The following is a 56,774-nucleotide window of genomic DNA, read 5'->3' as shown; positions in this document are numbered from 1 at the left end:
GTGCGCGGCGGCTTCGGTGCCGCCGAAGCCGATCACCGCGAGGTCTTTCGGCACGCTCAAGCCGAGTTCCGCCGCCACCGTGAGCGTGTCGAGCGCCAGCCCGTCCGCGGTCGCCATGATCGCGGGCGGACGATCCGGCGACTGCAGCCATCGCCGGATGTCCGCGCGCGCGGCATGCCGATCCAAACCGGTGCGGACGACGTTGGCCGTGCTCCTTTTCGCCGCCCGCATCGCCTCTGCCCAGCCTCGGGCCCGGTCGGCGACCGGCCCGGACCGCGCGGTGCCGGTGAGGCAGCCGATCTCGCGGTAACCGTGCCCGAGCAGGTGTTCAGTGGTCAGCCGCCCGCCCGCTTTGTTGTCCAGCACCACCGATGGCGCGGTGGCGCCGGACGGCGCGTGGTGGTGCAGGTAAACGACCGGAACGTCCAAAGTGGAGTGAGTCGCGGCCGCTCCGGCGATCTCCGCGCGGACCAGCAGCAGACCGTCCACGCGCATGTTCGCCAGCGATTCGGCGTACCGCAGCTCCTGCTCCCGGGAGAACGCCGAATTGCCCAGCAGGACAAGGGATCCGCGCGCGAAGGCGGCCCGCTCGACCGCGTGCGTGAGCTGGGTGAAGTAGCCCTCGCTGCTGTCCGGCACGACCAGCCCGAGCACATTGCTGCGCGTGGACCGCAATGCCCGCGCCACGAGATTCGGCCGGTACCCGAGTTCGGCGATCGCCTGCTCGACCCGTGCGCGCGTGGCGGGAGCGACCGGACGCGGGCCGTTGTTGAGCACGTAACTGACCACGGCCGGCGAGGTGCCCGCCAGCCGTGCGACATCGTCCCGGGTGACCCGCTGCATGAGCCAGACGATACCCGAAGAGCCGTTGACAGTCCAGGTCTACACGTGTTGAATCCCGTGCAGTCGGCAAAGCAGGAAAGCTGGTGGTCACTGTGGACTCGCTGGTACGCGCCGCGGAAACCGGGAAAGCCGCCGGGGTGGGCGAAAGCGCCCTCCGGCCGGACGGCACCGCCAAGGTGACCGGCCGGTTCGCTTACTCGTCGGATTTGTGGATCGAGGGCATGGTCTGGGCGACCACGCTGCGCAGCCCGTACGCGGCCGCGCGGATCCGATCGATCGACACAAGCAAAGCCCTCGCCCAGCCAGGCGTGCACGCCGTGCTGACCCACGAGGACGTGCCCGGCGCGAAAACCTACGGAATGAAATCCGCCGACCAGCCGGTCCTCGCCGCGGACGAGGTCCGCTACCACGGCGAACCGGTCGCGCTGGTCGCCGCCGACGACCCGGAAACCGCGCGCCAGGCCGCGAAACTGATCGTCGTCGACTACGAACCGCTGACCCCGGTCACGGACCCGATGACGGTACTGGACGAGGGCGTCCGCCCCATCCATCCAGACGGAAACCTGGTGCGGCACGTGAAAATCCGCCACGGCGATATGGCACGCGCCCGCGCCGAAGCGGACGTCGTAGTCACCGGAGAATACGACGTCGGCATGCAGGACCAGGCTTTCCTTGGCCCGGAATCCGGCCTGGCGATCCCCGCCGAGGACGGCGGCGTCGAGCTTTACGTTTCCTCGCAATGGCTGCACAAAGACCTGGAACAACTGGCTCCCTGCCTTGGCTTGCCGCCAGAAAAAGTGCGGCTGACACTGGCAGGCGTCGGCGGTGCCTTCGGCGGGCGAGAAGACCTCTCCGTCCACGTGCACGCCTGCATGCTCGCCTTGCGCCTCGGCCGCCCGGTGAAAATGTCCTACAACCGCTACGAATCCTTCTTCGGCCACGTGCACCGCCATCCGGCGAAGATGCGCTACGAGCACGGAGCCACCAAGGACGGTCGCCTGGTCTACGTGAAGGCACGCCTGGTTTTGGACGGCGGTGCCTACACCTCGACTTCGCCAGTGGTCATCGCGAACGCCTGCTACTTCGTCACCGGCGCCTACGACGTCCCGAACGCCGAAATCGACGGCCTGGCAGTATTCACGAACAACCCGCCGTGTGGAGCGATGCGCGGTTTCGGCGCCGTCCAATCCGCCTACGGCTGTGAGTCCAATATGGACAAACTCGCCGCCGCGCTAGGCATGGACCCCATGGAACTGCGCCTCCGCAACGCCATGACCACCGGAACTGTCTTGCCCACCGGCCAAGCTGTCGACGGCCCAGCCCCGGTCGCGGAACTATTGCGAGCACTTCGTGACCGTCCTTTGCCACCCGCCGCTGACACAGATTTGCTTTCCCTGCCCGGCGGAGCCGCCAACACGACGCACGGCGAGGGGGTGCGTCGCGGAGTCGGCTACGCGGTCGGAGTGAAAGCGATCGGCTACTCAGGAGGCGTCGACGACATCTCGACCGCTCGAGTCGCACTGGCCGTCGTGAACGGCGCTCCGGTCGTTTCGGTGCACACCGCCGCCGCGGAATGCGGACAAGGCGTCACGACGGTCCAATCGCAAGTGGCGAGCACGGAACTAGGCGTATCGCGGGTAGTCGTACTCCCCGCCGACACCCAAATCGGCGACGCAGGCTCCGCGTCCGCCTCCCGGATGACGTGGATGTCGACCGGAGCCGTGCAGGGAGCCTGCCGCTACATCGCCCGCGAACTCCTGCGCCGGGCGTCCGAGGCCAGCGGACTGCCCGCGCTTTCCTTGAGCAACGACCAAGTCTTGGACACCGCCGGACGCGCAGTGTGCTCCATCGCCGAACTGGTGGGTTCGGACACCATCGCGCACACCTTCGAATACCACCACCGCCCCACCCAAGGCATCGATCCGGAAACCGGCCAGGGCGACGCGCACATCGCTTTCGCTTTCGCCGCCCACCGAGCGGTGGTCGATGTGGATGTCGAACTGGGTCTGGTGAAGGTCGTCGAACTGGCGACTGCCCAAGACGTCGGCAAGGCGATGAACCCGCTGGCGGTGGAAGGCCAGATCGAAGGCGGGAGCGTACAGGGCCTGGGACTGGCTTTGATGGAGGAAATCCTGGTCGATCGCGAGGGCCGGGTGCGGAACCCGTCCTTCACGGACTACCTGATCCCGACCGTCCTGGACGTGCCGCCGATGCCGATCAGCCTGTTCGAATTCCCGCACCCGGACTCGCCGTACGGCTTGAACGGAGTCGGGGAGCCGCCGACGCTGTCCTCGACCCCCGCGATCCTGAACGCCCTCCGCGCCGCGACCGGCCTGCCCCTGCCGCACGCCCCCATCCGCCCGGACGACATCGCCCTGGCCAGGGAACGCGGCTTGCCTGCCGCTTCGTGAGTGCCTCGCGATGCTATGGCCGGGTGCGGTGCTCTGGCTGACCCCGCAGTGACTTCCGTTGCGATCGCCTGCCTCCCCGGCCCCGCTAGTCACACGCGAAGGAAATCGCAGGTTTCCGCTCACCCGCCCTCCGTCTGCTTCCGATCGAGAAAGCATCAACGATGAACCGCAGCCCCGCTCCGCCCGGAACCGCTGACTCGCCCCGCCGCGCGCCCGTGCCGTCCGCCCCGAACCGGCAGCAGCCTCCCGGAGGTGCCCCGTGGATTTCCTGACCCCCAAGAGCTGGGCGGAAGCCCTGGCCGCCAAGTCCGCCCACCCGGACGCCGTTCCGCTGGCAGGCGGCACCGATGTCCTGGTCGAACTCAACTTCGACCACCGCCGTCCGGCCGCGCTGCTCGACCTCACCCGGGTCGGCGACCTGACCGAGTGGACGGAAAACGACGGCCGGATCCGCCTGGGCGCGGGCGTGCCCTACACCCGGATCATCACCGAACTCGGCACGCGGCTCCCCGGCCTGGCGATGGCCAGCCGCACCGTCGGCTCCCCGCAAATCCGCAACCGCGGCACCGTCGGCGGAAACCTGGGCGCGGCCTCCCCGGCCGGCGACGCCCACCCCGCCCTTTTGGCCTGCGACGCGACGATCGAAGTCGCGTCAGTGCGCGGCACCCGGATGATCCCGGCGACGGAGTTCTACCAGGGCGTCAAACGCAACGCACTCGCCCCGGACGAGCTGATCGCCGCCGTTCATTTGCCGGTCGCGACCGGCCCGCAACAGTTCGCGAAAGTCGGCACCCGCAACGCGATGGTCATCGCAGTGTGCTCGTTCGCCCTGGACCTGGCCCCGGAAACGGGCTGGGCAGGCGCAGCGGTCGGGTCGGCCGCCCCGACGCCGCGCCGAGCCACCGCCGCCGAAAACTTTCTCCGCGACGCGCTCTCCGATTCGTGGGAATCCCGCTCTCCGCTGCCAGATCCGGTCGTACGCCGCTTCGGGGAGCTGGCCGCGAGTGCCGCGTCCCCGATCGATGACGTCCGCGGCAGTGCCGACTACCGGGTACACGCGATCGCCGTACTGGCCCGCCGGACGTTGAGCTGGGCCTGGGAAGACTATCGGAAAGGCGGGCAGCCGAAATGCGCCTGAACCTCACTGTCAATGACGAGCCGCGCACTGTCGACGAGGTCTGGGAAGGGCAGAGCCTGCTCTTCGTGCTGCGCGATCAATTGGGTTTGCCGGGATCGAAGAACGCTTGCGAACAAGGCGAATGCGGTTCGTGCACGGTGTATTTGGACGGTACTCCGGTGTGTTCGTGCCTGGTCGCCGCGGGCCAGGCCGAGGGAAGGGTTGTCCGCACCGTAGAAGGCTTAGCGGACGGCGACGAACTGGACCCGGTACAGCAAGCCTTCGTCGACGCCGGTGCCGTGCAGTGCGGTTTCTGCACGCCGGGGCTGATCGTCGCTGCGCACGAGCTCGTGCACCGCGTGACCGCGCCGACGGACCCGGAGATCCGCGAGGCTTTGGCGGGAAACCTTTGTCGGTGCACGGGGTACGAGAAGATTCTGGACGCAGTGCGTTTGGCGGCGGACCGGGTGGGGGAGACGGGACCTGCGGCGCGGGCGTGAGGGTTGCTCGCCTGGCCCGCGCTAGGAAACCGCGTTCAGGGGCAATCCGGCGGGCACGGGGCTCTGACCTGGCGCGGTCCTGCGCTTCGCGCTGGGAAGCTGCTCCTTCGGGCGATTCCGCCGGTGCCGACCAGCCGCCCCAGGCCAGTACTGCACTCCGCCTCGGAAACTGGTTCCTCCGGGCGACTTCGCCGGTATCGGCTCGCCGTCCCGGCTCGGTCCTGCGATTCGCGCGGGGAGGCTGCTCCCTCGGGCGATTCCGCCGGTACCGACCAGCCGCTCCGGGGCAGTACTGCACCCGGCCTCGGAAACTGCTCTCTCCGGGCGACTTCGCCGGTATCGGCCCGCCGTCCCGGCTCGCCCCCGCGACCCGCGCCGAGAAACCGCTCCCTCCGAGCAACCCTCCGATACCGGCCAGCCACCCCGGCTCAGCCCCGCGAGCAGCGCCGGAAACCCGCAGCGAAACCCCGCACCCCGCGGCTCACCCGAGCCCGGTCAGAGTCCCTTCATCAGATCCGTCTCCGTCACCCCCGGCCCCTGCCCTTCCCGGATGAACCATTCCGTCCCGAACGCCTGGCCGAACTTGTCGTCCGGCAGGGCCAGGAAGAACGATTCCTCGCTGATCTGGCTCCGGTGCGCCCGCATCGCCGCCCGCTTCACCTTCAGGTACGCCATGACGTCCACTTCGGCGGTCAGTTCGGCCGCCGGTTTGCCGATGGTCATCTCCTCGTCCGGGCCGCCTTCCTCGCCCGCGGCCCGCGCGGCTTCGGCGGCCTGGCGGATCTGGTCGCGGTTCGCCGAGCCCTGGTAGACCCGCGGCGTGCCCGCGAGTTCGGCCGCGCGCATGCCGACGCGGTGGACCTGAATGTGGTCCGGGTGGCCGTAGACGCCGAAGTCGTCGTACACCGTGAGCACGTCGGCCGATTCCTCGCGCAGGATCGCCGCCAGCCGCTCCGCCGCTTCCTCGACCGGGGCGCTCCAGAACGTGTCCGGGCCGTCGTTCGACGGGTCGCCCATCATCCCGGAGTCCTGGTATCCCAGGAATTCCACCCGCGAGACGCCCAGCACCTCGGCCGCCGCGTGGGTCTCTTGCACTCGCCGGTCCGCGAGCTGTTCGCCGTCGTCGAGCAGTCCTTCGGGGATCTCGCCCTTTTCCCCGCGGGTGGCCACCACGAGCACCACCCGGTGCCCCTCGTCGGCCGCCTTGCGCATCACGCCGCCGGTCATGATGCATTCGTCGTCGGGATGGGCGTGAAACGTCACCAGTGTCGCCATGCAACCGAACTTACCGGCACCCACCGACAAAAACCGGTGCCCGCCGGAGACGGCTTCCGGCGGATCCTCCACGCTCCATCGCCGGTCCAGCGCGGTTTCGTCCGCGTGGACGGCCAGCAAGCACTGCTTCGTGACGAACTCCTGGAACGGGATCTCTCGCCTCGGCTACGAACGCGTACGACGCCATGCGACACCTCGGCGAGAAAACCGTCACCGTTCCTTGGAGACGGTCGCCAGCAGCTCCGGGCCCCGCGCCGTCAGCCGTTGCTGCGCGAGCGAACCCCACCACCAGGCCAGCGCGACGCCGGTCGCGATGCCGACCGGGATGCCCAGCCACTGCAGCACCGGCAGGTCCGCCAGCTTCCCGGCCGCGCACAGCGCCACCACCGGCAACGCGCCGAGCACGATGAGCAGCGTCGTGGCCAGCATCAGGGCCGCACGGGCGCAGCCGGGGCGGCCGCCGGACGACCACGGGCTGCCGCTGCGGCGTTGATCCGGGAGCGGGAACGCGAGGAAGACGGATTGCAGCATCAAGACCCCGGCTCCGGCGCCCAGCGTTGCCGGGACCAGTCCGAGCACCCACGGGTACGCGCCCGGCACGCCGGTGACGCCGGGCAGGACGAGGGCCAGCACCAAGGCCACGGGAGCGACGATCAACGCCCACGCCAATTGGCGGCCCCGGATGTCGGCTCGTTCGGCTCCGGGGACGACCAGCGTGTGCCACAGGGCGCTGCCGTCCATCCCGTACAGGTTGCCGGACTGCATGGACGCGAAAATCACCACTGCGACCCCGAAATACGGCAGCATCACCGACCGCTCGCCGCCGCCGGACAGGGCTGGCACGACGGTGATGACGAAGCCGATGAGCAACGTCGACAGCAGGGCGACGCGTCGGCGGGCGTCTCGCCACCAGGTGAAAAGCTCCTTGCGCGCCACGGCTCCCACCGGGGTGGCGGGCAGCAGGCTGCGCCGAGTGCGGGTGCTCTTCGCGCGAGTCCGGGAGGCTCCGCGGAACGAAGGCGTGGTGGCCTGGCGGACCAGCAGAGCGCCCCAGACCACGATGAGAACCGCCACGACACCGAGCAGCGCGGCGAAGAGACCGCCGACGAGGCCCCACTCGCCGGTTCCGGCCGCGTGTACCGCGAGCGTGCCCCAGCCGGAGGGAAGGGCGTGCATGACACTCGTGAAACCGGGCATCTGGCCGCTGACGATCGCCGGGCCGACGCTTCTCATCACGTAGTTCACCGCGACGCCGGACAACCCGGTGAGCGCCACCAGGATGATGCCCAGCTCCTTGCCCTTGCGCGACGTCAGCAGCGCTCCGAGCGCGGCCATCACCACGCGGTACAGCAGCACCACGAACGCCAGCTGCAGCACGGTGAACACGAGTCCGACGAACGCCGCGCCGGCGCCGAACCGCAGCCCGTAGAACACCAAGCCGAGGAACGCCAGCAAGCTGACCAGCGCCGTGACGCCCACGAAGCTCGCCGCGAGCAGGCCGACCGCCAGCTTGCGCCGGGGGATCGGCAGCAGCGCGAAATGTTCCGGCCGCAGGGTGTCGTCCCCGCCGCCGGTCGCGATCGGCGCGAGCACCCAGCCCGCCATCCAGACCGCGTACACCGAGGTGAGCAGGTCGACCGTGATCCGGGCCTCCGGCACCGGGAACACGGCGATGCCGATGGTGAACAACGCCGCCAGCAGACCGAAGATGCCGCCGACGATCATTCCGGCGATCTGCCGCCCGCGCAGCGAATTGCGCAGGACTCGCAGCTTCAGTCGGACGAGGACGCCAACCACGCCAGCCCCTCCGTCCCGCCGGTCCGCCCGCCGACGATGTGCACGAACGCGTCTTCCAGCGTGCCTTCGCCGCGTACGTCCGCCACCGCGCCAGCAGCGACGACGCGCCCGCGCGTGATCACCGCGACGTGGCTGCACAGCTGTTCCACCAACGCCATCACGTGGCTCGACAGCACGACCGCGCCGCCGGAGGCGACGAACCGCTGCAGAATCGTGCGGATCGTCGACGCCGAAACCGGGTCGACCGCTTCGAACGGCTCGTCCAGCACGAGCAGCCGCGGCCCGTGCAGCAACGCCGTCGCGAGGCCGATCTTCTTGCGCATGCCCGCGGAATAGTCGATGACGAGCGTGCGCTCGGCGTCCGTCAGCTCCAGCACCCCGAGCAGTTCCTGGGCGCGTTCGGCGACCGTGTCCGGCGCGAGCCCGCGCAGCAGGCCCATGTACGTCAGCAGTTCCCGCCCGGTGAGCCGCTCCGGAATGGACAATCCGTCCGGAAGAACGCCGATCAGGCTTTTCGCCCGTTCCGGTTCCCGCCAGACGTCCACTCCGAACACCCGCGCCTCGCCGGCGTCCGGCCGGAGCAGGCCGACCGCCATCGACAGCGACGTCGTTTTCCCGGCTCCGTTGGGTCCGACGAGGCCGAAGAACGATCCGCGCGGCACCTCCAGCCGCACATCGTCTACTGCCAGCGTGGTCCCGAACCGTTTGGTGAGTCCGTAAAGCCCCATGGCCGCGTCGTCGGACACCGGTTCCCCCTTCCCGTGGTGTGCGCCTGACTGTACGCGGGGTCACCGACAAAAAGCGGGCGGAGTGGTGTCAGAAAGCCGAGGGTCCGGCTCACCGGACATCGCCAGCAACCCCCGCACCGCGCGAACGAGCTTGGGCCACGAGGCGGGTTTCCGGACATCGTAGGCGCGCAGCAGCTGGCGGAGCATGGTGAGCGTGTCGAAGTAAATGCGTTCGCACACCAGCTGTTCGCCGGCGTCGAAGAGGAAGTACGCGGTCATCCGGACCCGGAACCGCTGTCCGGTCGGCGGAATCTTGCCGAGCGGTCCGCGATGGGTGCCGAGAAGCCAGAACTCGACGATTACCGCATCGGCACTGTGCCGCAGCGCGATGATTTCGTGGTCTTGATCGGGAAAAGCGCGGCGCGTTTCGTCGTAGTAGCCGCGCACCGCGGAATCGCCGTCGTGCACGGTCATCGTCGGGACGATCTCGTAACGCGGATGCGGGAACGTCGCCAGCACGTCGTCCCACTCCTGGCGGACCTCGTCGCGGAAGTGGTCGAGGACGAGCTTTTGCCGGGCGCGCAGCACTTCGGGCGCGGGGATGGCCAACGGGTCCACAGGTTCCTCCAAACCGGGAGAGCGCGACGGCAATTTAATCCACAGTGTGGGTATATCGCAAGTGCGCCATGATGGAACCGTGAACACCACGACGCGCCGGGGACGCCCGCGCAAGGGAGACGCCCGGCTGTCGCGGGAGGCGATCCTGACGGCCGCGCTGGAAGTGGTCGACGCCGACGGCGCGGCAGCGGTGAGCATGCGGACCGTCGCGCAGCGCCTCGGCGTGGACGCGAAGAGCCTCTACCACCACGTCGACGGCAAGGAAGGGCTGCTCGACGCGGTCGCCGGGCACGTGCTCGGCGGGATCGATCTCCCGGACCCGGCCGGGCAGCCCGAAGAAGACCTCCGCGCGATCGCCCACGCCTTCCGGAAAGCGGCCCGCGCGCATCCGCAGGCCGCCGCGCTGGTCCTAACCAGACAGTTGCCCTCAGCCGCCGCGCTCGCGCCGGTCGAGGCGGTGCTTTCGGTGCTGCGCAAGGCAGGAGCGTCGCCCGAGGAGGCGGTCCACCTGCTGCGGTCGCTCCTTGCCGTCGTCGTCGGCTCGCTCCTGCGCGAGGCCGGTGCGGGACCGGCGTTCGGCGTCACCGACGAGGACGGAATCGCCCGCCGCCGCGCCGAACTCGAGCAGGCCGGACTGCCCGCCGTCGTGGAATCCGCGCCGCATCTGGCCCGGTGCGATCACGAAGCGGAGTTCGCCTTCGCCGTCGAGCTGGCGGTGGCCGCGGTCGTGCAGCGGCTCGCTACTCCCCGCAGGTGATCTTCGGCTGCGGGTTGTAGCGGACCGACCGCGTGTGCCGCGAAACCTCCCGGCCGGACGAGGCGTCGCGCAGGATCCGGGTGTCGCTCGCGGTGAAACCGGGCGCGCCGTTGGAGGCGTGGCAGTTCTCCGCCGGACCCGGTTTCGTCGGCGGCGGCGTCGGGTTCGTCCGCTCGCCGGGGACCGATTCGACGGTGTAGCGCTTGGTGCCCCACAGCTTCACGGTGATCGACGACGGCGTCCAGACGGTCTGGATCGCGACGCCGGTGTCCGAGTCGTTGGTGAACTTCAGGTCGATCACGCTGGCGCCGTTGGGGTTCTGGAACACCGTCGCCTCGCGCGCGGCCGGGTAGCGGCTGATGTAGTAGCTGTGTTCCTTGTGCCCGGCGTCCTTCATCCCGGAGAAGTACGCCGCGTTGTACAGCGTGGTGGCGAACTGCGAAATGCCGCCGCCGACCTCGCGGGCCGGTGCGCCGTTCTCGATCACGCCCGCCTCGACGTAGCCCTGCGGACGCCCGCGCGGGCCGGTGAATCCGTTGAGGCTGAACGTTTCCCCCGGCTTCACGATCGCGCCGTTGACCTTCTCCGCGACCACGCGGATGTTCGTGCCGGAGTCGGCGGCGAACCCGCCGGTGCTGAATTCGCCGATGACTTCCTTGACGCCCAGCTTGTCCGCCTGCTCGGTGGTCACCTTCGCGGGCGTCTTCTTGTAGATCGCCTTCAGCTCGCGCGAATCGGTCTGCTTGAGCGTGTTCTGCAGCGGTTTGAGGCTCTGCTCCCAGTCGACCGTGTTGCCGTCCGCGGAGGGTTCGACGACCGGTTTGCCGCCGGAGAACGCGATCGCCGCGTCCTTGCCCTCCTGCTCGGTGGACTTGAGCTGCGGCGCGAGCGCGTCGGTGACCTTCTTCGGGTCGATCTGCGGGGCGAGGCCGCCGCCGTCGCCGGGCACGAACGTCAGCGCGCCGGCGATCTGCTCCGGCGTCAGCGTCGCGTCCGCGCCTTCGCCCTTGACGACGATCGGCGCGGACACCGCGGGTTTGGCGAACTCGGCGAGCGCGCGCTGGACGCCCTCGGCCGTGGTGCGCACCGGCGTCGGCGCGACCGGAAGCGTCAGCTCGCTGCCCGAAGCCCAGCCGCTCAGCACCTTCGCCCGCGCCGCCGCGACGTCCAGCTTCTGCCCGGCCTGCGGCGGGACCGCGACCGGCGTGGTGCCGTCGAACCGGATCGTGCCTTCGGCCGGCTCCCGGTCGACGCGGCCGCGCAGCTCCTCGAGCGCCGGGTCGAGCTTCGCGCCCTCGACGTGCGACACGACGCCCAGTTCCCGCGTGCTGAAGAACGACGCGAGCCGGGTGAAGGGGTTGATCGGCTGGTCGCCTGCCTGGTCGAGGGTGCCGCTCCAGTCGAGCCCCAGCCCGGCGTCGGTCGGCGACAGCTTGGTGTGCGCGTTGCCCGCGGTGACGGTGAGCGGCTGGGTGAGCCGGGGCTCGATCTTCCCGCGCAGCTCGCGTTCGGCGACCGGCCGCTCCAGCCCGCCGACGTCCACGCCGGCCACGACGACGCCGCGCGGCACCCGGCCCTGGCTGGTCAGCAGGTCGATGAGGTAGGCGACGACCAGGACGCCGAGCACGCCGCCGCTGATCCAGCCCGCCTTGCGCAGGCCGCGCCTCCGCGGCGGGACCGGAGGTTCTTCCGGAGGCACGACCGGCAGGATCTCGGTCTGGTCGCTGTCGGTTTCCGGCCAGCGCGGTTCGTACTGCACCTCACGACCCCTTCGATTCGCTGCGGTCAGGGGCACAGCGTACGGGCCGAGCCGGACATGCCGGACTACTGCCCCCAGCGGAACAAACCGGTCACCCTCAGTCGTGAGTGCTGATCGCGGTTCTCACCGTGATCAGCACTCACGAGGGTCACCCTGCGTCCGGTTCCGGATTGGCGCCGGCGCGGGCGAGGAAGTCGAAGTCGCAGCCCTCGTCGGCTTGCGTGATGTGCTCCGCGTACAGCGCACCGTAACCCCGCTCGAACCGCGGTGCCGGAGCGGCCCACGAATCGCGGCGACGCCGCAGTTCGGCGTCGTCCACCTGCAACTGCAACGTCCGGGCAGGCACGTCCAGGGTGATCAGATCGCCGTCGCGGACGAGTGCGAGCGGTCCGCCGACGTGCGATTCCGGTGCCACGTGCAGCACGCACGCTCCGTAGCTGGTGCCGCTCATCCGGGCGTCGGAGATGCGCACCATGTCCCGCACGCCTTGTTCCAGCAGGTGCGCCGGGATCGGCAGCATCCCGTACTCCGGCATCCCCGGACCGCCGAGCGGACCGGACCCGCGCAGCACCAGCACGGAATCAGCGGTGATGCCCAGCGAGGGGTCGTCGATGCGCTTCTTCAAATCTGGGTAGTTGTCGAAAACCACTGCCGGACCGGTGTGCGTGAGCAGAGCGGGGTCGGCGGCGATGTGCTTGATCACCGCACCGCTGGGAGCGAGGTTTCCGTGCAGCACGGCGACGCCGCCCTCGCTGGCGACTGGGTGGTCGCGCGGGCGGATCACGTCGTCGTTGTGCACGCGGGCGTCGGCGAGAGAATCGGCGAGCGGACGACCGGTGACGGTGACGCGGTCGAGGTGCAGCAGATCGGTCAAGCGGGACAGCAACCCGGGCAGGCCGCCCGCGTAATAGAAGTCCTCCATCAGCCAATCGCCGCCCGGACGGATGTTCGCCAGCACCGGCACCCGGCGGGCGATCTCGTCGAAATCCTTCAGGGACAAGGAGATCCCGCTGCGCCCAGCCATCGCGATCAGGTGGATCACCGCGTTGGTCGACCCGCCGAGCGCCAGCACAGTAGTGATCGCGTCGGCGTACGCGTGCTCGTCGAGGATCTTCGTGATCGCGAGGTCTTCCCACACCATGTCCACGATTCGCGCGCCGCTCGCCGCGGCCATCCGGTGGTGCGCGGAATCGACCGCCGGGATCGAGGCCGCGCCGGGCAGCGTCAGCCCCAGCACCTCGGCCGCGGACGTCATGGTCGACGCGGTCCCCATCGTCATGCAGTGGCCGGGGGAGCGGGCGAGGCCGCGTTCCAGTTCGGCCAATTCGCGGTCGCCGATCGTGCCCGCGCGCCGTTCGTCCCAGTACTTCCACATGTCGGTGCCGCTGCCGAGCACTTCGCCGCGCCAGTTTCCGCGCAGCATCGGACCCGCGGGCACGAAAATCGACGGCAACCCCGCGCTCGCCGCCCCCATCAGCAGCGCCGGCGTGGTCTTGTCGCAGCCGCCCATCAGCACCGCGCCGTCGACCGGATAGGACCGCAACAGTTCCTCGGTCTCCATCGCCAGGAGATTCCGGTACAGCATCGGCGTCGGCTTCTGATAGGTCTCCGACAGCGTCGCCACCGGGAACTCCAGCGGAAATCCGCCCGCCTGCCACACGCCGCGCTTGACCTGCTCCGCGCGTTCGCGCAGGTGCTGGTGGCACGGGTTGATGTCGCTCCAGGTGTTGAGGATGCCGATCACCGGCTTGCCGAGGTGCTCTTCCGGCTCGTAGCCGAGCTGCCGGGCGCGGGTGCGGTGGCTGAAATTCCGCAGGTCGTCGCCGCCGAACCAGCGGTGGCTGCGCAGGTCCTCGGGTGCCTTCATCGCGGCCGTGTCCCTTCGAAGACGGATGGCATCTGATATATGATCGTACGTGTCGACGCTCGGAGACGCCCGCCTGGTTGAATGTGCGGGGACGAGCGCGAAAGCCAGGAGGGTCGGCATGCCGTCCACGTTCAGCCTCCCCGCCTCCCGCACCGAGGTGGTGCTGGAGGAGATCCGGCGCGGCATTCTCGCCCGCGAGCTGGTGCCCGGCCAGCAGCTGGTGGAGGCGGAGCTGGCCGCGCGGCTCGGGGTGTCGAAGACGCCGGTGCGCGAAGCGCTCAAGGTGCTGTCCAACACCGGGCTGGTCACGTTCAGCCCGTACAAGGGCGCGTCGGTGTGCGTGGTCGACGCGGAGCTGGCGCGGTCGGTCTACGACGTGCGGATGGTGCTGGAGCCCGAAGCGCTGCGCCGCGCGGTGCGGGCGGCGGACCGCACGTCGTTCGACGAGGCCGGGCAGATCCTCAAGGAAGCGTCGGACGCGGATGCCGACCAGACCACGCTGAGCCTGCTGAACCGGCGGTTCCACCGCACGCTGTACGCGGGCTGCGGCAATCCGCTGATGGTGTCGATGCTGGACGACCTGCGCGACCGCGCGGCGCTGATCACGGTGGTCGGCTGGGACGCGAATCCCAGCTGGCGCAAGGAATGGAACGAGCACAAGGCGGTGCTCGCCGCCGCGAAGAAGGGCGACGAGGACGGCGCGGCCGAACTGCTGCGCGCGCACATCGCGGCGTTCCTCGACCACGTGCTCGAGGCGATCGGGGAGGAGTGACGGCGTGCGCTTGCTGCTCCTCGCGGACACCCACCTGCCGAAGCGGGCGAAAGAACTGCCCTCGCAGGTCTGGGACGAAGTCGCGCACGCCGATGTCGTGGTGCACGCGGGCGACTGGGTCGACGTGGACACCCTCGACGAGCTTGCGGCCCGCAGCGCTCGGCTGATCGGCGTTTACGGCAACAATGACGGGCCTGAACTGCGGAAACGCCTGCCCGAGGTAGCCCGGGAGACGCTGGAGGGCGTCCGGCTGGCGGTGGTCCACGAAACCGGCGACGCCAAGGGGCGCGCGGCCCGCTGCGACGCGTTGTATCCGGACGTGGACGTGCTGATCTTCGGGCACAGCCACATCCCGTGGGACTCGACGACGCCCGGCGGGCTGCGGCTGCTCAACCCCGGTTCGCCCACGGACCGGCGACGGCAGCCGTTCTGCACCTATCAAACCGCCGAGATCCGCGACGGCCGTCTCGGCGATGTCGAACTGCACGAGCTGCCCCGGCGCGGCTGAGCGGGTAAAACAGGAGGCATGGACCCGGCCCGCGCGCTGCGCGACATCGCCTTCCAGCTCGAACGCGCCGGTGAACCGACTTACCGGGTACGCGCGTTCCGTCAGGCCGCCGCAGTGGTCGATCGGCTGTCCGAGGACGAGCTGGAGTCGCGCGTCGGCGCGAAGACGCTTCAGGCGTTGAAGGGGATCGGCAAAGCCACTGCCGGGGTCATCGAAGACGCGTGGCACGACCGTACGCCCGCGTACGCGGCGAAGCTGCCCAAGAGCAGGCTGCCGGACGGCGGTGCGTTGCGTACGGCGCTTCGCGGCGACTGTCATACGCATTCCGACTGGTCCGACGGCGGCAGCCCGATCCTGGAGATGGCCGAGACGGCACGCGAGCTGGGGCACGAGTGGATCGTGCTCACCGACCACTCGCCGCGGCTGACGGTCGCGCGCGGGCTGTCCGCGGAGCGGTTGCGGGCGCAGATGGACGAGGTCGCGCGGGTGAACGAGCAGCTGGCCCCGTTTCGCGTCCTGCACGGCATCGAGGTCGACATCCTCGACGACGGTGCGCTCGACCAGACCGAGAAGCTGCTGGAGAAGCTGGACTTCGCTGTGGCGAGCGTGCACTCGAAGCTGCGGATGCCCGCGCGCGAGATGACGCCGCGGATGCTGGCTGCCGTCGAGAATCCGCACGTCCGCGTGCTGGGGCACTGCACCGGACGGCTGGTCGGCGGGCGCAGCAGGCCGGAGTCGCAGTTCAACTCCGAGAAGGTGTTCACCGCTTGCCGCGAAAACGGGGTGGCGGTCGAGATCAACTCGCGGCCGGACCGGCTCGATCCGCCGATGCGGTTGCTGCGCCAGGCCGTCGAACTGGGGTGCGAGTTCGCGATCGACAGCGACGCGCACGCGCCCGGTCAGCTCGACTGGCAGGTCTACGGCTGCGAGCGCGCGGAAAACGCGGGCATCGGGCCGGATCGGGTCATCAACACGCGGACGCTGGATCAGCTATCTCGATGACGGGATGCCGCGCGGGATCGAGCCAGCGCAGCACCGCGATCAGGTCGGGGAGAGCCAAGGCGACGCAGCCGGCGGTCGGTCCGCCGGTGGCCGCGTGCAGGAAGAAGGCCGAACCGGCGCCGGGAACGACTGGCGAGCGGTTGTAGTCGATCACCACCGCGTGCGCGTACGCCGGGCCAGCGGCGCCGAGGTTCTCTCCGGCGGTTTCGTCGAATAGGCCCGAGGTGCCTCGGTAATGCGTGTTGTAGAGCGGAGAGTGCACATCGGACACCCACCAGTCCGAAGTGGTCACTCGCCGGTAGGGAAGCCGGGTACCGGGATTCGGAGCGATGCCGAACGCCTCGGTGAGCGGCCAGGTTCCGGCGGGCGTAACGGAAATCCCTTCGCGCGCGACGCCGATTCCCTGCGCGCCGACCTCCGCTGGGTACGGACCGAGGGTCCGTACCCAGCGGCCGCGGTCGTGGTCCCACCCGGACGCGCTGTGCGCGTCGACCGCGAGAACCTGCCGGTGGCTCAGTTGATCTCGTACGGGTCGCCGTAGACCTTCCACTTCAGCGGCGTGTGCAGATCGAGGTTGCCGTCATTGAGGAACACCAGTTGCTCGGTGTCCACGCGGGACGTGTCCGCATGCGCTTCTTCCTTCTTCATGACCACCTTGCGCGCGTCGAGAAACGCCTTGAGGTACGCCGTTTCGTCGCCGCCTTGGGCGGGTGGCTTCGCCTTCGACAGCGCTGCGTCGCGGATGCCGCCGAAGCTGTCGGTGCTCGTTCCGGGGCCGTGCATCACGATGGCGTCGTAGTAGATGAACTGGCCGAGCGCGCCGAGACCGTCCGACTTGCCCTGGTTCACCGCCGGGTCGAAATACACGCGATCGCGCTCGCTGTTTTGCGCGGCTTGGAATTCCTCGGTGCCCGCGGCTTCTTTCCACGCGCTTTCGAAGGCCGAGCCGAGACCGTCGTGCGAATCTGAGCCGTTGACCTTTTCCAGTGCGGGCAAGAACTTCGCGAGCGGGTTGTCCGGCACGGATTTGGTGTAGGCCTGCACCAGTTCGAGCATGTCGCCGGTGCCGGAGCAGAACCCGATGATGCCCGCGGTGTAGCCGCGGCCGTCGCCGATGTCCTCGATGTAGGAGTACTGCTTCTTCCAGTCGAGCGAGGAGTTTTCCGCGCTCGACACCAGCTGCATCGCGATCTCCTTCTTCTCCGGAGACGCGAGGTCGCCGCCGGAGCCGAGCACCGAGGCCGCCGAGGCGGCGAGCGGGGCGGGCACGGCGGCGGCCGAGAGGGCGGGGGTGCTGAGCACGAGGGCGAGGGCCGAGGCAGCCGTGAGTCCGGCGACCAGCGTGGGCCGCATCGTCTTGCGCATGAGGGGAATCCCTTTCCGCGGTACGTGGGCAAGGCGGCCGGACCGGCGAAGGGGCCGGTTCCGGGTACTGCTGCGGCGTAGCGCCACGATAACCGAGCGTGAAGCCGCAGGGCAAGGGATGCGAAAAGTTTTCACGGATGTGAACGCAATCCGTCCACTGTGGATGATGAAGAGTGCCTGAAGGCGGCCGAAAATCCGCTGGAACCACGGAAGTCGTAGATGGACTGTCCACTGTGGAGCACGGCGAGAGTGCTCGGCACACATTAAAGACATGGTAAACTCGCTCCGAGATGACGACTGCCGCCGCCGCTCCCGCGCCACGGCACCAGTCCATCCTCGTCCTGCTGCTCGCCGCACTGCTCCTGCTCGGCGTCGCGGTCCCCGGCCCGGGCCCGGCAGGCCCGCGTCCGCACGATCTCGAACCGGCCCTGGTCCAGGAACAGGGCCCGCATCTCGTCGCCGCGCATCCGTTGCCGCTCGCCGACACCCCGGGCGAGATCCGCCTCGCCCGGCCAGACTGGTGCGCTGTCCCGTTTTCCGCCGCGCCGCCGGTCGAACTGGACCGCGCGCCGGCGCCCGCCGCGGCGCGGGCACCTCCCGGCTGCTGAGTACTCGTTCCCCGCCTGTACCCGGCTCTTAAGAGGATTTCATGAGCAACGGTCATGCTTTGCTGGCCGTCGGCGGCGCTTTTCTCGCCGCCGGCGCCCTCGCCCGCCTCGGCGCCCGCATCGGGCTGCCCACGATTCCCCTGTTCATGCTGGCCGGTTTCGTCTTCGGCCCGCACACCCCTGGACTGTCCCTTGTGGACGACCCGGCCGAGTTCGGCGTGCTGGCCGGGCTCGGTCTCGTGTTCCTGCTGTTCTATCTCGGACTGGAGTTCTCGCTCGACGACCTCGCCCGCGGCGGCGCCAGACTCGCCGGTGCGGGGGTGGCGTACCTGGTGCTGAACGTCGGCGGCGGGCTCGCGTTCGGCTTCGCGCTGGGCTGGGGCGCGCGCGAGGCGCTGGTGATCGCCGGCGCGATCGGCATCTCGTCCTCGGCCATCGTCACCAAGCTGCTCCTGGAAACGCGGCGGATGAACAACCGCGAATCCCGGCTGATCATGGGCATCATCGTGCTGGAAGACCTGTTCCTCGCGCTGTACCTGGCGTTGTTGCAGCCGGTGCTGTCCGGCGCGGACGGATTCGGCGCGGCGCTCGCCGACTTCGGCAAGGCGTTCGGCTTCCTCCTCGTCCTCGCCGCGCTGGCCCGCTGGGGCGGACGGCTGGTGTCGCGGTTGTTCGGTTCGGCGGACGACGAACTGCTCACCGTCTGCTTCGTCGGTGTCGCCGTGCTCGGCGCCGCGGTGGCCGAGGAGGTGGGCGTATCCGACGCGATCGGCGCGTTCATGGTCGGCATGATGCTCGGCAATTCCCAGGTCGCGCCGCGGGTGCACAAACTGGTGCTGCCGCTGCGGGACGCCTTCGGCGCGCTGTTCTTCTTCATCTTCGGGCTGTCGATCGACCCGGGCGCGGTCGGCACGGTCGTCCTCCCGGTGCTCGCCGCGGTCGTGCTGACGCTGGTGCTGAACCTCGCCGCCGGAGCGTTCGCCGCCCGGCTGCACGGCTTCGACCGGCAGGAGGGCGTGAACATCGGGCTGACCGTGCTGACCAGGGGCGAGTTCTCGCTGGTGCTGGCGGCGATGGCGACCGCGGCCGGGCTCGACTCGCGGGTGGCCCCGTTCGTCGCCGGGTACGTGCTGCTCCTGGCCGTGATCGGGCCGCTCGCCGTGCTCCGCTCAGACCGGCTGACCTGGCTGCTCCCGGCCAAGCTCGTGCGGCCGCGGCCAGCCCCGGTGCCGTGAGCCGGGGAGCCGGGCTGTCACTCGCGGCATATTCGGAAGCCAGCACGGTCACGCACGGCTATCCTTAGCCCAAGTATGTCCACTCCATCCCCCTTCGCAGAGCTGCGCGCCCAGCTGCCCGAACTGATGCTGCGCGACGAGCACCGGCTCCGCCGTCGTCTCGACGGCGCGCGCCGGTCTCGTGACAAGCAGGAGACGGTCGAGCGCATCGCCGCCGACGTCGAAACGGCGCTGCTGCGCGTGCAGCAGCGCCGCGAAAGCGTGCCGAAGATCGAGTACCCCGCCGAGCTGCCGGTCAGCAGGCTCAAGGACGAGATCGGCGACGCGATCCGCGACCACCAGGTGGTGATCGTCGCGGGGGAGACCGGGTCGGGCAAGACCACGCAGCTGCCGAAGATCTGCCTGGAGCTGGGCCGCGGGGTGCGCGGGCAGATCGGGCACACCCAGCCGCGCCGGCTCGCCGCGCGCACGGTCGCCGACCGGATCGCCAGCGAGCTGAAGACCGAGCTGGGCGACACGGTCGGCTACAAGGTCCGGTTCACCGACCAGTCCGGCCAGGACACCCTGGTCAAGCTGATGACCGACGGCATCCTGCTGGCCGAGATCCAGACCGACCGGATGCTGCGCCAGTACGACACGCTGATCATCGACGAGGCGCACGAGCGCAGCCTCAACATCGACTTCATCCTCGGCTACCTCAAGCAGCTGCTGCCGCGCCGTCCGGACCTGAAGGTCGTCATCACCTCGGCGACCATCGACCCGGAGCGGTTCTCGCGGCATTTCAACGACGCGCCGATCGTCGAGGTCTCCGGCCGGACCTATCCGGTCGAGGTGCGCTACCGCCCGCTCGCGGACCCGGACGATCCCGAGGGCGATCCGGACCGAGACCAGACGCAGGCGATCGCCGAGGCGGTGCAGGAGCTGTCCGGCGAAGGCCCCGGCGACATCCTGGTGTTCCTCTCCGGCGAACGCGAGATCCGCGACACCGCGGACGTGCTGAACCGGCTGGAACTGCGGAACACCGAGGTGCTGCCGCTGTACGCGCGGCTGTCCGCGGCCGATCAGCACCGCGTGTTCCAGCGGCACACCGGGCGGCGGATCGTGCTGGCCACGAACGTCGCCGAGACGTCGCTGACCGTGCCGGGGATCAAGTACGTGATCGACCCGGGCACCGCGCGCATCTCCCGCTACAGCCACCGCACGAAGGTGCAGCGGCTGCCGATCGAAGCGATTTCGCAGGCGTCGGCGAACCAGCGCAAGGGCCGCTGCGGGCGTACCTCGGACGGCATCTGCGTCAGGCTGTACTCCGAAGAGGATTTCGAATCGCGGCCGGAGTTCACCGACCCGGAGATCCTGCGGACGAACCTGGCGTCGGTCATCCTGCAGATGACCTCGCTCGGCCTCGGCGACATGAACGCGTTCCCGTTCGTGGAGCCGCCGGACCGCCGCCAGGTCACCGACGGCGTGCAGCTGCTGCAGGAACTCGGCGCGTTCGAGACCGGCGATTCCTCGAAGCTGACCGAGGTCGGCCGGAAGCTCGCGCTGCTGCCGGTGGACCCGCGGATGGGCCGGATGGTGCTGGAGGCCGCGCGCAACGGCTGCGTGCGCGAGGTGATGATCATCGCCGCCGCACTGTCCATTCAGGACCCGCGCGAGCGGCCGGCGGAGAAGCAGCAGGCCGCCGACGCGCAGCACGCCCGGTTCGCCGATCCGACGTCGGACTTCCTCTCCTGCCTCAAGCTGTGGGAGTACGTCAGCGAACAGCAGAAGACGTTGTCCGGCAACCAGTTCCGCCGGATGTGCCGCACCGAGTACCTGAACTACCTGCGGATCCGCGAATGGCAGGACATCTTCGGCCAGCTGCGGCAGCTCGCCAAACCGCTCGGCATCACGCTCAGCACCACGCCCGCCGAACCGCAGCACGTGCACACCGCGCTGATCGCCGGGCTGCTGTCGCACATCGGGCTCAAAGACCCGGCGAAGGGCGACTACCTCGGCGCGCGCGGGGCCCGGTTCTCGGTGTTCCCCGGTTCGGCGCTGTTCAAGAAGCAGCCGCGCTGGGTGATGTCGGCCGAACTGGTGGAGACGTCGCGGCTGTGGGGCCGGGTCAACGCGCGGATCGAACCGGACTGGGTCGAACCGCTCGCGCAGCACGTCGTGAAGCGTTCGTATTCGGAGCCGCACTGGGAACGCAAGCAGGGCGCGGTGATGGCGACCGAGAAGGTGACGCTGTACGGCGTGCCGCTCGTCGCCGACCGGCGGGTGAACTACGGCCGGATCGACCCGGAGATCTCGCGCGCGATGTTCATCCGGCACGCGCTGGTCGAGGGCGACTGGCAGACGAACCACCGGTTCTTCGCCGAGAACCGCGCGCTGCTGGACGAGGTCGAGGACCTGGAGAACCGGGCCCGGCGGCGCGACATCCTGGTGGACGACCAGACGCTGTACGAGTTCTACGACGCGCGAGTGCCCGAAGACGTCGTGTCCGTGCGGCATTTCGACAGCTGGTGGAAGAAGGCGCGGCGGACCGAGCCGGACCTGCTGTCGTTCGAGAAGTCCATGCTCATCAACGAGGTCGCGGGCGCGGTCCGGGAATCGGACTACCCGGACTCGTGGACGCAGGGCACGCACGTCTTCAAGCTGACCTACCAGTTCGAGCCCGGCGCGGACGCCGACGGCGTGACCGTGCACATCCCGCTGCCGGTGCTGAACCAGGTGACGCCGGACGGATTCGACTGGCAAGTGCCCGGCCTGCGCGGCGAACTGGCGACGCAGCTGATCAAGTCGCTGCCGAAAACGCTGCGCCGCAACTTCGTCCCGGCCCCCGACACGGCCGCCGAGGCGTTGACGCGAATGTCCCCTTCGGACGGTCCGCTGCTCGACATCCTCGGCGACGAACTGCACGCGATGCGCGGCATCGACGTCCCGCGTTCGGCGTGGGACCTTTCGACGGTGCCGGACCACCTCCGGATGACCTTCCGCGTGGTGGACGAGCGCGGCAAGCGGGTGGCCGAGGGCAAGGACCTGGACGAGCTGAAACGCCGTCTCGCGCCGCGTGTGCGGGAGACGATTTCCAAGGCCGCCAACAGCATCGAGAAGGCCGGGCTGGTGCAGCCGTCCTTCGGCGAACTGCCGAAGGTGTTCGCCTCCACCCGGCGCGGCCACGACGTGAAGGCGTACCCGGCGCTGGTGGACGAGGGTTCGTCGGTGGCCGTACGACTGCTCGACACGCCCGCCGAGCAACAGCACGCGATGTGGGCCGGCACGCGGCGGATGCTGCGGTTGAACCTGAACTCGCCGATGAAGTTCATTACGCGGTCGCTGTCGAACTCCTCGAAACTCGTGCTGAACCGCAACCCGCACGGCAGCGTCGCGGGCCTGCTGGAGGACTGCGTCGACTGTGCGGTCGACGCACTGATGGCCTCGTCCGGCGGTCCGGTGTGGGACGAATCGGGTTTCGCCGCACTGCTGGAAAAGGTGCGGGCAGGCTTGAACTCGAAGGTGCTGGAGGTGCTGACGGAGGTCGAGCGGATCCTGCGCGCGGCCATCGACGTCGAGACACGCCTGGCGGACACGCGCGGCCCGGCCGAGTCGCTGGCGGACATCCGGCGTCAGCTGGACGGTTTGGTGCACGCGGGCTTCGTGACGGAAACGGGCGCGGGGCGGCTGTCGAACGTGGTCCGGTATCTGCGCGGCATCGAACGGCGGCTGGAGAAGCTGCCGCTGGAGCAGACCCGGGACCTGCAGCGCATGGCCGACGTCGCGTGGATCACGAAGGAGTACCAGGACGCGCTGGCCGAGCTGCCGCCCGGGACGCCTTCGCCGGCGCTGGCGGAGGTGCGGTGGATGATCGAGGAGCTTCGGGTGAGCTTCTTCGCACAGACGCTGGGGACGGCGCATCCGGTGTCGTTGAAGCGGATCACGAAGGCGTTGGACGAGGCGCTGGCCTGACCGCTCGTGGGTTCGGTATCGGACGACGGCGGAGTTCGCGTTCGCCGGGAGCTGCGAAGGTATTCGAGGGCGCGCTTGCCTGACCGCGGTAGTCGCGACCGGCGCCGCTCGGCGGTGGTGGGGCAGCCGTGACTGGCTTCGCTCGGCGGTGGTGAGGCAGCCGCGACTGGCCTCGTTCAGCGGTGGTGAGGCAGCCGCGACCGGCCTCGTTCAGCGGTGGCGAGGCGGCCACGACAAATTCTGCCCGCCTGTGGTGAGGCAGCGGCCGACTCTGCCCAGCTCTGGTCCGGCAGCCGCGACCCACTCCGCTCGGTTGCGGCGAGACGGTCGCGACCGGCAGCGTTCAGTCGGTGAAGCAGCCGCGGCCGATGCTGCTCGACCACGGTGAGCCAGTTCGGCAAGCTGGCCGCCAGCCGTGGCGGCTCCGGCGCATCGCCTCTTGACCCGCGCGAGCGGCTGGCCAGCAGCCGGTTCGCGGCGATACCGGGCGCGGGCCGGGAAACCCGCCAAGACCATCCGGATGATCCGCTGGGCGGGCAGCCTTTGGTGCGTGCGAAAAATGTCAGAATCTCACCCGCCTCACTTGGCCTCCGCATACGTGTCCACCGGCTTCGCGTGCATCGGAAACCGCACCGGGCACGCCTCTCCGAAGACCAGCCGGGCGGATTCCTGGATCGCCGTCTCCACGATCTCCGCGACCTCGTCCGCCAGTTCCGCCGGTGCGTGCACGATCACCTCGTCGTGCAGGAAGAACACCAGGTGCGCCGGAGCGGGCAGCCGGCCGCGCAAAGTCGCCAGCAAGACCGCGGTCAGGTCAGCCGCACTGGCCTGCACCACGAAGTTCCGCGTGAACCGCCCCCAGCTGCGCGACGCTCGGCGGGCGCGGGTTTCCGTTGCCTCGTCCTCGGTGAGGCCGCCGGTCAAGGCTCGCCAGGCGGCGGACGGGGCCGGTGACGTACGGCCCAGCCGGGACCGCACCCGTTCGCCCCGTTCGCCCGCCGCGGCTGCACGCTCCACATAGGACACCGCGTCCGGGAAACGCTGGCGCAGCAAGGCGAGCAGCGGCCCGGCCTCGCCGGAGGTGCCGCCGTACATCGCGGACAGCATGGCGATCTTCGCGCGGGAACGGTCGTCTCGCGTGTCTCCGGGGCGGAGCGGGACGTAGCGGGTGCCGGAGAACAGCGCTTCCGCGAGACGGGCGTACAAATCAGTGGCCGCGGCGACTTCGGCCAAGCGGCGGTCGCCGGACAGGGCGGTGAGGACGCGTGGTTCCAGCTGCGCGCCGTCGGCTACGACGAGTTTCCAGCCGGGGTCCGCGGACGCGCACGAGCGCAGTGCGCGCGGGATCTGCAGCGCCCCGCCGCCCCGGGTGGCCCAGCGGCCGGACACCACGCCGCCGACCACGTAGTGCGGCCGGAATCGCCCGTCGCTGACCCATTCGTCCAGCCACGCCCAGCCGTTGGCCGAGTGCAGCCGCGACAGTTCCTTGTACTCCAGCAGCGGCGCGACCACGGGGTGGTCGATGTCCTGCAACAGGTATTTCCGCGCCGCCGGGATCTCGATGCCCTCCCTGGCCAGCGCGCGCACGACGCTGGCCGACGAGTCGGGGTTGACCGGCCGTCCGCCCAGCGCCGCCGAGATTTTCGCCGCGAGGTCGACGAGGGCCTTCGGACGCTGACCGGCGGGTACGCGCGGGCCCAGGCGTTCTTCCAGCAACTGCAGGTGCCGGTCGGCGCGCCAGGGCAGCCCGGCGGCGGAGATCTCCGCGGCGGCCAGCGCGCTCGCCGATTCGGCCGCGAGCAGCAGCCGCATCCGGGCGGGGGCCTCGGTGGCGGCGACGCGTTTCTCTTGTTCGGCCAGGACTCGCCGGGCCGCGTCCACGACGGTGACCCCCGGCGGCAGGCCGGGGCCGCGCGGGGAGAACAGCGTGGGCTGCGCGTCCTCGCCGAAGGCCGGGCCGTCGTCGGGCGGTTCCTCCCCGTTCGCCCGCGCCCACGCTGCCCGCAAACTGCGTGATTCGCCTTCCCTGCCCTCGTAGGCGAGCAGCAGCCCTTCGGCCAGCGAGAGGTCGTGGCATCGGCCCAGCCGCACCCCGGCCTCGACCAGCGCGGGGTAGATCTCCTCGGCCGAGGGCAGCACCCAGCGCGGGCTCTCCGCCGCCTCCAGCCGACGCACCTCGTCGGCCCAGTCGGCGCGCGACAGCCCGCGGAGGGTCCCCGCGGGGCCCTCGATCGTGTAGCCGGAGTCTTCCTCCCGGCCGGTGATCACCTGCACCGTCACATTGTGCGGACCAGCACCGACAATTTCCGCGCGCCTGGTCCGCGACCCTGCCCCCGACGTCCGTGAAGGGCTCCTTGAGGGCCTCGGATTCCGGCAAGGAGCCCTTCACGGACAGCCAGTCACCGGTACCGGCGATTTCCGCCCCGGCCGGGCACTGGTGCGCGGCCGGGCCTTGCTTTACTGTCGAGTAACTCCCATACCGGCGGTACGGAGCCGTCGGCGTGGGCGCTCCCGCCGCAGCAATGGAGGTGCCCGGATGAGTGTGGCCGAGCTGGCCGGCCAGGTGGCAGGCAAGCTGACCGAGACCGTGCGCAGCGTCGAGGTGATGCGCCGCGCCGGGCTCGTGCCGTTCCCCCGGCTCGACGAGGGCCTGCGGTCCCTCGTCGCGATCCGCAAGTACGGCCCGTTCGCCGGCGCGAACCACATCGCGGCCCGGCGCGATTCGACGGCCGTCGGCATCGTCGACGACCTCGGCCCGCTCACTTTCAAGCAGCTCGACGACCAGTCCAACGCGCTCGCCCGCGCCTGGTCCCAGCGCGGCCTCGGCCCCGGTTCGGTGATCGCCGCGCTGTGCCGCGACCACCGCGGGCTCGTGCTCACGATGGCCGCCTCGGGCAAGCTCGGCGCGCGGCTGCTGCTGATGAACACCGGTTTCGCCAAACCGCAGTTCGCCGACGTCGCCAAGCGCGAAGGCGTCACCGCGCTCGTCTACGACCAGGAGTTCACCGGCCTGCTCGACGCGATCGACGACAGCGTCGACCGCTATCTGGCCTGGGTGGACGAACCCGGCGGGCACGAGATCCCAGTGCTCGCCGAGATCATCGCCAGCACCGACGACCGGCCGCTGCCCGCGCCCGCCAAACCCGGCGGATTCGTGCTGCTCACCAGCGGCACCACCGGCACCCCCAAGGGCGCTCCGCGACCGCACACGTCCGCGCTGGCCTCGGCACAGTTCCTGGACCGCATTCCGCTGCGCTCCGGCGAAGCGACCTTCATGGGCGCCCCGCTGTTCCACGGCACGGGGCTGTCGCAGTTCATCCTCAGCTTCGCGCTTGGCTGCACAGTGGTGATGCGCCGGAAGTTCGATCCCGAGGCCACGCTGAAGGGCGTCGCGAAGCATCGGTGCACCGCGCTCGTACTGGTGCCGACAATGCTGCAGCGGATCGTCGACCTGCCGAAGGAGGTCCTCGACCGTTACGACACTTCGTGCCTGCGGATCATCTTCGTCGCCGGGTCCGCGCTGTCGCCGGATCTCGGCAACCGGGCGAACGAGCAATTCGGTGACGTCGTGCACAACCTGTACGGCTCGACGGAAGTCGCCGTGGCGACGGTTGCGACGCCGGAGGACTGGAAGCGCGCGCCGGGCACGGTCGGACGCGCGCCGGTCGGCTGTCGCGTCGCGCTGTACGACGAGAACGGTGCCAAAATCACCGAGCCGCACGTGACGGGGCGGGTGTTCGTCGGCAGCGGGCTCAGCTTCGGCGGCTACACCGACGGACGCAACAAGGAGATCATCGACGGCCTGCTCTCCAGCGGAGACGTCGGGCATTTCGACGAGGACGGTCTCCTGTTCATCGACGGCCGCGACGACGAAATGATCGTCTCCGGCGGCGAGAACGTGTTCCCGATCGAGGTGGAGAACCTCTTGGTGGAGCGCGAAGACGTCCTTGAGGCGGCGGTGATCGGCGTCGAGGACCCGGACTTCGGCGAGCGGCTCAAGGCGTTCGTGGTGCGCACCGAAGGCTCGACCTTGGACGAGGACGGCGTGCGCGAGTACGTGAAGGCGAACCTGGCGCGCTACAAGGTGCCCCGGGATGTCGAGTTCTTGGAGGAACTGCCGCGCAACGCTACCGGGAAGGTGCTGCGGACCAAGCTGAGCTGAGCGCGGTCACGGGAAAAAGCCCTGCACGTAAGGATCCGCGAGGGCACGTATCTCTGCGGGTGACCCGGCAGCGATGGTGCGTCCGTCGCGCATGAACACCATCGCGTCGGCGACTCCGGTCTCCGTCAGCAGTGCGCCGTCGTGGGTAATGGTCAGCACGGCGGCGCCGGTGTCGGCATAAGCGCGCAGGCCGGCCCACACCTCGTAGGCGGTGCCGCGGTCGAGGGAGGCGCTGGGTTCGTCCACCACGAGCAGATCCGGTTCGGACAGCAGGGCCGCCGCGAGCGCGGCCCGCTGGATCTGCCCGCTGGACTGCTGGTGCGGATAGAGGTCCAGCGTCTCGGTCGGGCAGGCCGCTGCCTTGCACGCGTCCTCGACGCTCCGGCCGCGATACAGCTGTTGACGTTCGTGCAGTTGCGCGCCGACGGTGCGCTCCGCGGCGAACGCCGTGACCCCGGACTGCGGCACCAATCCGACGCTGCAAGCGACGCGCACGTCGCCAGTGCTGCGCGCCACCGGAGGAAGCGAACCCGTCAACGCCGCCGCGACCATGGATTTGCCGCATCCGGATTCGCCGAGCAGTGCGGTGATCCGTCCCATTGGCACCACCAGGCACACCGAGTCCAGCACCGTCTCGCGCCAGTGCCCGGTGTCGACCTCGACGGTCAGCTCGCGCAGCTCCGCGGCCGGAGTCACGAGCCCCAGCCGATGCCGAAGATCCCCGGCCCGAAGTCCAGTGCGATCGCGTGCACCCCGTTGCCGCTGTCGAGCCGCAGCCGGCGTCGGGACGGGGCTTCGTCGGTGGCGTTCGCGTACTGCCAGCACCGGGCGGGAACGGCGGTCGGGTCGAAGCGGACCTCCAGCAGGTACTCGCGGACCGGGCGGCGGAATTCGCGGTAGTGCGTCGCCCGGCATTGCGGGTACGGCGGCCCGGCGTTGCGCAGGGTGTACTCGATGAGATGCGTCTCGCCGCGTTCCAGTGCGCGGTCGAAGAGCAGTTCGGCCACCAGGATGCCGTGGTCGTCGTCCACTTCGGCGCGGCCGACGCGGCAGTTGCGCACCGGTTCCAGCTCCGGCACCGCCGTCGCGTCGCCTTGCGCGTACACCAGCAGCCAGCGGTCCTGACCGTCCGCACCGGACTGGAACACCGCGCGCGAGGTGACCGCGCGCTGGCCGCCGTCGGCCGCGATGTCGCAGCGGTCGTGCAGGCCGATGAGCTTCAGCTGGTGCTGCTGGTCCAGTGCGTCCGGAGCGCCGACGCGTTCCAGCAGCGGCTGCAGGATCTCGCGGGTGAAGGTGACCGGTTCCTCGCCCGCCCGGTCGCGTTTGCTCGCGCCGCGCGGACGGGGCGGCGGCAGCAAACCGAGCAGCGCTCCGTCGGGGACGTCGAGGATTTCCTCCAGCACCCGCACCGCGGACAGCGAGCCGGCCCGTTCCGGCTGGCGTTTGCCCGACTGCCAGTAGCTGAGCGCGGTGACGCTGACCGTCGCGCCGCGGGCGCGCAGCCGCGCCTGGATCCGGTCGAGGGAAAGCCCGCTGGCTCCGATCGCGGCGCGCAGCGCGCTCGCGAACGCGGTCCGGGCACCTCCGGCGGTGTCCGGACCGGCTTGGTCCGCCTGTCGCTGCGCCATTTCCCGCCGACCGCCCCCATAGGTAACCGACCGTGCCGAGCCCGACACAGGCACGGTAGCAGCCGCCGGACCAGGCGCACCGCCTCGGGACTCGGACGAACGGGCTAGTACTGGCAACTGTGAACCATTGCCGTGACCTGCGCTGTCGCGCTTCCATGGCCAGGACGGAACGCGCCGCCCCCGGCGCGTCCGGATCCTCGGCCCCGGCAGCGCGGACCGCGCCCCGCGCCCGGCCGGCGGCCGCGCCCGGAACCGGTGGCCCGGCATGCCCCCAGAGGCCGGGCCACCGGTCATCCCTTCCCGCTTTCCGGCGGCAGGACACGGCGGAATTCCTTCGGATTCAGCATGCCGACCAGCCGGTCGCGGATCGCGGAACGCGATTTCCTGCCGCCGGGAAATCCTCGCCGCCTTCGCGGTCACACGGGACCGCGCGGGCGGTTACCAGCGGGTAGGCTCCGGGCATGGTCTTGCGGCAGAACATCCTGATCACCGGAGCCAGCTCCGGGCTCGGCGAGGGAATGGCCCGGCAGTTCGCCGCCCGCGGCCGCAATCTCGCGCTGTGCGCCCGGCGCACCGAACGGCTCGACGGCCTTGCCGCCGAACTGCGGGCCGCGTACCCGGGAATCACCGTCGTCACCCGCGCGCTCGACGTCACCGACCACGCCCGCGTCTTCGAGGTGTTCGAGGAATTCCGGACTGAACTCGGCAGACTCGACCGCGTGATCGTCAACGCCGGGCTCGGCAAGGGCCAGCCGGTCGGTGCGGGCCGGTTCGACGCCAACCGGCAGACGCTCGAAACCAATCTCGTCGGCGCGGTCGCCCAGATCGAGGCGGCGGCGGGAATCTTCCGCGAGCAGCGCGACGGGCACCTCGCGGTGATCTCGTCGTTCATGGCGCTGCGCGGTTTCCCCGGAAACCTCACCGCGTACTCCGCGTCGAAGGCCGGGATCTCCGCGTTCGCCGACGGCGCGCGGCTGGAGCTGAGCGGCCACGGCATCACGGTCACCGACGTCCGGCCCGGCTACATCAGCTCCGAGATGACCGCGCGCTCGACGAAGCGCAATCCGCTGATGGTGTCGGCCGAAGCCGGTGCGCACGCGCTGGTCAAGGCGATCGAAGCGGAACCGAAGCGCGCGTACGTGCCTTCGTGGCCCTGGGTTCCGCTGAGTCTCGCGGTACGCTTGATTCCTGGCCGGTTGCTGCGGATGTTTTCCTGACGGGACGGCATAGATGGGTGCGATCTACCTGATCCGGCACGGCCAGGCGTCGTTCGGCGCGGCGGATTACGACGCGTTGTCGCCGCTGGGTTTCGAACAGTCCACATTGGTCGGTGCGGAGCTGAAGCGGCGCGGGGTCGAGTTCGCGCAGGTGCGCTCGGGAACGCTGGCCCGGCAACGGGACACCGCGGCGACGGCGTTGAAGGCGCTCGGCTGCGACGTGCCGGTGATCGAGGACGAACGCTGGAACGAATACGACCACGTCGACATCGGACGGCGCTACGCGGGCGGTGCGCCACAACAGGACGCGCGCGAGTACCAGCGCTTGCTGGACGCCGCGCTGACCGCGTGGGTCGATTCCGGCGACAGCGGCCCGTGTGCGGAAAGCTGGCCCGCTTTCCTCGACCGCTGCACGGCGGCGCTGGCCGAACTGGCCGGTTCGCTGGGGAAGGGCGAAAACGGGCTCGTGTTCACCTCCGGCGGCGTGCTGGGCGCGGTCGCCGGAGCGCTGCTGGGCACGCCCGGGCCCGGGCTGCTGAAGCTGAACCGCGTCACCGTGAACACCGGCATCACGAAGCTGACGTCCGGTCGCGGCGGCGTGACCCTGTTGTCCTTCAACGAGCATCCGCATCTCGAAGGCGAGACGGCGCGGCTGCTCAGCTACCGGTAGGAGGCTGGCGTGCAGTTCGGCGAGGTCACGATCGTCCCGGTGAACGGGCACGGTCCCGAAGACGTGGTCGTGGACGCCGAGGGCCGGGTCTACACCGGCGTCGACGACGGCCGGATCCTGCGCGTTTCGCCGGACGGACGGCGGATCGACCTGATCGGCGACACCGGCGGCCGCCCGCTCGGCCTGGAGTTGTACGGCGACGACGAACTGCTGATCTGCGACGCCCGCGCCGGTTTGCTGACCATGCCGCTGAGCGGCGGCGAGACCACGACGCTCGCGACGTCCGGGGCCGGGCTGGACTTCGTGTTCTGCAACAACGCCGCGGTCGCCGCCGACGGCACGGTCTATTTCACGGATTCCTCGCGTCGTTTCGGCATCGACAACTGGCGTGACGACCTCATCGAGCAGACTGCGGGCGGACGGCTGCTGCGCCGCACCCCGGACGGCGAGATCGACCTGCTCGCCGACGGCCTCCAGTTCGCGAACGGCGTCGCGCTGCCGCCGGACGAATCCTTCGTGGCGGTCGCCGAAACCGGCGCGTGCCGGGTCAGCCGGGTCTGGCTGACTGGTCCGCGCGCGGGCGACCGCGACGTTCTGATCGACGATCTGCCGGGCTTCCCGGACAACATCGCGACCGGTTCGGACGGCCTGATCTGGATCACCGAGGCCAGTCCGCGGCTGCGTGCCCTCGACGTCGTGCGCCGTCTCCCCACCGCGGTCCGGACGGCGGTCCGCGCGTTGCCGGATGCTCTGCAGCCAGCGCCGAAACCCCGGGTGGGCGCGGTCGCGGTCACCCCGGACGGTGCGGTCGTGCGGGAACTGCGCGGCGAGATCCCGGGATTCCGCATGCTGGTGGGCATCCGCGAATACCACGGCCGGCTGTGGTTCGGCTCCCTGGAAGAAAACGCGGTCGCCTACACCGAACTCTGATGAGTTGTCCGTGAAGGGCTCCTTGAGGGACTTAGATTCCCTCAAGGAGCCCTTCACGGACGGTCAGCGACCGGTCCACTGTGGACTGCGACCGGCGGCCCAGGCGGCGTAGAACTCCTTGTGGTCCTTGGCGGTCATCAAAAGTGCTTGCGTGATCGCTTCCAGCTCGATCGAGCTGCCGAGGTCGCTGTCGAGTTCGCGGGTCAGCAGTACCTTGGTGGTGGAGTACGCCAGCGCCGGGCCGTCCGCGAGCCGTCGCGCCAGTGCGGCGGCCTCGCCGGCGAGTTCGGAGTCGGGCACGACCCGGTTCGCCAGCCCGATCGCTTCGGCGCGCGCCGCGGGGAGTTTGTCGCCTAGCATCAGCAGTTCCGTCGCACGGCCGAGACCGACCAGGCGCGGCAGCAGATACGCCGAACCCATGTCCGCGCCCGCCAACCCGACCTTCGTGAACAGGAACGCGAACTTCGCCGATTCGGCCAGCAGCCGGAAATCGCTGGCCAGCGCGAGCACCGAACCGGCACCGGCCGCGACGCCGTTGATCGCCGCGATGATCGGGATTGGCGTTTCGCGCATGGCTTTCACCACCGCGCCGGTCATCCGGGTGAATTCCAGCAGTTCCGCGGTGTCCATTTTCTGCAGCTCGCCGATGATCTCCTCGACGTCGCCGCCCGAGCAGAACCCGCGGCCCTTCCCGGTGAGCACGAGCACCCGCACGTCGCCGCGGTGCGGCAGTTCGGCGACGAGGTCGCGCAGGTCGGCGTAGACGTCGAAGGTGAGCGCGTTGAGCTTTTCCGGCCGGTCGAAGGTCACCGTCGCGACCCCGTCGTCCACTGTGAACTCGAAGTGCTCCCATGATTTCGTGAGCGGGGCACTGGCGCGGAACGGGCTCATTTCTGGATTCCTCCACCGTCGAGTACGAGGGTCTGTCCGTTGATCGCGGCCGCTTCCGGGGCGGCGAAAAAGGCCACGGCGTAAGCGATTTCGCCGGGTTCGAGCAGCCGTCCGAGCGGGGAGGCGGCGGCGAGCGCGGCTTCCGCGTCGGCTTCGTCGCGGCCGGTGCGTTCGCGGATCCGGGCGACCGACGTCGCGGTCATGTCGGTGCGGACGAACGACGGGCACACCGCGTTCGACGTGACGCCCGTACCCGCCACCTCCGCCGCTACCGCGCGCATCAAGCCGACTGCCGCGTGCTTCGACGCGGTGTAGCCCGAGGTGTAGCGCGCCCCAGTCAGACCGGCCGTCGACGCGACCGTGACGATCCGCCCGAAGTCGCGTTCGCGCATCCCCGGCAACACCTCGCGGGTGCACAGGAACGCGCCGGTCGCGTTCACCTCGAACTGGCCGCGCCAGTCGTCAAGGGCCGTCTTCGCCAGTGGTGCGCTTGAGGACACTCCAGCGTTGTTGACCAGCACGTCGACCGGTCCGAGCTGGGAGAAGTACGCGCGGACGGCGGCTTCGTCGGTCACGTCGCATTCGGCGCGGCCGGGGGAGTGCACCGTCGCGCCAGCGCTGCGGAACCGCTCGGCGACGGCCGCGCCGATGCCGCGGGTGCCGCCGGTGACCACGACGACCCGCTCCGAAAAACTGCTCACTCCCGAAAGCTACACCGCAGCGGGCTGGGGTGTATAGAGTTGCCTCGTGCCCGACACCGAACCCGCCCGCACGCCCCAGGAGCTCGTGATGACGCTGCTGGGCAGCTACGTGCGCCCGCGCGAAAGCAGGCGCGTGTGGTCCGGCGGCCTCGTCGCGCTGCTGCACGAGCTGGGGTTCTCCGACGGCGCGGCCCGGATCGCGCTGACCCGGCTGGTGCGCCGCGGCCTGCTGTCCCGGCATCGCGAGGGCAGGCTGGTGCACTATTCGCTCACCCCGCGCACAGTCGCCCTGCTGGACGACGGCGACCGGCGGATCTTCGGCCTCGGCCGTCGCGAAGAACCGGCCGGGACCTGGACCGTGCTGTGGCAGAACATCCCGGAAACCCGGCGCAAATCCCGCGAACGGCTGGTGCGGCGGCTGCGGTTCCTCGGCTTCGGCCCGGTCCAGGACGGCACCTGGCTCGCCCCGCACGACCGCGAGGCCGAGGTGCTCGCCCTGCTCGCCGAACTCGAAGTCGCCGAACACGCCGGGCTGATGCTCGGCACCCCGTCCGCCGCGCTCGACGTGCGGCGGCTCGCCGGACGGGCCTGGGACCTCGACGGGCTGTCCGCCCGGTACGCCGTGTTCGTCGCCGAATTCGGCGACTGCCCGGGCGACCTCGGCGACGCGGAAGCGTTTCTCGTGCGCACCCGCCTGGTGCACACCTATCGCGAATTCCCTTCGCTGGACCCGGAACTGCCCGCCGAGCTGATCCCCGCCCCGGAGACCCGGGCCGCGGCGGTCAAGCTGTTCCACGACCTGTATTCGGCGCTCGCGCCACCCGCTCAGCGCCACTTCGACCGCACCCTGTCCACGAGATGAGGAATCCCATGACCGGAACAGACGACACGCGAGCCGCGCTCAGTTACACGTCCTACCTGGCGCTCGACGAGGTGCTCGCCGCGCAGCGCCCGCGCTCGGACGAACACGACGAACTGCTGTTCATCGTGATCCACCAGGTCTACGAGCTGTGGTTCAAGCAGATCCTGCACGAGGCCGCGTTCCTGCAGGAGAACCTCGAAGCGGGCAACACCGCGCATTCGATCCGCACGCTGCGCCGCATCCTGACCGTGCTGAAGGTGGTGGTCGCGCAGATCGACGTGCTGGAGACGATGACGCCCAGCCAGTTCACCAGCTTCCGCGCCCGCCTCGACGCTTCGAGCGGTTTCCAGTCCGGCCAGTTCCGCGAACTGGAGGCGGTGCTCGGCCGCCGCGACGAACGCGTGTTCGCGCACTACCCGGACGGCGGCGAGCAGCGCACCCGGATCGCGGACGCGATGCGCCGTCCGTCGGTGTTCGACTCCTTCCTGACCTATCTGTCCGGAAAGGGCTACCCGGTGGCCACCGACCGCGACGTGACCCGTCCGCTGGAGCCGTCGCCGGAACTGCAGGAAGTGCTGCTGAAGGTCTACCACGACGACGGCGGCCCGTCGGTGCTCGCCGAAGCCTTGGTCGACCTCGACGAGGGCCTGCAGGAATGGCGCTACCGGCACGTGAAAATGGTCGAACGCACGATCGGCGACAAGACCGGCACCGGCGGTTCGTCCGGCGCGACCTACCTGCGCACCACGCTGTTCAACCCGATGTTCCCGGACCTGTGGGCCGTTCGGAGCCGGTTGTGACCACAGTGGAGTCCTTGCGCGCCAAGGAAAACGCGCTTGCCCCGCATTACTCGCGGTTCCGCGTCGCCGACCGGCTGCTGCTGTCCGCGCATTCGCACCAGGCCTGGCCGGACGTCGCCGAAGAGGGCCTGCGCGAAGCGTTCGCCGACGCCGCGGAGGAGGTGGACGAGAAGTGGGGCCGGGCGTTCGTGAAGGCCGGCGAGCTGCGGAACGGGTTCCGGCAGTGGCTGTCCGATCCGCACGGCGACTACGCGCTCGGCCAGAACACGCATGAACTCGTGCTGCGGTTCCTGTCCGCGATCGAGCTGCGGAAGCGTCCCCGATTGGTCACCACAGACGGCGAATTCCACACGCTGCGCCGTCAGCTCACGCGGTTGGCCGAGGAGGGCGTCGAGGTCGTCCGTGTGCCCGCCGCCCCGGTCGCGACGCTGGCCGAACGGCTCGCCGACCAGGTCGACGACCGCACCGCCGCGGTGCTCACGTCGGCAGTGCTGTTCGAGACGTCCTGGATCGTGCCGGGTCTCGCGTATCTGGCTGAAACGTGCCGGAGCCGCTCGGTCGAGCTGGTCGTCGACGCCTATCACGCTCTCGGCGCGGTCCCGTTCCCGCTGCACGACCTCGGGCTCACCAACGCTTGGGTGCTGGGCGGCGGTTACAAGTACCTCCAGCTCGGCGAAGGCAACTGCTTCCTGCGGCTGCCCGCGCACGCGCAGGAACTGCGCCCGGTTATTACTGGCTGGTACGCGGAATTCGGCGCACTCGCCGACGAACGCCGCCCCGACGAAGTCGCGTACGCCCCTGGCGGCGACCGGTTCGCCGGAGCCACCTACGACCCGTCGAGCCACTACCGCGGCGTACGGGTGCAACGGTTCTTCGCCGAGCACGGACTCACTGCCGAGTTCCTTCGCGAAGTGTCGCAGCATCAGGTCGGCCTGCTCGCTCGCTGCTTCGACAGCCTCGACCTCCCCGAGGACGTCGTCACCCGCGACCGGGAAACCCCGGCCGGCGGCATCGGCGGGTTCCTCTCGCTGCGCAGCCCGGTCGCCGGGCAACTGTGCGAACGCCTGGCCGCGCGCGGCGTGCGGACCGACAGCCGGGGCCATTACCTCCGGTTCGGCCCCGCGCCGTATCTGTCCGATGAACAGCTCGAAACGGCGATGTCCACACTCCGGGAAGCTGTCGCGGATCTGGGGTGAAGCTGCCCGGAGGCGGGTGGTGGCCCGGAGAACGGCGAAGTAGGTTGACGGTGTGCACTGTGGAACGGGCAACCCCCGTTTCCCGGTGCGCACCGTTCACACATTTGCGCGGCCACGAGCCGCGTGGGAGACAAAGGAGTCACCACCGTGACCGAAGGCGTGTTCGGCCGGCACAGCGGCCATGAACAAGTCGTGTTCTGCCACGACGAGGCCAGCGGGCTGAAAGCCATCATCGGCATCTACTCCACCGCTTTGGGCCCGGCCCTCGGCGGCACCCGGTTCTACCCCTACGCCACCGAGGACGCCGCGCTGGACGACGTTCTCGCGCTCTCCAAGGGAATGGCGTACAAGAACGCACTCGCCGGCCTCGACCTCGGCGGCGGCAAGGCCGTCATCATCGGCGACCCGAATACGCTGAAGTCCGAATCGCTGCTGCGCGCCTACGGCCGTTTCGTGGAATCGCTCAGCGGCCGCTACATCACCGCCTGCGACATGGGCACCTACGTGCGCGACATGGACGTGGTCGCCCGCGAAACCCGGCACGTCACCGGCCGTTCGCCGGAGGACGGCGGTGCCGGCGATTCCTCCGTGCTCACCGCTTTCGGTGTGTACCAGGGCATGCGCGCGTCCGCGGACCAGGTGTGGGGCGTCCCCGAACTGACCGGCCGCCGCGTCGGCGTGGCCGGGGTCGGCAAGGTCGGGCACATCCTCGTCGGCCACCTGATCGAGGCCGGCGCGCACGTGGTGATCACCGACGTCGCGCCCAGCGCCGTGGAACGCACCCGCGCGGCGTACCCCGGCGTCGAGGTGGTGTCCGATGTGGACACCCTGATCGGCGCCGAACTGGACGTGTTCGCGCCGTGCGCGATGGGCGGGGTGCTCACCGACGAGACCGTGGCCGCCCTGCGCGCCCGGATCGTGTGCGGCGCGGCCAACAACCAGCTCGCGCACCCCGGCGTCGACAAGCTGCTGAACGACCGCGGCATCCTGTTCGCCCCCGACTACCTGGTCAACGCGGGCGGCGTGATCCAGGTGGACGACGAACGGCACGGCTTCGACTTCGCCCGCGCCCAACGCAAAACGGCAGCCATCTTCGACACCACCAAGGCGGTGTACGAATTGGCGAAGGCCGACGGCGTGCCTCCGGCCGCCGCTGCCGACCGCTTGGCCGAACGCCGGATGACCGACGTCGGCCGCCTGCGTTCGATCCTCACGGTGTAACTCCGCGAAGGGCTGTGAGGGGAACCCTGGGGGAATCTGATTCCTTCAGGGTTCCCCTCACGACTCAAGCAACGTCGTGAAGGACCCCTTCACGAACTGGGATTTCTCTTGAACGCTCCGCGTGCTCTCGCATGTTCCGCGTGCCAAGGGGCCCTTCACGGCCAGCCCAGCCGCCGCGTCCCGGTGCGCCCCAATGTGGCATTGGGTGCGCCGCATGCACCCAATGTGGCGTTCGGTGCGTCACGTGCACCCAATGCCACATTGGGGCGCTAGCCCCACCCGCCTCTCAACCGCCGCCGACGCGCCCCCGCCGAGCCAGGCGGCCAAGCCGCCCCCGAAACCGCAGCCCGCGCACCAACCCCCAGCCCAGGCAGCCAGACCCGCCCCCGCACCCCGATACGCAGCCAAAACACAGGCGGAGGGTGCTGGTCAAGGCATCTTTCCCGCCTCGACCAGCACCCTCCGCCCGTAGTCGCAATCAGGCTTCGGGGCGCCCCGCGTAACCAGGCCCCCCGAAGGAATCAGCCGCTCTTCCGCCGGAACGTCCGCTTGTTCGCCGCGGGCCCGTGCGCGTGCTGGCTCTGCTGCCCGGCGTTCTCGTGCGCGGCCCCCTCGCGGGCCTTGGCCTGCTTGCGTTCCAGCGCCTCGCGGAACTGCCGCTTGACGTCGCCCTCCCCGTCGCTGGGTGCCGGTTGCGCTTCACTCATGGCTGACCTCCGAAGGTGACGACGTGATACCCCGTCAGACTGGCACCCTTCGCGCACCTTGGCGAGCTATTTCAGAGTGATGCCACCCGGCGGTGGCTCGGTTCGGCAGACCGTCGCGGCGCCGGCACGACAGCGTCCGCGGCGACTGGGCGAACCCGTTGAGCCGCGCGCCATCCGGCTCCCGCGATCAGCCCAGACACCGCCGTACCAGCCAAGATCACCGCGACCCAGCCGGTCGTCGCGTCGAAAACCAGATCGCCGGACCGGCCGTAGACGAAGCCGGAAAGCACTGCCCAGCCCACAGCCGCGACCCCGGCCGCGGCGAGTGGGGTCGTGATCACTGCCACTGCGCCGACCGCGAGCGCGACGGCCACGACGGCGTAGCCCGGATGGGCGGCGGCCCCGGCGAGGTACGCCGCGATCGCGGCCGTCACTGCCGCGACACAACCGAGCGGGAAACCGAATCCGCCTGCCAGCCGTCCTTCAGTACGCATGCCCCATGGCACCTCGCGCGGGCGCGTAAAGCAGTGCGCGCGGACGGATTCTGTACGCCGCGGCGTTCGTTTTTGACGGTGTTTTGACCCCTCAGGCGCGGGCGGTCGCGCGGACGATCGCGGCCACGATCTCCGGCCACAGCGGTTCCGGCAGGTCGTGGCCCATGCCGGGGACGATGACCAGTTCCGCGTCCGGGATCGCCGCCGCGGTGGCCTTCCCGCCGCTGACGTCGATCATCACGTCGGAGTCGCCGTGCAGCACAACCGTCGGCAAGCGGACGTCGTGCAGTCGTTCAGTGCGGTCGCCCGACGCGACGACGGCCGCGGCCTGCCGCTGCATCCCGACCGGGTGCCGTCCCCGGTCGTAGCTCCGGATTGCCTTGCGCCGCAGGTATTCCTCGGTGGCCGGATAGCCCGGCGACCCCGTCACGCGGTAGTTCGCGACGCTCTGCTCGATCTGTTCCTCGCGGGTTTCCGGGACCGGCTTGGTGAGCGTCGCCAGCGCGGCGGGGGAGACCTGGCCGACCGACGGGTCGCCGGTGGTCGACATGATCGACGTCAGGCTCAGCAGCCGGTCCGGGTGGTCGATCGCGAGCTGCTGCGCGATCATTCCGCCCATCGAAGCGCCGACGACGTGCGCCTTCGCGAAACCGAGCGCGTCGAACAGCCCGGCGGTGTCGTCCGCGAGGTCCGGCAGCAGGTACGGAGCCTTCTCCGTGCCCGCGACGATCCCGGCGAGGTCCGGCGTCCCCAGCTCGTCGAACCAGGTGGACAGGCCCGCGTCGCGGTTGTCGAAGCGCACGACGTGGAAGCCGCGGCTCGCGAGCAGTTCGCAGAAACCCTCCTCCCAGGTGATCATCTGGGCGCCGAGCCCCATCACCAGGACGACCGGCGGGGCGGCCGGATCGCCGAACGTGTCGTACTCGAGTTCGAGGCCGTTGGCCTGTGCGCGTGGCATGCCCCGATCATGCCGCAGCACGGAACCGCGTGTGGCCGCGCGGACCGGTCGCCGGTTACGGTGCACGGCATGCCGACTTCGCGTGCCGGACAGCGCGCCCGGTCCCGTTCAGCCGCCGGGCTGCCCGCAGTCACCGCGAAGAAGGTGATCGACGCGGCGGTGAAGCTCACCGTCGAGCGCGGGCTGGAGAACTGGACGCTGCGGCAGCTGGCCGCCGCGATCGGCGCTTACCCGGCGGTCGTCTACCACCACGTCGGGGACCGGGACGCGGTGGTGTGCGCGGTGCTCGACCGGGTCGTCGGCCAGCTGCGGCTGCCTGACGACGGGCTGGAGTGGCAGGAGTGGTTCGTCGAGCTGCTGACCGGCCTGCGCGAGGTGCTGCGCAAGCATCCGGGCGCGGCGCGCCGGATGGCGTCGTTCGGCCCGTCGGTCGAGGCCGCCACGCCCACGGTGGACCGCGGCGTGCGGATCCTGATGGACGCGGGCTTCGGAAACGAGAGTTCCCTCGCCTACACCATGCTCACCACCACCGCGTGCCAGTACGTCGCGCTGGAGGACGACCGGGACTGCAGCCTCGGGTTGCGCCTGGACAACACCGAGGAGTACGCCGCCTACCGCGACCGCGAGGACCTGCCCGGCATGGCCGCGCACGGTGCCGCGATGCAGGAACTGCTCAGCGACCCCGAGGCGGCCGCCGGTTACCATCCGCGACTGTTCGACTTCGCGATCCGCAGCTGCCTCGACGGGCTGGCGTGCCGATTGGCCCAGCTCCGCGCCTGAAATTCGCGAAATTGCTCCGCATGGGCGTCCGCACTGGGCCGTCCGCGTGGTCGTGGTGAAAAGTCGGGCAGCCGCTGCGCCGAGCGACACCGTTTCGACGCTTTCCCGGCGTAGCGTGGACAGCTACCGGGGGCCTCGCCTCCGGAAGGGGCCCCCGGCACTTTCCTCCCCCCTCGTGGTGCCGGGGGTTCTCCTTCCGGCAGCTCAGTGCCGGGGCGGATGCTGGATCGCGGGGAAGACCTGGCCCACCACCGTCACGAGCGACATGGTCAGCAGGGTGTGCACTTGGTGGCGGTCCAGCGAGCGGTGCACGAGCCACTCGCGGCCCGCCGCCTTCACCATGCCGGCGAAGGCGCGCACGGCGGCGTTCAGCTCCTCGCCGTGCGCGCTGTCGCGGGACAGCCCGACCGCTTCCAGGACGCGGTCCGCCGACGCGCGGTCGGCCTCGGCGACGATCCGGTCCACCTCGGGGTCGCGGCCGATGCCCTCCGGCGCGATCGCGGCGAGCCACAGCTTCTCCTGCCCGCGCACCATGTCGAGCAGCCAGTCGATGGCGGCGTCCGCGCGTACTTCCAGCGGCCCCTCGGGCAGAATCTGCACCGCAATCCGCGGCACAGTAAGCGCACGCCGAACTATTTCGAGGTACAACTCCCTTTTCGTTCCGAAATAATGATTGATCAGTCCGCGGGCCACGCCTGCCTCGGCCGCGATGTCCGAAGTGGACACTTCCGAATACGGTCGTTCGCCGAACAGCCGCGCCGCACAGGCGTAGATCTGCTCTTTGCGTTCGTCCGGTTCGAGTCGCCGCCACTTCGGCGCCGGATCGGTGCTCATGGCATCAGTTTGGCATGATCGGTTCAGTACGGTGGATTAACGGGCCCGAATGTCGCGGCGGAAACACGTTCGGCTGCTACCGCGCGGTATGGGTTGACGGCCCCGGTCAGTCCGGAAGCTCGATCGGCGCGAGGTCCGCGAACCGGTCGCCCGGACCGGGATTCGCCGGATCGCTCGCGCCGCCGAAGTGCCGCTGCACGCCCCATACCGCGTTGAGCGCGGTCTGCACCGCGCCCTCGGCCCAGCCCGCCGTCCACGAGATGTCGTCGCCTGCAAGGAACAAACCGCGATAGCGCTCAGGAAGTGAATCCTGCACGAAGTGCGTGAAAAGCCGGTGCTGGTACCGGTAATGCCCGGGCAGGTTCGCCTTGAACGCGCCCATGAAATGCGGTTCCGCCTCCCAGGACACGGTCACCGGATCGCCCACGATATGCCGCCGCACGTCGACGCCGGGGTAGATCTCGCGCAGCGACTGAAGCATCACCTCGACGCGATCGGACACCGAAAGCGGCAGCCATTTCAGCGAATCGTCGGCCCACGTGTAGGACAGGCAGATCACTGCCGGCCGATCCGGGTCGTCGCCGAGAAGGTAGGTGCCGCGCGGCATCCGGTCGGTGAGCGTCATGCTCATCGTGTCGCGGCCGGTCGCCGGGTCGCGGTCGAGCCAGAACGGGCGGTCGACCGGCACGAACACCTTGGAGGACGCCATGTAGTGCGTGCGCTCGATCGCGGTCCAGTGGTCGATCGGGAACAGCGCCTCGTCGCATTCGATCTTCGACAGCAGCATCCAGCTCTGCGCGGTGAACACCGCTGCCGCGAACGTGCGGATGTGGCCGGAGGCGTCGGTGACGGTGACGTTGTTCGGCGCGGTGCGGTGCAGCCGGGTGACCCCGGGCCTCGGCTGGCCGTTTTCGTGCAATGCGGCCAGATTCGTGCCGGACGGCCAATGCGCGAGCTTGTCCGGGACGTGCTCCCACAGCCGCCGGGGAAGCTGCTCGCTGCCGCCGACGATGCTGCGGTGCTCGTCGTCCGCGCCGGTGTAAACGACCCGGAGGATTTCGAGAATCGAGTTCGGGAAGTCGGTGTCCCAGCCGCCGGTGCCGAATCCGACCTGGCCGAAGATCTCTCGATGCCGGAACGAGGAAAAGGCCGGGGAATCGCACAGGAATCCGTAGAAGGTCTGGTTGTCGAGCCGGGGCACCAGCTCGTTCCAGATCTTTTTGACCGTCGCGACGTCGCGATTGCGGATCGCGGTCTGCATCTCCGCGAACGACGCGTGCTCGTCCAGCGTGCGCTGCCACGCCCGCGCCACTTCGCCGTACACGTCGGGCAGATCTTCCGGCGCGCGCGCGTAATGGCTGCGGCCCTTGAGATCGACCACCGTGCTCGGCGTCGCGGGCGAAAGCGGGTTCGGGAACGGCGTGGTTTCCAGCCCGGCCTTGGTGATGTAGTGGAACAGCGACGTCGACGACGGCGGGAACCGCATCGCGCCCATCTCGGCGACCACGTCGTCGGGCAGGCCGGGGAAGCGGTGCGTCCGCAGCCGTCCGCCGATCCCGTCGATCTCGTACACGACCGGCCGCAGCCCGAGTTTCATCAGCTCGTAGGCGGCCACGATGCCGGAGAGCCCGCCGCCGATCACCGCGACCTCGGTGCCGTGCACCTGCTCCGGCACCGTGCCGAGCCCGGCCGGATGCGCTAGGTAGTCGTCGTAGGCGAACGGGAAATCGGGGCCGAACATCGTGATCGGCCGGCCGGGGGGTTCCTCGGCGTGGATCGCGGCGGGAACTGCGGAGGTCATGCCCGGGGTCCTTCGGTGAGAGAGCGGTACAGCGACGGCCGTCGGTCGGCCAGGTACGGGGTTTCGGTGCGCGCTTGAACGAGCACGGCGGGGTCGAGGTCGGCGAACAGCAACTCTTCGTCCGGCCCAGCCTTCGCGACGACTTCGTCCGGCGACGCGACTGTCGAGCGACCGCAGTAGCTCAGGTTGCCTTCGGTGTCACAGCGGTTCGCGTACACGACGTACAGCTGGCTTTCGTGCGCACGAACCGGAATGAGCAAATCGGCGACGCGCTCGTACGGCCGCATCAAGGCGGTGGGTACGAGCAGCACCTGCGTGCCCGCGAGCGCGTGCGCGCGGACCAGTTCGGGGAACTCGACGTCATAACAGATCAGCAGGCCGACGCGGAGGCCGTTGAAGTCGGCCTGCACCACTGGCTCGTCGCCAGGCGAGAACTGGTCGCGGTCGAGGTCGCCGAACAGGTGGGTCTTGCGGTAGTTGGCGAGCCGTTCCCCTTGCGCGGACAGCAGTTGCGCCGAGTTGTACACCACGTCGCCGTCGCGCTCGGGATAGCCGTAGACCAGCCCGATCTTGTGCTTGGCAGCCAATGCGCCCAGCTCGGCGGCCCGCGGCCCGTCCGAGGGTTCGGCTAGCTCGGCGACGGCTTTCGCGCCGATGTTGTACCCGGTGGTGCTCATTTCGGCAGTCACGAGCAGTTCGGCGCCGCGCTCGGCCGCGGCGGCCATCGCTTCGGGCAGCCGGTCGTGCGGTCCCTGGTGGACGGTGATGATCATTTGACCTCCGCCAGCCGGGATCGGCGGATGCTGTAGCCGAAGTAGATGACGAGGCCGAGCAGCATCCACGCGCCGAACACGACCCAGGTCGCCCCGTCGAGGCTGAACATCATGTAGGCGCAGCAGATGACCCCGAGGATCGGAGTGACCGGCGAGAACGGCACCCGGAAGGAACGCTGCGCCTCGGGACGGCGCTTGCGCAGGATCAGCACGGCGACGTTGACCAGCCCGAACGCGAACAGCGTCCCGATGCTCGTGGCGTCGGCGAGCTTGCCGAGCGGGATGAAGGCGGCGAGCACCGCGACGAACCCGGACACCACGAGAGTGTTGGTGCGCGGCACGCCGGTTTTCGGGTGGACCGTGGAGAGCGACTTCGGCACGAGCCCGTCGCGGGACATGGCGAAGAGGATCCGCGTCTGTCCGTAAAGGACGGTCAGCACGACGCTGGAGATCGCCACGATCGCGCCGATCGCGAGCAGGATCGCCCAGAGCGGGTTGTTCGAGATCGTGGTCAGCACGTGCGACAGCGCGGCTTGTTTGTCGCCGAACTCCTGCCAGGGCAGCGCGCCGATCGCGGCGACGGCGACCAGGCAGTAGAGCACGGTGACGATGGCCAGCGACAGCAGGATCGCGCGCGGCAGGTCGCGCTGCGGGTTGCGCGCCTCCTCTCCGGCGGTGGAGGCGGCGTCGAACCCGATATAGGAGAAGAACAATTTCGCCCCGCCCGCGCTCATCCCGGCCAGGCCGAGCGGCAGGAACGGCGTGAAGTTCTGTGCCCGGACAGCGGTGAAGGCGATGGCGCAGAACAGAATCAGCGTGCCGATCTTCACCACGACCATGACCGCGTTCGCCCGCGCGCTCTCCTTCGCGCCGGACAGCAGCAGCACCATCGCCAGCAGCACCACGACAATCGCCGGAATGTTGACCAGCCCGCCATCACCCGGCGGCCCGCTGAGCGCCTCCGGCAACGCGACGCCGAACGCCAGGTGCAGCAACTCGTTGACGTACTGTCCCCATCCGACCGCGACCGACGCGACGGAGACGCCGTACTCCAGCACCAGGCACCAGCCGCACACCCAGGCGACCAGCTCGCCGAGAGTCGCGTACGCGTAGGAATACGAGGAGCCGGAGAGCGGGATCATGCCCGCCAGTTCGGCGTAGGAAAGCGCGGAGAACAACGCGGTGATCCCGGCCAGCACGAACGAGACGACGACGGCGGGCCCGGCCACCGGAACCGCCTCGCCGAGCACCACGAAGATCCCGCTGCCCAGGGTGGCCCCGATGCTGAGCATGGTCAGCTGACTGAGCCCGAGCGACCGCTTCAGCGGCCCGTGGTCCGCCTCGTCCACCAGGTCGGTGACCGGTTTGCGGCGCAGCATCGCGGTGCCGAGCCTCCCGCGTGCTGTGCTGGAGGAGGGGGTGCTCACCGGGCGGCTCCTAGTGATTCATTGTGACGCCACTGTCGACTTCGAGCCACGGTATCGATCGAAAAGTGCCCCGAGAACCGAGATCTGTTGCGGAAAGCTGGCGGTGGTGGGTGGTTCATTGCGCTCTCGGGGTCGGTTGCTGCGGGGTCTGCGGAGGCTGCGGCCTGGGCTGGTTCGGGTTTCGGGCGGTCCTGACTCTAAGTGATCGAGGGTGGGGGTTCGCGGCGGCGGGTTCGGCGGCGCAGGTCGGGGGCTGGGCGGGGCGGTGTGCAGTCGTGTGGCGCGGGTACGCGTGGCCGGGGACGGGAGGCGGCGGGTGCGTGCTCGGGGGTGCGGGTCACGACGCGTGCGGGCCGTCTGAGGCGAGGGAGGTCTACCGGGCGCGGTGCCTGCTCGGGCAGTGGTGGCTGAGTGGGGAGGCGGCGGCGGGGCGGGGTGGTCGGCGGGTCGTTTGCGGGAGCGGGAGCAGGGCACTGCTCGGCGGAGCTGGCTGAATGGGAAGGCGCCGCCGGGCGCGTAGGTCGGCGGGGCCCTCTGCACAAGCGAAAAGCAAACCTCTGCCGGGCGGCGGTAGCCGAGCGGGGAGGCGGCGGCAGGGCGCGGAGATCGGCAGGTGGTCTGCGGGAGCGGAAGCAGGGCGCTGCCGGGCGGCGGTAGCCGAGCGAGAAGGTGGCCGCAGGACGCGGAGATCGGCAGTGCGGCAGTGCGGCAGTGCGGCAGTACGAGCGAAAACAGGCACTGCCGGGCGGAGCTGGGTCAGGAGGCGGATGCTTCCGGAAGCAGCAGCGTGAACGTCGGCGGATCGGGGCGGGAAAGGCGCAACCGGCCGCCCTCGGCTTCGGCCAGGCTTCTGGCCAGGCGGAGGCCGATGCCGTGCCCGCCGGGGGTGTGGTCGGAGAACGGGTCGCGTTCGCCGAGGTCCGGGCCTTCGTCGACGACGTCCACGGCCAGCGCGCCACCGGCGTCGCGGGCTCGGACGGTGATGGTGCCTTCGCCGTGGTTCAGCGCGTTGTCCAGCAGGACCGCCAGCACCTGCCGGACCGCCGGGGCCGACGCGCGCACCGGTGGCGGGTCGGTGATCTCCAGGCGCAGCTCGCGGTCGCCGGGCAGCGGGACGTCGGTCAGCTCCGCCAGCAGCGCGTCGAGGTCGAGTTCGTCGCGCGGGGTGCGGCGTTCCCGGGACAGCGCGAGCAGGTCTTCGACGGTGCGTTCCAGCCGGTCGGCGGCGGTGATTCCGGCGCGCACCGCGGCGTAGGGGTCCCGGCCGGGGGTTTCCAGCGCGGATTCCAGTTGCAGGCGCAGCCCGGCCAGCGGGGTGCGGAGCTGGTGCGACGCTTCGGCGGAGAAGGCGCGCTCCCGTTCCAGGGTTTCGCCGATGCGGGTCGCGGTGACGTCCAGCGCCGCGCCGACGCGGTCGATTTCCGGGATCGCCGAGCGCCGGGACCGCGCGGAGAAGTCGCCTTCGCCGAGCCGGGCCGCGGTGCAGGCCAGGTCTTCCAGCGGACGGGTCAGCCGCGCCGCGATCCGGCGGGCGACCAGCCAGCTCGCGAGCACCGCGCCGATCGCGCACCCGGCCATCACCAGCCAGGTGATGCCGACGTCGCGGGTCAGCGCGGACCGGGGGAGCGCCGCGCGCACGATGCCGGTGAGCCGGGCCCCGGTCAGCACCGGCACGGCCAGCACGTCCTCGTCGCCGACCTTCTGGTTCAGCATGTCGCTGCGCGTCGAGGCGACCCCGCGCACGACGTCGTCCGCGGTGGCGGGGCCGTCCCCGGCGAGGAGCCGGCCGGCCGGGTCGTAGACGGCGACCTCGGCGCCGTCCTCGTTCTCCGGGACCTGGAAGGGCTGGCCCGCGGCGAGCGCGTCGGACACCACCACGGCCGTGCCGTCGGCGGCCCGTTCCAGTGCGGACGTGGTGTGCGTGCGGAAGTACCACAGCGCCCCGACGGCGAGCGGCAGTCCGAACAGGCTCGTGGCCAGGACCGCCGCGAGGACGGTGAGCGTCACGATCCGGCGGCGCACCCCGTTCAGTCCTCCTCGAGCCGGTATCCGTGCCCGCGCAAGGTGGCGATCCTCGGCACTTCGTACGGAGACTCGGCAGCCGAGGCGAGCTTGCGGCGCAGCGCGGCGATGTGCACGTCGAGCGTTTTCGTGGAGCCGTGCCAGTGCGAATCCCACACGTCGGACATCAGCGTGTCGCGGCTGACCGCCTGCCCCGGCTGGACGGCCAGGCGCGCGAGCAGGTCGAACTCCCGCGCCCGCAGCGCGACCTCCCGCCCGCCCAGGCTGACCCGCCTGCTCGCGATGTCGACCTCCAGCGCGCCGATCCGCACGACCGGCGTCGACGGCGCGGCCGGCGCGCCGCGGCGGAGGTGCGCGCGCACCCTGGCGAGCAGTTCGGCCAGCCGGATGGGCTTGCTGAGGTAGTCGTCGGCCCCGGCCTCCAGCCCGACCACGACGTCCATCTCGTCCGCCCGCGCGGTGAGGATCACCAGCACCGCGCCCGGCAGCGCCGCCCGCAACCTGCGGCAGACCTCGACGCCGTCGATGTCCGGGAGGCCCAGGTCCAGCAGCACGAGATCGGCCGCGGTCTCGCGCAGCGCGCTCCGGCCGTCCCGGCACCATTGCACTGTGTGGCCGTGCCCGCGCAGTGCGGAGTCGAGGACGCTGCCGATCGCCGCGTCGTCCTCCACCACCAGTACCTTCGCCATGCGGGAAGCCTAACCGGAGCCCCTTGGCAGCGTCCGCGCGTCCACAGTGGACCCCCAGCGGGACGCGGCCGAGGTCGGGCATAGTGGCTGCATGCTCGGTCTGTACCCGGAACTCGATCCGTACGACCACGGGATGCTGCCGGTCGGCGACGGCAACACGCTGTATTGGGAGGAATGCGGCAATCCCGAGGGCAAACCTGTCGCGTTCCTGCACGGCGGCCCCGGGGGCGGCGCGTCCGCGCGGCACCGGCGGCTGTTCGACCCGGAGCGCTACCGGATCGTGCTGTTCGACCAGCGCGGCTGCGGCCGGAGCACGCCGCACTGCAGCGAGCCGGACGTCGACCTGTCGGTGAACACGACCTGGCACCTGGTCTCCGACATGGAGCAACTGCGCGAGGACCGCGGCATCGACCGCTGGCAGCTGTTCGGCGGTTCGTGGGGCAGCGTGCTCGCGCTCGCCTACGCCGAGACGCATCCGGAGCGGGTGACCGAGCTGATCCTGCGCGGCGTCGCGACGCTGCGGGTCAAAGAGGTGCAGTGGCTTTTCGGCGGCGGCGCGGCGTGCATGTTCCCGGAGGCGTGGTCGCGTTTCCTCGCGCCGGTGCCGTACGCGCGCCGCGGCGGCGACCTGCTGGAGGTGTACCACGAACTGCTGAATCACCCGGACCCGAAGGTGCACGGGCCCGCCGCGCTCGCCTGGAGCCGATGGGAGGGCGAGACCGTCAAGTTCACGCCGCAGGAAGAGGTGGTGGCCGCGTTCGCCGAGCCGGAGTTCGCGCTCGCGATCGCGCGGATCGAGAACCACTACTTCCGGCACGGCGGCTGGCTCGCCCCGGACCAGCTGATCCGCGGCGCCGGGAAGCTGTCGGGCATCCCGTGCGTTCTGGTCCAGGGCAGGTACGACGTGGTCACTCCCGCCACCACCGCCTGGGAACTCGCGCAGGTGCTGCCGGGCGCCGAGCTGAAGATGATCGGCGACGCCGGGCACGCCTTCGACGAACCGGGCACGCTGCACGAGCTGATCAGCGCGACCGACCGGTTCGCGGCAGGGTGGGAGGGCAGGTCCGGGCTGTCGAGCGCGGAAGTCGAACGAAAGGAAATCCGCATGCTGTTCGGTGACGAGCACGTTCGCCGCTACGAGGAGACCGACGGGGAGGTCGGGCACGACTGGCAGGAGGGCGTGCCGACGCTGGTGCTCACCACGAAGGGCCGCAAGACCGGGCAGGACCGCAAGTTCGCCCTGATCTACCAGGAGGACGAGGGCAACCCGGTGATCGTGGCCTCGAAGGGCGGCGCGCCGAACCACCCCGGCTGGTACCTGAACCTGCAGGAGAACCCCGAGGTCCGCGTGCAGGTGCGGGCGGACAAGTTCACCGCGCGCGCCCGGACCGCGACCGGCGAGGAGCGCGCCCGGCTGTGGGACAAGCTCGCCGCGGTGTGGCCCGCCTACAACGACTACCAGAAGAAGACCGACCGCGAGATCCCCGTGGTGGTGCTCGAGCGGGTGTGATTCCTGACGCGTCCCGGGTCCGCGCGGCACCGAACCGGAGCGTCTTCCGCTACGAATGACGCTCATGGCGCTGCGCACCCGGACCCGGGACCACTGGACCCTGCTCGAAGGGGAGCTGCTCGGCTTCCGCGGCATGCAGAAGTACGGCAGGCGGTTCGCCCGCTCCGGCCGGGGCGCCTGGTACCACTTCGCGATCGAGGTGGTGTGGCAGCTGCTCGCCCTCACGAGCCGGTTCCGCGTGCGCGGCGCGCGGAACATCCCGGAATCGGGCGGGGTCGTGGTGGCCTCCAACCACCTCTCGAACGCCGACCCGACGACGCTCACCGCGTTCTGCCTCGGCTCCGGCCGGGTGCCGCGGTACCTGGCGAAGGCCAGCCTGTGGAGCGCCCCGGTGATCAAGTCGGTGATGCGTTCGGGCAAGCACATCCCGGTCCACCGGGGCGCGCCGACCGCCGCCGGCGCGTACCGCGACGCCGTCGCCGCGGTGCGCGCGGGCGAATGCGTGGCGATCTTCCCGGAGGCCGGGCTCTCCGCCGATCCGGACGGCTGGCCGGCGAAGGGCAAGACCGGCGCGGCGCGGATCGCGCTGGAGACCGGCGTGCCGGTGATTCCGGTCGCGAACTGGGGCACGCACGAACTGCTGCCCGCCGGTGCGCGGTTCCCGCGCGTCCTGCCGCGGCGGAAGATCGAGTTCGTCGCCGGGCCGCCGGTGGAACTCGGCGATCTGCGCGGGCGGGAGCTGACCAGGGACGTGCTGGAGGAGGCGACGGCGCGGATCATGGCCGCGGTGACGGAGCTGCTGGCCGGGATCCGCGGAGAGCGCCCGCCGCTCTGAGCGGCGGGTCCGGCAGCACCGGCGGGCGAAGGCGCGGCGGCCACTGTGGACGATCCGGCTGCCCTCCGAGCAATCTCGCGGCGGATCAAGCGATGTCCGGCTTCGGCGAGTTTCGCCCGGGTTCGCCGTCCGAGAAGGCGCCAGGGGAACAGGCGACCGGCCAGGGGCGAGCGGCCGCCGGTTTGAAAGCGGGCGCCGTCACGCCGCCCCGCGCGGGCGCGGGAGGTAGTTTCAGAGGTATGAGCGCAGACTATGACGTGGTGGTCCTCGGGGCCGGAGTCGGTGGGTACGTCGCGGCGATCCGGGCTTCGCAGCTGGGCCTGAGCGTGGCGGTCGTGGAGGAGAAATACTGGGGCGGGGTGTGCCTCAACGTCGGCTGCATCCCTTCGAAGGCGCTGCTGCGCAACGCCGAGCTGGCGCACACGGTGAAGGAGGAGGCCAAGACCTACGGCATCTCCTCCGACGGGGAGATCCGGTTCGACTACACCGCGGCGTACGAGCGCAGCCGCAAGGTCGCGGACGGGCGCGTCAAGGGCGTGCACTTCCTGATGAAGAAGAACAAGATCACCGAATACAACGGGCGCGGCACCTTCGTGGACGCCAACACCCTCGAGGTGAACGGCGAGCGGATCACCTTCACCTACGGCATCATCGCCACCGGTGCGACCGCCCGGCTGCTGCCCGGGACGCAGCGCAGCGAGCGCGTGGTCACCTACGAAAAGCAGATCCTCGAAAGCGAACTGCCGGACAGCATCGTGATCGCCGGGGCGGGCGCGATCGGCGTGGAGTTCGCGTACGTGCTGCGCAACTACGGCGTGGACGTGACCATCGTCGAGTTCCTCGACCGGATGGTTCCGCTCGAGGACGCCGAGGTGTCGGCCGAGCTGGCGAAGCGCTACCGCAAGCTGGGGATCAAGGTGTTGCTGGGCACCAAGGTCGAGTCGATCGACGACTCGGGAGCCAAGGTGGCCGTGACCGTGTCGAAGAACGGCGAGCAGCAGGTGCTCGAGGCCGACAAGGTGTTGCAGGCCATCGGGTTCCGGCCGAACGTCGAGGGCTACGGCCTGGAGAACACCGGCGTCGAGCTGACCGAGCGCGGCGCGATCGCGATCGACGGCCGCGGCCGGACGAACGTGCCGCACCTGTTCGCGATCGGCGACGTGACGGCGAAGCTGATGCTGGCGCACGCGTCGGAGTCGATGGGCATCGTGGCGGCGGAGACGATCGCCGGCGCGGAGACCATGGAGCTGGACTTCGTGATGATCCCGCGCGCGACCTACTGCCAGCCGCAGATCGCGAGCTTCGGCTGGACCGAGGAACAGGCGCGCGAGAAGGGCTTTGACGTTCAGGTGTCGAAGTTCCCGTTCACGGCCAACGGCAAGGCGCACGGCCTCGGGGACGCGGCGGGCTTCGTGAAGGTGCTGAGCGACGCGAAATACGGCGAACTGCTCGGCGCGCACCTCATCGGCCCGGACGTCACGGAGCTGCTGCCGGAGCTGACGCTGGCGCAGCAGTGGGACCTTACGGTGCACGAGGTTTCCCGCAACGTGCACGCGCACCCGACGCTGGGCGAGGCGGTGAAGGAAGCGGTGCACGGACTGGCTGGTCATATGATCAACTTCTGATTCTGGACCTGCCCTGAACCGCGGGTTCGCGGTTCAGGGCAGGTGTCAGGTCCTACTCAGGCCGCCATGTGGCCTGGTGCTCTGCGGAAGTCCGAACGAAGGTGAGTGTTCGATGGCCAAAGAGCTGAGTTTCGAAGGTGATCCACGGAGTTATGCCGACCGGGTAGTTGTCTCTGTGTGTATTGCGGACGATCATTCGGTTGATGAGCGAGTACGCGAAGTGATCGAGATTGAATCTCGTGGAGCGGCGTGGCACAGGGACTGGCTTGTAGCCGAGATTGAAGCGATCCCCAACGCGGATGGCAAGGACGGGTTCCCTGCGCCGTACACCATCGAAGTTCGAGAGAATCGTCACGAGTGGGGCGCTTCGGCTGCGGTTATAGCTATTACTGCATTCATTGGTGGTGCGGTTGCCAGTGGGGTTATTGGGAACGGGGCGTACGATTCACTAAAAGTTGTAGGCCGGAAGATGGCGGACAAGCTCAAGGCGTCTGGCAGCAAGCCAGTTGAGCCTATAAAAGAAAGTGAAGCATTAGAGCGGTCGCAAGCGCTGCTTGCTGCCAGATTTGGCGAGTCAGTCGAAGGTCTCAAGCTCATCTCTGTTGAGATTCGGCCTCCCTATTCGGCGAGCGTAGTTTACCGCGGCTCGTGCGACTGGGTTTACGATTGTGATCTAAATGTCGATGATGGACTGGTTACCTTTTCGCGGGTTATGCGTCGTCAAGAACGAACGAATTGATTTTGGTGAACTGAGGATTCTGTCGAAATTCGTCGTCGCCGTCCGGGTTCGGGCATGACTGCTCGGCAGGAGATGCGTGGACGCCTGGAGTGTAGGGCAGTTGCATCGATTCGACTGTCAAGTCATGCAGCACGGGGACTTGGCGAAGCTCCCCCGTCTCGGTGTCGCTGACCGCCTCGCGAATAGCGGAACGCAACTTCCATGCTTCAACGAAATCCCGGAACCAATGATCAACTTCTGATTCTTCGACGGTCGCCCTGGCCCGCGGTGGTTTCGCGGGCCGGGGCGCTGTTGTTTTCGGGCTCGGCCAAGGAGAACGCCAACTCCGGCCGGGACCACGAGATCTTCGGCGGTTTCGGCGGGACAGTCCCGACTTGGCGCGCACCCATGCGTTCGTAGAACTTCACCGCGGGCGGATGCGACACCACGCGTACCTCGGACAGCCCGTTTTCCCTTGCCACCTCGAGGATTTGCTGCACAAGCCGCGCGCCCAGCCCGGTTCCCTGCGCCTCGTCGGCGACGAACAGCAGATCTAGCTCGGCATCGGTGAGCGCGGCGAAACCGAGCGGCCCCGAAGGCCCTCGGGCGACCAGAACCTGGTGCTGGCGAAGGTAATCCGCGGTGACGGCGTAGCCCTCCAGGATCGAGGCGTACTGGCCTTGGTAGGCCGACGAGGCGTGCATGAGGTCGGTGAGCGCGGCGGCGTCCGCAGCGGTCGCGCGGTCGATCTTGAACATGGCAGCCACGGTAACCGGCGCCACCGACAAAAACTGATCACCCGGCTCGGCGGGCGGGCAGCGCCGCGGCGCTGAGCAGACAGAGCACGGCGCCGATCCCCAGGGAGAAGCGCACGCCGAGCACTCCGGCCGCGATTCCGCCGAGGGTGATGAAAACCGGTTTGGCGGTACGGGTTCCGGTCGACCAGGCGGTGAGCGTCCGCGTCAGGACAGCGTCGTCGATCAGCGACAGCCGGTAGGCCGAGTAGGTCGGGTTGAAGATGCCCGCCACCAGCAGCAGTCCGAAGTTCGCGGCGATCAGCAAGGCGACTCCGCCGGGACCGGGAAGAGCGAATGGCATCGCGAGCAGCCATGGAGTGCGCGCGAAACTCGTCCACCGCAACACTTTCCGCGCGCCGTACCGAGCACTGAACGCCGGGGCGAGACGAGCGCCGAGGAGCCCGCCGAGGCAGGGGACGCCGAGCACGAGCCCGTATTCCCACGGCGCGAAGCCGAGATCCCGCAGCATCAGCACGGTTTGCAGCGGCGTGACCCAAAGGACCGCGCCGCTGAACAGCACCGAATTGAAGAACAACGGCCGCAGTTCGGGACTGCGCAGCAGGAAACGCCATCCGTTCGTGAAGCCTCGCCGCGAAGGCTCGTCGGCCACAACAGGCGGTGGTTCCGGCGTGCGCAAGCGGCGGATTCCGAGCGCGGACAGCAGGAACGAGAAAGCGTCGATGAGCATTGTCGCGGTAGCGCCCAGCCCGCTGATCAAGACGCCGCCCAGCGGTGGCCCGGCGGACCAGCAGACCCAATCGGTGCTTTCGAAACGGCTCAACGCGACAGCCCGCTCGTCCGGCGCGACAAGGGCTTTGAGGTGCGCGCCGCTGGCGGCGGAGAAGATGACGGCCGCCGTGGCGACGACGATGTCGACGGCATAGAGCTGCGGCATCGTCAGCACGTGCAGCGCAGCCGCCAACGGGACGCTCGCCAGCGCGGCGCAGCGGACCAGGTCGCCGGTGATCATCGCGGGACGCTTCCTGGCGAACTCGACGCGGGGGCCGAGCGGGAAAGCGAGGACTGCGCTGGCCGCGGCCGAGATGGCGGTGATCAGGGAAACCTGCCACGCGGGCGCATCGAGCACGAGCACCGCGACTAGCCCGAGCGCTCCGGCGCCGACCGTGCTGCCTGCCGTGCTGATCGCGTACGCCGCCCACAGCCGCGCGAAGTCCCTCCCCAGGTTCGCCACGCGAGCAGAGTGCCAGCTCCGCTTCGGAGCAGGGGAAGGGCGGTCGGAGTCTCACCAGGTGGGCCATCCGGGCAGATACCACTTTGGTCGGTGGTCTTTGTCGCGGTCGCTATTTAGATTCACGTGACCACGGTCGGTGGCCGGGGGCGAGAACAGGAGCTGTCATGAGAAGAACGAGCCGGGTGGCCGCGTATTCGGTGCCCCTCGCGGTCGGGGTGGTGCTCGCCGGGAGCGGGGTCGCCGTCGCGCAACCGTCTGCCGCGGACGCGGCGAACGCGCGCTCCGGAGCCGGGATCAGCGCGCTGCAGGGGATCAAGAAGACCCTCAGCCCGGCTGAGCAGAAGCAGTCCAGCCAGCTTGTCGTGGAGAAGCGCTTGCGCGCCGACCGCGGCCTTGCCGCGCAGCTGCCGGATTACCGCACCGGCCTGCCGGTCAGCCAGACTGGCACGGTTTCGGTGGACATCGCCGGAACCGCTGGCGCCGCGATCGCGAACGCCGTGCGCGCCGCGGGCGGCACCGTTCAGTCCACATCGTCCAATGGCGCGGTTCGCGCCCAGTTGCCGCTCAACGCGGTGGACCGGATCGCGGCGCGCGGCGACGTCCGCCAGGTCCAGCCCGCGACGCAGGCGATGACCTGGAACGAGCCCGACGCGCAGCGCCAGCAGCTGGCCAAGAAGGCCGTCGCGGCGTTGCAAGTGTCCGAAGGGGACAAAGCGCACGGCGCTGACACCGCGCGTACGCAATACGGCGTGAACGGCACCGGCGTGAAGGTCTGCGTGCTTTCCGACGGCGTCAACTCGCTGAAGAAGTCGCAGGACGCCGGCGAACTGCCCGCGGTCGACGTGCTGTCCGGCCAGGCTGGCAGCGGCGACGAGGGCACCGCGATGCTGGAGATCGTCCACGATCTCGCTCCGGGTGCGGCGCTCGGCTTCGCCACCGCGTTCACCAGCGAATCGAGCTTCGCGGACAACATCCGCGCGCTGCGCACCACCGGCAAGTGCACGGTGATCGTCGACGACGTCGCGTACTTCGACGAGTCGCCGTTCCAGGACACGCAGGTCGCGCAGGCAGTCAACGACGTGACCGCGGCCGGCGCGCTCTACTTCTCCTCCGCGGGCAACTCCGGCAACTTCACCGACGGCACCAGCGGCTACTACGAGGGCGACTTCCGCTCGTCCGGCACCACGCTGCCGGGCGTCACCGGCACCCCGCACGACTTCGACCCGGGCAGCGGCGTGCAGACGACCGACCCGCTGTCGCCGGGCTCGCTCGGCAGGCCGGTGACGCTGTTCTGGTCGGACCCGTGGGGACACTCGACCAGCGACTACGACCTGTTCCTGCTCAACGCTTCCGGCAGCGTCGTCGCCTCCAGCGCCAATCCGCAGAACGGTTCGCAGAACCCGTACGAGAGCCTGACCGTGCCGACATCCGGCTCCGGCTACCGCCTCGCGGTGGTCAAGTACAACGGCGCGGACCGGTTCTTCGCGCTCAACGTGGTCCGCGGCCGGTTCGTCGACTCCGGTTCGCTCAAGGCGTTCAGCACCGCGGGCGTGACCTCGGGCCACTCGGCGGCGGCCGCGGCGTTCTCGGTGGCCGCGGCCCCGGCGGCGACCGCGTTCGGCCGCCCGCTGGAGACCGGAGACCCGGCGAACCCGGCCGGTCCGTACCCGGGCCTGTTCACCTCGGCCAGCAAGTGGGAGCGCTTCACCTCCGACGGCCAGCGGCACCTCTTCTACAACGCCGACGGCACTGAGCTGACCCCGGGCAACGTGTCCTCGACCGGCGGCGCGACCCGCGCCAAGCCGGACATCACCGCGGCGGACGGCGTGGCCACTTCGGTCGCCGGCTTCCAGCCGTTCTTCGGGACCTCGGCGGCGGCCCCGCACGCGGCGGCGATCGCGGCGCTGCTGCTGTCGGGCAAGCCGTCCGCGACCCCGGCGGAGGTCCGCACGGCGCTGGAGGCGAGCGCGATCGACCTCGGCGCGTCCGGGTTCGACGCGGTGACCGGCAAGGGCGTGATCATGGCCGGTCCGGCGCTGGCCGCGCTGGGCGTGCCGAAGAAGTAGCGGTACGGAAGGAAAGGGCGGGTTCCCAGACCGGGGTTTCGCGCTGAACGACAATGGTCCGTGAAGGGCTCCTTGAGGGAATCAGATTCCCTCAAGGAGCCCATAACCGGCAAATTCGGAAGCCGGGGTCCCGGCCTTTTAAGAGCCCGGCG

General features: G+C 69.7%; 49 protein-coding genes and 1 pseudogene (1 of these 50 running past the window's edge). 25 read left to right on the top strand and 25 right to left on the bottom strand.

The window, feature by feature from the left end:
• Window positions 1–843 carry the 5' portion of a LacI family DNA-binding transcriptional regulator gene (locus ACWGIC_RS28610; protein ID WP_452079019.1) on the bottom strand. Its footprint begins 153 nt before the window's first position, so 843 of the gene's 996 nt are visible here — the first part of the coding sequence; its start codon is at window positions 841–843; the stop codon falls past the left edge of the window.
• 83 nt (window positions 844–926) lie between these two features.
• Between ACWGIC_RS28610 and pucD the strand changes: the two genes are divergently transcribed.
• The 3 genes from pucD (at window position 927) to ACWGIC_RS28595 (ending at window position 4,871) form a co-directional block, all read left to right on the top strand.
• Entirely contained in the window at window positions 927–3,254 is a 2,328-nt protein-coding gene (pucD, locus tag ACWGIC_RS28605) for a xanthine dehydrogenase subunit D (RefSeq protein ID WP_452079018.1), read from the top strand.
• Window positions 3,255–3,513: 259 nt separating this feature from the next.
• Window positions 3,514–4,392, top strand: a complete 879-nt coding sequence (locus ACWGIC_RS28600; RefSeq protein WP_452079017.1) for an FAD binding domain-containing protein — start codon at window positions 3,514–3,516, stop codon at window positions 4,390–4,392.
• Entirely contained in the window at window positions 4,383–4,871 is a 489-nt protein-coding gene (locus ACWGIC_RS28595; RefSeq protein ID WP_452079016.1) for a (2Fe-2S)-binding protein, read from the top strand. Before ACWGIC_RS28600 ends, ACWGIC_RS28595 begins: the two co-directional genes overlap by 10 nt.
• Before the next feature lie 495 nt (window positions 4,872–5,366).
• Here ACWGIC_RS28595 and ACWGIC_RS28590 read toward each other — a convergent pair whose 3' ends face one another.
• The 4 genes from ACWGIC_RS28590 to ACWGIC_RS28575 form a co-directional block, all read right to left on the bottom strand.
• Window positions 5,367–6,146: a PIG-L family deacetylase gene (locus tag ACWGIC_RS28590; RefSeq protein WP_452079015.1), complete on the bottom strand. Its 780-nt coding sequence runs from the start codon at window positions 6,144–6,146 to the stop codon at window positions 5,367–5,369.
• 210 nt (window positions 6,147–6,356) lie between these two features.
• Window positions 6,357–7,943, bottom strand: coding sequence for a hypothetical protein (locus ACWGIC_RS28585; protein WP_452079014.1), 1,587 nt, complete (start codon window positions 7,941–7,943; stop codon window positions 6,357–6,359).
• Window positions 7,919–8,689 carry an ATP-binding cassette domain-containing protein gene (locus ACWGIC_RS28580; RefSeq protein WP_037817506.1) on the bottom strand — a complete coding sequence of 257 codons (771 nt, stop codon included), beginning with the start codon at window positions 8,687–8,689 and terminating at the stop codon, window positions 7,919–7,921. Before ACWGIC_RS28580 ends, ACWGIC_RS28585 begins: the two co-directional genes overlap by 25 nt.
• A gap of 42 nt (window positions 8,690–8,731) precedes the next feature.
• Entirely contained in the window at window positions 8,732–9,289 is a 558-nt protein-coding gene (locus ACWGIC_RS28575; RefSeq protein ID WP_452079013.1) for an ester cyclase, read from the bottom strand.
• A 79-nt stretch (window positions 9,290–9,368) separates the two neighbouring features.
• Between ACWGIC_RS28575 and ACWGIC_RS28570 the strand changes: the two genes are divergently transcribed.
• On the top strand, window positions 9,369–10,046 hold the full coding sequence (locus tag ACWGIC_RS28570; RefSeq protein WP_452079012.1) for a TetR/AcrR family transcriptional regulator C-terminal domain-containing protein: 678 nt from the start codon (window positions 9,369–9,371) through the stop codon (window positions 10,044–10,046).
• Here ACWGIC_RS28570 and ACWGIC_RS28565 read toward each other — a convergent pair.
• On the bottom strand, window positions 10,030–11,805 hold the full coding sequence (locus ACWGIC_RS28565; RefSeq protein ID WP_452079011.1) for a VanW family protein: 1,776 nt from the start codon (window positions 11,803–11,805) through the stop codon (window positions 10,030–10,032). The two genes, ACWGIC_RS28570 and ACWGIC_RS28565, sit on opposite strands and share 17 nt — an antisense overlap.
• A gap of 148 nt (window positions 11,806–11,953) precedes the next feature.
• Entirely contained in the window at window positions 11,954–13,672 is a 1,719-nt protein-coding gene (gene araD, locus ACWGIC_RS28560) for an L-arabinonate dehydratase (protein WP_452079010.1), read from the bottom strand.
• A 118-nt stretch (window positions 13,673–13,790) separates the two neighbouring features.
• Between araD and ACWGIC_RS28555 the strand changes: the two genes are divergently transcribed.
• From ACWGIC_RS28555 to ACWGIC_RS28545, 3 genes are read left to right on the top strand one after another with little or no spacing between them, the layout of a single operon-like run.
• Complete coding sequence (locus tag ACWGIC_RS28555; RefSeq protein WP_452079009.1) at window positions 13,791–14,444, top strand: GntR family transcriptional regulator; 654 nt, start codon at window positions 13,791–13,793, stop codon at window positions 14,442–14,444.
• Between the two features lie 4 nt (window positions 14,445–14,448).
• On the top strand, window positions 14,449–14,952 hold the full coding sequence (locus tag ACWGIC_RS28550) for a metallophosphoesterase family protein (protein ID WP_452079008.1): 504 nt from the start codon (window positions 14,449–14,451) through the stop codon (window positions 14,950–14,952).
• Window positions 14,953–14,970: 18 nt separating this feature from the next.
• Entirely contained in the window at window positions 14,971–15,954 is a 984-nt protein-coding gene (locus ACWGIC_RS28545) for a PHP domain-containing protein (RefSeq protein ID WP_452079007.1), read from the top strand.
• Here the strand turns inward: ACWGIC_RS28545 and ACWGIC_RS28540 are convergent.
• Window positions 15,920–16,504 carry a L,D-transpeptidase family protein gene (locus ACWGIC_RS28540; RefSeq protein WP_452079006.1) on the bottom strand — a complete coding sequence of 195 codons (585 nt, stop codon included), beginning with the start codon at window positions 16,502–16,504 and terminating at the stop codon, window positions 15,920–15,922. The two genes, ACWGIC_RS28545 and ACWGIC_RS28540, sit on opposite strands and share 35 nt — an antisense overlap.
• Window positions 16,468–17,319, bottom strand: coding sequence for a chitosanase (locus tag ACWGIC_RS28535; RefSeq protein ID WP_452079005.1), 852 nt, complete (start codon window positions 17,317–17,319; stop codon window positions 16,468–16,470). Before ACWGIC_RS28535 ends, ACWGIC_RS28540 begins: the two co-directional genes overlap by 37 nt.
• A gap of 290 nt (window positions 17,320–17,609) precedes the next feature.
• Between ACWGIC_RS28535 and ACWGIC_RS28530 the strand changes: the two genes are divergently transcribed.
• The 3 genes from ACWGIC_RS28530 (at window position 17,610) to hrpA (ending at window position 23,113) form a co-directional block, all read left to right on the top strand.
• Entirely contained in the window at window positions 17,610–17,927 is a 318-nt protein-coding gene (locus ACWGIC_RS28530) for a hypothetical protein (RefSeq protein WP_452079004.1), read from the top strand.
• 41 nt (window positions 17,928–17,968) lie between these two features.
• Entirely contained in the window at window positions 17,969–19,162 is a 1,194-nt protein-coding gene (locus tag ACWGIC_RS28525) for a cation:proton antiporter (protein WP_452079003.1), read from the top strand.
• A 75-nt stretch (window positions 19,163–19,237) separates the two neighbouring features.
• Window positions 19,238–23,113, top strand: coding sequence for an ATP-dependent RNA helicase HrpA (gene hrpA, locus ACWGIC_RS28520; protein WP_452079002.1), 3,876 nt, complete (start codon window positions 19,238–19,240; stop codon window positions 23,111–23,113).
• Between the two features lie 579 nt (window positions 23,114–23,692).
• Here hrpA and ACWGIC_RS28515 read toward each other — a convergent pair.
• Window positions 23,693–25,387, bottom strand: a complete 1,695-nt coding sequence (locus ACWGIC_RS28515) for a bifunctional 3'-5' exonuclease/DNA polymerase (protein ID WP_452079001.1) — start codon at window positions 25,385–25,387, stop codon at window positions 23,693–23,695.
• Between the two features lie 262 nt (window positions 25,388–25,649).
• On the opposite strand from ACWGIC_RS28515, the gene ACWGIC_RS28510 reads away from it, so the two are divergent.
• Entirely contained in the window at window positions 25,650–27,275 is a 1,626-nt protein-coding gene (locus tag ACWGIC_RS28510) for an acyl-CoA synthetase (RefSeq protein ID WP_452079000.1), read from the top strand.
• Window positions 27,276–27,281: 6 nt separating this feature from the next.
• Here ACWGIC_RS28510 and ACWGIC_RS28505 read toward each other — a convergent pair whose 3' ends face one another.
• Window positions 27,282–27,971: an ATP-binding cassette domain-containing protein gene (locus ACWGIC_RS28505; RefSeq protein WP_452078999.1), complete on the bottom strand. Its 690-nt coding sequence runs from the start codon at window positions 27,969–27,971 to the stop codon at window positions 27,282–27,284.
• Complete coding sequence (locus ACWGIC_RS28500; protein ID WP_452078998.1) at window positions 27,968–28,906, bottom strand: hypothetical protein; 939 nt, start codon at window positions 28,904–28,906, stop codon at window positions 27,968–27,970. Before ACWGIC_RS28500 ends, ACWGIC_RS28505 begins: the two co-directional genes overlap by 4 nt.
• A gap of 461 nt (window positions 28,907–29,367) precedes the next feature.
• Here ACWGIC_RS28500 and ACWGIC_RS28495 point away from each other — a divergent pair, with 461 nt between their 5' ends.
• Genes ACWGIC_RS28495 through ACWGIC_RS28485 form a run of 3 tightly spaced genes read left to right on the top strand, consistent with a single transcriptional unit; the run spans window position 29,368 to window position 31,723 of the window.
• Window positions 29,368–30,123: an SDR family oxidoreductase gene (locus tag ACWGIC_RS28495; protein ID WP_452078997.1), complete on the top strand. Its 756-nt coding sequence runs from the start codon at window positions 29,368–29,370 to the stop codon at window positions 30,121–30,123.
• Window positions 30,124–30,136: 13 nt separating this feature from the next.
• The gene (locus ACWGIC_RS28490; RefSeq protein ID WP_452078996.1) at window positions 30,137–30,793 is read left to right on the top strand and encodes a histidine phosphatase family protein; all 657 of its coding nucleotides are present in this window, start codon (window positions 30,137–30,139) and stop codon (window positions 30,791–30,793) included.
• A gap of 9 nt (window positions 30,794–30,802) precedes the next feature.
• Window positions 30,803–31,723 carry an SMP-30/gluconolactonase/LRE family protein gene (locus ACWGIC_RS28485; protein ID WP_452078995.1) on the top strand — a complete coding sequence of 307 codons (921 nt, stop codon included), beginning with the start codon at window positions 30,803–30,805 and terminating at the stop codon, window positions 31,721–31,723.
• Window positions 31,724–31,786: 63 nt separating this feature from the next.
• Here the strand turns inward: ACWGIC_RS28485 and ACWGIC_RS28480 are convergent, their stop codons facing one another.
• Both ACWGIC_RS28480 and ACWGIC_RS28475 read right to left on the bottom strand, forming a co-directional pair.
• On the bottom strand, window positions 31,787–32,614 hold the full coding sequence (locus ACWGIC_RS28480) for an enoyl-CoA hydratase family protein (RefSeq protein ID WP_452078994.1): 828 nt from the start codon (window positions 32,612–32,614) through the stop codon (window positions 31,787–31,789).
• Window positions 32,611–33,315, bottom strand: a complete 705-nt coding sequence (locus ACWGIC_RS28475; protein WP_452078993.1) for an SDR family NAD(P)-dependent oxidoreductase — start codon at window positions 33,313–33,315, stop codon at window positions 32,611–32,613. The genes ACWGIC_RS28480 and ACWGIC_RS28475 overlap by 4 nt, the downstream gene beginning before the upstream one ends.
• Window positions 33,316–33,403: 88 nt before the next feature.
• On the opposite strand from ACWGIC_RS28475, the gene ACWGIC_RS28470 reads away from it, so the two are divergent.
• The 4 genes from ACWGIC_RS28470 (at window position 33,404) to ACWGIC_RS28455 (ending at window position 37,394) form a co-directional block, all read left to right on the top strand.
• Window positions 33,404–34,177 (top strand): PaaX family transcriptional regulator, encoded by a 774-nt coding sequence (locus ACWGIC_RS28470; RefSeq protein ID WP_452079031.1) that lies wholly within the window; start codon window positions 33,404–33,406, stop codon window positions 34,175–34,177.
• Between the two features lie 8 nt (window positions 34,178–34,185).
• Entirely contained in the window at window positions 34,186–34,977 is a 792-nt protein-coding gene (locus ACWGIC_RS28465; protein WP_452078992.1) for a tryptophan 2,3-dioxygenase, read from the top strand.
• Window positions 34,974–36,173 carry a kynureninase gene (locus tag ACWGIC_RS28460; protein WP_452078991.1) on the top strand — a complete coding sequence of 400 codons (1,200 nt, stop codon included), beginning with the start codon at window positions 34,974–34,976 and terminating at the stop codon, window positions 36,171–36,173. Before ACWGIC_RS28465 ends, ACWGIC_RS28460 begins: the two co-directional genes overlap by 4 nt.
• 147 nt (window positions 36,174–36,320) lie before the next feature.
• A complete protein-coding gene (locus ACWGIC_RS28455; protein WP_452078990.1) occupies window positions 36,321–37,394 on the top strand; it encodes a Glu/Leu/Phe/Val dehydrogenase dimerization domain-containing protein in 1,074 nt (357 codons plus the stop codon).
• 521 nt (window positions 37,395–37,915) lie between these two features.
• Here the strand turns inward: ACWGIC_RS28455 and ACWGIC_RS28450 are convergent.
• From ACWGIC_RS28450 to ACWGIC_RS28440, 3 genes are all read right to left on the bottom strand, one after another.
• On the bottom strand, window positions 37,916–38,101 hold the full coding sequence (locus tag ACWGIC_RS28450) for a DUF5302 domain-containing protein (RefSeq protein ID WP_452078989.1): 186 nt from the start codon (window positions 38,099–38,101) through the stop codon (window positions 37,916–37,918).
• 71 nt (window positions 38,102–38,172) lie between these two features.
• Entirely contained in the window at window positions 38,173–38,595 is a 423-nt protein-coding gene (locus tag ACWGIC_RS28445; protein WP_452078988.1) for a hypothetical protein, read from the bottom strand.
• A gap of 91 nt (window positions 38,596–38,686) precedes the next feature.
• Entirely contained in the window at window positions 38,687–39,553 is an 867-nt protein-coding gene (locus tag ACWGIC_RS28440; RefSeq protein ID WP_452078987.1) for an alpha/beta fold hydrolase, read from the bottom strand.
• A gap of 69 nt (window positions 39,554–39,622) precedes the next feature.
• Here ACWGIC_RS28440 and ACWGIC_RS28435 point away from each other — a divergent pair, with 69 nt between their 5' ends.
• On the top strand, window positions 39,623–40,333 hold the full coding sequence (locus tag ACWGIC_RS28435; RefSeq protein WP_452078986.1) for a TetR/AcrR family transcriptional regulator: 711 nt from the start codon (window positions 39,623–39,625) through the stop codon (window positions 40,331–40,333).
• 204 nt (window positions 40,334–40,537) lie between these two features.
• On the opposite strand, the gene ACWGIC_RS28430 is transcribed toward ACWGIC_RS28435, so the two are convergent.
• From ACWGIC_RS28430 to ACWGIC_RS28405, 6 genes are all read right to left on the bottom strand, one after another.
• Entirely contained in the window at window positions 40,538–41,167 is a 630-nt protein-coding gene (locus ACWGIC_RS28430) for a TetR/AcrR family transcriptional regulator (RefSeq protein ID WP_452078985.1), read from the bottom strand.
• Between the two features lie 106 nt (window positions 41,168–41,273).
• Window positions 41,274–42,968 carry a flavin monoamine oxidase family protein gene (locus tag ACWGIC_RS28425; RefSeq protein ID WP_452078984.1) on the bottom strand — a complete coding sequence of 565 codons (1,695 nt, stop codon included), beginning with the start codon at window positions 42,966–42,968 and terminating at the stop codon, window positions 41,274–41,276.
• The gene (locus ACWGIC_RS28420) at window positions 42,965–43,741 is read right to left on the bottom strand and encodes a carbon-nitrogen hydrolase family protein (RefSeq protein ID WP_452078983.1); all 777 of its coding nucleotides are present in this window, start codon (window positions 43,739–43,741) and stop codon (window positions 42,965–42,967) included. The genes ACWGIC_RS28425 and ACWGIC_RS28420 overlap by 4 nt, the downstream gene beginning before the upstream one ends.
• Entirely contained in the window at window positions 43,738–45,120 is a 1,383-nt protein-coding gene (locus ACWGIC_RS28415; RefSeq protein ID WP_452079030.1) for an amino acid permease, read from the bottom strand. Before ACWGIC_RS28415 ends, ACWGIC_RS28420 begins: the two co-directional genes overlap by 4 nt.
• 804 nt (window positions 45,121–45,924) lie before the next feature.
• Window positions 45,925–47,190 carry a sensor histidine kinase gene (locus ACWGIC_RS28410; protein ID WP_452078982.1) on the bottom strand — a complete coding sequence of 422 codons (1,266 nt, stop codon included), beginning with the start codon at window positions 47,188–47,190 and terminating at the stop codon, window positions 45,925–45,927.
• Between the two features lie 5 nt (window positions 47,191–47,195).
• Window positions 47,196–47,879 carry a response regulator transcription factor gene (locus ACWGIC_RS28405; protein WP_452078981.1) on the bottom strand — a complete coding sequence of 228 codons (684 nt, stop codon included), beginning with the start codon at window positions 47,877–47,879 and terminating at the stop codon, window positions 47,196–47,198.
• Window positions 47,880–47,970: 91 nt separating this feature from the next.
• On the opposite strand from ACWGIC_RS28405, the pseudogene pip reads away from it, so the two are divergent.
• From pip to ACWGIC_RS28380, 5 genes and pseudogenes are all read left to right on the top strand, one after another.
• Window positions 47,971–48,909: pseudogene (gene pip / locus ACWGIC_RS28400) on the top strand (prolyl aminopeptidase); the annotation flags it as partial.
• 75 nt (window positions 48,910–48,984) lie between these two features.
• Entirely contained in the window at window positions 48,985–49,389 is a 405-nt protein-coding gene (locus ACWGIC_RS28395; RefSeq protein WP_452079029.1) for a nitroreductase family deazaflavin-dependent oxidoreductase, read from the top strand.
• Window positions 49,390–49,444: 55 nt separating this feature from the next.
• Window positions 49,445–50,224, top strand: a complete 780-nt coding sequence (locus tag ACWGIC_RS28390; protein WP_452078980.1) for a lysophospholipid acyltransferase family protein — start codon at window positions 49,445–49,447, stop codon at window positions 50,222–50,224.
• Window positions 50,225–50,463: 239 nt separating this feature from the next.
• A complete protein-coding gene (gene lpdA, locus ACWGIC_RS28385) occupies window positions 50,464–51,849 on the top strand; it encodes a dihydrolipoyl dehydrogenase (RefSeq protein ID WP_452078979.1) in 1,386 nt (461 codons plus the stop codon).
• 112 nt (window positions 51,850–51,961) lie between these two features.
• A complete protein-coding gene (locus tag ACWGIC_RS28380; RefSeq protein ID WP_452078978.1) occupies window positions 51,962–52,588 on the top strand; it encodes a hypothetical protein in 627 nt (208 codons plus the stop codon).
• Window positions 52,589–52,818: 230 nt separating this feature from the next.
• Here ACWGIC_RS28380 and ACWGIC_RS28375 read toward each other — a convergent pair whose 3' ends face one another.
• Together ACWGIC_RS28375 and ACWGIC_RS28370 are read right to left on the bottom strand one after the other, a co-directional pair.
• Window positions 52,819–53,325, bottom strand: coding sequence for a GNAT family N-acetyltransferase (locus ACWGIC_RS28375; RefSeq protein WP_452078977.1), 507 nt, complete (start codon window positions 53,323–53,325; stop codon window positions 52,819–52,821).
• A gap of 37 nt (window positions 53,326–53,362) precedes the next feature.
• On the bottom strand, window positions 53,363–54,556 hold the full coding sequence (locus tag ACWGIC_RS28370) for an MFS transporter (protein WP_452078976.1): 1,194 nt from the start codon (window positions 54,554–54,556) through the stop codon (window positions 53,363–53,365).
• A gap of 164 nt (window positions 54,557–54,720) precedes the next feature.
• On the opposite strand from ACWGIC_RS28370, the gene ACWGIC_RS28365 reads away from it, so the two are divergent.
• Window positions 54,721–56,622, top strand: coding sequence for a S8 family serine peptidase (locus ACWGIC_RS28365; protein WP_452078975.1), 1,902 nt, complete (start codon window positions 54,721–54,723; stop codon window positions 56,620–56,622).
• Window positions 56,623–56,774 lie beyond the last annotated feature (152 nt).

Source organism: Amycolatopsis sp. NPDC054798 (genome assembly GCF_053611505.1).
Note: the sequence above shows the minus strand (reverse complement) of the source record. Positions and strands in the feature narration are given on the sequence as shown.

Coding starts and splice junctions, on each gene's coding strand:
- ACWGIC_RS28415 (WP_452079030.1), bottom strand. CDS start 45,120: ATGCTGCGCCGCAAACCGGTCACCGACCTGGTGGACGAGGCGGACCAC.
- ACWGIC_RS28495 (WP_452078997.1), top strand. CDS start 29,368: ATGGTCTTGCGGCAGAACATCCTGATCACCGGAGCCAGCTCCGGGCTC.
- ACWGIC_RS28545 (WP_452079007.1), top strand. CDS start 14,971: ATGGACCCGGCCCGCGCGCTGCGCGACATCGCCTTCCAGCTCGAACGC.
- ACWGIC_RS28365 (WP_452078975.1), top strand. CDS start 54,721: ATGAGAAGAACGAGCCGGGTGGCCGCGTATTCGGTGCCCCTCGCGGTC.
- ACWGIC_RS28405 (WP_452078981.1), bottom strand. CDS start 47,879: ATGGCGAAGGTACTGGTGGTGGAGGACGACGCGGCGATCGGCAGCGTC.
- ACWGIC_RS28510 (WP_452079000.1), top strand. CDS start 25,650: ATGAGTGTGGCCGAGCTGGCCGGCCAGGTGGCAGGCAAGCTGACCGAG.
- ACWGIC_RS28395 (WP_452079029.1), top strand. CDS start 48,985: ATGCTGTTCGGTGACGAGCACGTTCGCCGCTACGAGGAGACCGACGGG.
- ACWGIC_RS28530 (WP_452079004.1), top strand. CDS start 17,610: ATGACGACTGCCGCCGCCGCTCCCGCGCCACGGCACCAGTCCATCCTC.
- araD (WP_452079010.1), bottom strand. CDS start 13,672: ATGAAGGCACCCGAGGACCTGCGCAGCCACCGCTGGTTCGGCGGCGAC.
- ACWGIC_RS28440 (WP_452078987.1), bottom strand. CDS start 39,553: ATGCCACGCGCACAGGCCAACGGCCTCGAACTCGAGTACGACACGTTC.
- ACWGIC_RS28470 (WP_452079031.1), top strand. CDS start 33,404: ATGACGCTGCTGGGCAGCTACGTGCGCCCGCGCGAAAGCAGGCGCGTG.
- ACWGIC_RS28525 (WP_452079003.1), top strand. CDS start 17,969: ATGAGCAACGGTCATGCTTTGCTGGCCGTCGGCGGCGCTTTTCTCGCC.
- lpdA (WP_452078979.1), top strand. CDS start 50,464: ATGAGCGCAGACTATGACGTGGTGGTCCTCGGGGCCGGAGTCGGTGGG.
- ACWGIC_RS28420 (WP_452078983.1), bottom strand. CDS start 43,741: ATGATCATCACCGTCCACCAGGGACCGCACGACCGGCTGCCCGAAGCG.
- ACWGIC_RS28555 (WP_452079009.1), top strand. CDS start 13,791: ATGCCGTCCACGTTCAGCCTCCCCGCCTCCCGCACCGAGGTGGTGCTG.
- ACWGIC_RS28450 (WP_452078989.1), bottom strand. CDS start 38,101: ATGAGTGAAGCGCAACCGGCACCCAGCGACGGGGAGGGCGACGTCAAG.
- ACWGIC_RS28445 (WP_452078988.1), bottom strand. CDS start 38,595: ATGCGTACTGAAGGACGGCTGGCAGGCGGATTCGGTTTCCCGCTCGGT.
- ACWGIC_RS28425 (WP_452078984.1), bottom strand. CDS start 42,968: ATGACCTCCGCAGTTCCCGCCGCGATCCACGCCGAGGAACCCCCCGGC.
- ACWGIC_RS28595 (WP_452079016.1), top strand. CDS start 4,383: ATGCGCCTGAACCTCACTGTCAATGACGAGCCGCGCACTGTCGACGAG.
- ACWGIC_RS28430 (WP_452078985.1), bottom strand. CDS start 41,167: ATGAGCACCGATCCGGCGCCGAAGTGGCGGCGACTCGAACCGGACGAA.
- ACWGIC_RS28590 (WP_452079015.1), bottom strand. CDS start 6,146: ATGGCGACACTGGTGACGTTTCACGCCCATCCCGACGACGAATGCATC.
- ACWGIC_RS28380 (WP_452078978.1), top strand. CDS start 51,962: ATGGCCAAAGAGCTGAGTTTCGAAGGTGATCCACGGAGTTATGCCGAC.
- ACWGIC_RS28490 (WP_452078996.1), top strand. CDS start 30,137: ATGGGTGCGATCTACCTGATCCGGCACGGCCAGGCGTCGTTCGGCGCG.
- ACWGIC_RS28465 (WP_452078992.1), top strand. CDS start 34,186: ATGACCGGAACAGACGACACGCGAGCCGCGCTCAGTTACACGTCCTAC.
- ACWGIC_RS28480 (WP_452078994.1), bottom strand. CDS start 32,614: ATGAGCCCGTTCCGCGCCAGTGCCCCGCTCACGAAATCATGGGAGCAC.
- ACWGIC_RS28390 (WP_452078980.1), top strand. CDS start 49,445: ATGACGCTCATGGCGCTGCGCACCCGGACCCGGGACCACTGGACCCTG.
- ACWGIC_RS28500 (WP_452078998.1), bottom strand. CDS start 28,906: ATGGCGCAGCGACAGGCGGACCAAGCCGGTCCGGACACCGCCGGAGGT.
- ACWGIC_RS28435 (WP_452078986.1), top strand. CDS start 39,623: ATGCCGACTTCGCGTGCCGGACAGCGCGCCCGGTCCCGTTCAGCCGCC.
- ACWGIC_RS28375 (WP_452078977.1), bottom strand. CDS start 53,325: ATGTTCAAGATCGACCGCGCGACCGCTGCGGACGCCGCCGCGCTCACC.
- hrpA (WP_452079002.1), top strand. CDS start 19,238: ATGTCCACTCCATCCCCCTTCGCAGAGCTGCGCGCCCAGCTGCCCGAA.
- ACWGIC_RS28535 (WP_452079005.1), bottom strand. CDS start 17,319: ATGCGCAAGACGATGCGGCCCACGCTGGTCGCCGGACTCACGGCTGCC.